The organism is Staphylococcus sp. GDX8P80P, from assembly GCF_017893095.1.
In the GTDB taxonomy this organism is placed as follows: domain Bacteria; phylum Bacillota; class Bacilli; order Staphylococcales; family Staphylococcaceae; genus Staphylococcus; species Staphylococcus borealis.
Map to the genome: position 1 here is coordinate 1 of NZ_JAESMI010000028.1, position 44,222 is coordinate 44,222.

36 protein-coding genes and 2 pseudogenes are annotated in these 44,222 nt (G+C 33.6%); 37 read left to right on the forward strand and 1 reads right to left on the reverse strand.

The window, feature by feature from the left end:
• Positions 1-125: 125 nt before the first annotated feature.
• From tsf to rny, 32 genes and pseudogenes are all read left to right on the forward strand, one after another.
• Positions 126-1,004 (forward strand): translation elongation factor Ts, encoded by an 879-nt coding sequence (gene tsf / locus KA858_RS03730; RefSeq protein WP_107630029.1) that lies wholly within the window; start codon positions 126-128, stop codon positions 1,002-1,004.
• 136 nt (positions 1,005-1,140) lie between these two features.
• Positions 1,141-1,863 (forward strand): UMP kinase, encoded by a 723-nt coding sequence (pyrH, locus tag KA858_RS03735; protein WP_053029298.1) that lies wholly within the window; start codon positions 1,141-1,143, stop codon positions 1,861-1,863.
• A 17-nt stretch (positions 1,864-1,880) separates the two neighbouring features.
• Complete coding sequence (gene frr, locus KA858_RS03740) at positions 1,881-2,435, forward strand: ribosome recycling factor (protein ID WP_107630028.1); 555 nt, start codon at positions 1,881-1,883, stop codon at positions 2,433-2,435.
• Positions 2,436-2,660: 225 nt separating this feature from the next.
• Positions 2,661-3,431 (forward strand): isoprenyl transferase, encoded by a 771-nt coding sequence (locus KA858_RS03745; RefSeq protein WP_070855529.1) that lies wholly within the window; start codon positions 2,661-2,663, stop codon positions 3,429-3,431.
• A 3-nt stretch (positions 3,432-3,434) separates the two neighbouring features.
• Positions 3,435-4,217, forward strand: a complete 783-nt coding sequence (locus KA858_RS03750; protein ID WP_053029303.1) for a phosphatidate cytidylyltransferase — start codon at positions 3,435-3,437, stop codon at positions 4,215-4,217.
• Positions 4,218-4,427: 210 nt separating this feature from the next.
• Positions 4,428-5,714, forward strand: a complete 1,287-nt coding sequence (gene rseP, locus KA858_RS03755) for an RIP metalloprotease RseP (RefSeq protein ID WP_210135037.1) — start codon at positions 4,428-4,430, stop codon at positions 5,712-5,714.
• Positions 5,715-5,732: 18 nt separating this feature from the next.
• A complete protein-coding gene (locus tag KA858_RS03760) occupies positions 5,733-7,433 on the forward strand; it encodes a proline--tRNA ligase (protein WP_210135038.1) in 1,701 nt (566 codons plus the stop codon).
• Between the two features lie 256 nt (positions 7,434-7,689).
• Entirely contained in the window at positions 7,690-12,006 is a 4,317-nt protein-coding gene (locus KA858_RS03765) for a PolC-type DNA polymerase III (RefSeq protein ID WP_210135039.1), read from the forward strand.
• Positions 12,007-12,181: 175 nt separating this feature from the next.
• Positions 12,182-12,649, forward strand: a complete 468-nt coding sequence (rimP, locus tag KA858_RS03770) for a ribosome maturation factor RimP (protein WP_107630025.1) — start codon at positions 12,182-12,184, stop codon at positions 12,647-12,649.
• Positions 12,650-12,669: 20 nt separating this feature from the next.
• Positions 12,670-13,902, forward strand: coding sequence for a transcription termination factor NusA (gene nusA, locus KA858_RS03775; protein WP_210135040.1), 1,233 nt, complete (start codon positions 12,670-12,672; stop codon positions 13,900-13,902).
• 25 nt (positions 13,903-13,927) lie between these two features.
• Positions 13,928-14,212, forward strand: a complete 285-nt coding sequence (rnpM, locus tag KA858_RS03780) for an RNase P modulator RnpM (protein WP_053029323.1) — start codon at positions 13,928-13,930, stop codon at positions 14,210-14,212.
• Complete coding sequence (locus KA858_RS03785) at positions 14,209-14,526, forward strand: YlxQ family RNA-binding protein (RefSeq protein ID WP_107630023.1); 318 nt, start codon at positions 14,209-14,211, stop codon at positions 14,524-14,526. The genes rnpM and KA858_RS03785 overlap by 4 nt, the downstream gene beginning before the upstream one ends.
• A gap of 4 nt (positions 14,527-14,530) precedes the next feature.
• Positions 14,531-16,678, forward strand: coding sequence for a translation initiation factor IF-2 (gene infB / locus KA858_RS03790; protein ID WP_210135041.1), 2,148 nt, complete (start codon positions 14,531-14,533; stop codon positions 16,676-16,678).
• Between the two features lie 479 nt (positions 16,679-17,157).
• Complete coding sequence (locus KA858_RS03795) at positions 17,158-17,754, forward strand: DUF5780 domain-containing protein (RefSeq protein WP_210135042.1); 597 nt, start codon at positions 17,158-17,160, stop codon at positions 17,752-17,754.
• Positions 17,755-17,891: 137 nt separating this feature from the next.
• Positions 17,892-18,242 carry a 30S ribosome-binding factor RbfA gene (gene rbfA / locus KA858_RS03800; protein WP_053029328.1) on the forward strand — a complete coding sequence of 117 codons (351 nt, stop codon included), beginning with the start codon at positions 17,892-17,894 and terminating at the stop codon, positions 18,240-18,242.
• A gap of 315 nt (positions 18,243-18,557) precedes the next feature.
• Complete coding sequence (gene truB / locus KA858_RS03805) at positions 18,558-19,475, forward strand: tRNA pseudouridine(55) synthase TruB (RefSeq protein ID WP_210135043.1); 918 nt, start codon at positions 18,558-18,560, stop codon at positions 19,473-19,475.
• Positions 19,476-19,489: 14 nt separating this feature from the next.
• Positions 19,490-20,461, forward strand: a complete 972-nt coding sequence (gene ribF / locus KA858_RS03810; RefSeq protein WP_107630019.1) for a riboflavin biosynthesis protein RibF — start codon at positions 19,490-19,492, stop codon at positions 20,459-20,461.
• Between the two features lie 113 nt (positions 20,462-20,574).
• Positions 20,575-20,844 (forward strand): 30S ribosomal protein S15, encoded by a 270-nt coding sequence (gene rpsO, locus KA858_RS03815; protein WP_053018906.1) that lies wholly within the window; start codon positions 20,575-20,577, stop codon positions 20,842-20,844.
• A gap of 135 nt (positions 20,845-20,979) precedes the next feature.
• Complete coding sequence (pnp, locus tag KA858_RS03820; protein WP_053029331.1) at positions 20,980-23,082, forward strand: polyribonucleotide nucleotidyltransferase; 2,103 nt, start codon at positions 20,980-20,982, stop codon at positions 23,080-23,082.
• Positions 23,083-23,469: 387 nt separating this feature from the next.
• The gene (rnjB, locus tag KA858_RS03825; protein ID WP_210135044.1) at positions 23,470-25,143 is read left to right on the forward strand and encodes a ribonuclease J2; all 1,674 of its coding nucleotides are present in this window, start codon (positions 23,470-23,472) and stop codon (positions 25,141-25,143) included.
• A 239-nt stretch (positions 25,144-25,382) separates the two neighbouring features.
• A pseudogene (locus KA858_RS13060) lies at positions 25,383-26,193 on the forward strand (cell division protein FtsK); the annotation flags it as partial.
• A 149-nt stretch (positions 26,194-26,342) separates the two neighbouring features.
• Positions 26,343-27,800 (forward strand): annotated as a pseudogene (locus tag KA858_RS13065) (DNA translocase FtsK); the annotation flags it as partial.
• A 3-nt stretch (positions 27,801-27,803) separates the two neighbouring features.
• A complete protein-coding gene (locus KA858_RS03835) occupies positions 27,804-28,520 on the forward strand; it encodes a GntR family transcriptional regulator (RefSeq protein WP_210135053.1) in 717 nt (238 codons plus the stop codon).
• A 25-nt stretch (positions 28,521-28,545) separates the two neighbouring features.
• A complete protein-coding gene (gene yfmF, locus KA858_RS03840; RefSeq protein ID WP_210135046.1) occupies positions 28,546-29,820 on the forward strand; it encodes an EF-P 5-aminopentanol modification-associated protein YfmF in 1,275 nt (424 codons plus the stop codon).
• On the forward strand, positions 29,820-31,109 hold the full coding sequence (gene yfmH / locus KA858_RS03845; RefSeq protein WP_210135047.1) for an EF-P 5-aminopentanol modification-associated protein YfmH: 1,290 nt from the start codon (positions 29,820-29,822) through the stop codon (positions 31,107-31,109). The genes yfmF and yfmH overlap by 1 nt, the downstream gene beginning before the upstream one ends.
• Positions 31,109-31,813 (forward strand): elongation factor P 5-aminopentanone reductase, encoded by a 705-nt coding sequence (gene ymfI, locus KA858_RS03850; protein ID WP_210135048.1) that lies wholly within the window; start codon positions 31,109-31,111, stop codon positions 31,811-31,813. The genes yfmH and ymfI overlap by 1 nt, the downstream gene beginning before the upstream one ends.
• A 128-nt stretch (positions 31,814-31,941) precedes the next feature.
• Positions 31,942-32,772, forward strand: coding sequence for a YmfK family protein (locus KA858_RS03855; protein ID WP_016930681.1), 831 nt, complete (start codon positions 31,942-31,944; stop codon positions 32,770-32,772).
• A 21-nt stretch (positions 32,773-32,793) separates the two neighbouring features.
• A complete protein-coding gene (locus KA858_RS03860) occupies positions 32,794-33,186 on the forward strand; it encodes a helix-turn-helix domain-containing protein (RefSeq protein ID WP_075109161.1) in 393 nt (130 codons plus the stop codon).
• 33 nt (positions 33,187-33,219) lie between these two features.
• A complete protein-coding gene (pgsA, locus tag KA858_RS03865; RefSeq protein ID WP_053029338.1) occupies positions 33,220-33,795 on the forward strand; it encodes a CDP-diacylglycerol--glycerol-3-phosphate 3-phosphatidyltransferase in 576 nt (191 codons plus the stop codon).
• Positions 33,796-33,952: 157 nt separating this feature from the next.
• Positions 33,953-35,095: a CinA family nicotinamide mononucleotide deamidase-related protein gene (locus tag KA858_RS03870; RefSeq protein ID WP_210135049.1), complete on the forward strand. Its 1,143-nt coding sequence runs from the start codon at positions 33,953-33,955 to the stop codon at positions 35,093-35,095.
• A gap of 175 nt (positions 35,096-35,270) precedes the next feature.
• Positions 35,271-36,317 carry a recombinase RecA gene (recA, locus tag KA858_RS03875; RefSeq protein ID WP_053029340.1) on the forward strand — a complete coding sequence of 349 codons (1,047 nt, stop codon included), beginning with the start codon at positions 35,271-35,273 and terminating at the stop codon, positions 36,315-36,317.
• 551 nt (positions 36,318-36,868) lie between these two features.
• A complete protein-coding gene (gene rny, locus KA858_RS03880; RefSeq protein WP_107630011.1) occupies positions 36,869-38,428 on the forward strand; it encodes a ribonuclease Y in 1,560 nt (519 codons plus the stop codon).
• A gap of 341 nt (positions 38,429-38,769) precedes the next feature.
• Here rny and KA858_RS03885 read toward each other — a convergent pair whose 3' ends face one another.
• A complete protein-coding gene (locus tag KA858_RS03885) occupies positions 38,770-38,985 on the reverse strand; it encodes a hypothetical protein (RefSeq protein ID WP_053029342.1) in 216 nt (71 codons plus the stop codon).
• Positions 38,986-39,144: 159 nt separating this feature from the next.
• Here KA858_RS03885 and KA858_RS03890 point away from each other — a divergent pair, with 159 nt between their 5' ends.
• The 5 genes from KA858_RS03890 to KA858_RS03910 all read left to right on the forward strand — a co-directional run bounded on the left by KA858_RS03890 (position 39,145) and on the right by KA858_RS03910 (position 43,887).
• Positions 39,145-39,939, forward strand: a complete 795-nt coding sequence (locus KA858_RS03890) for a TIGR00282 family metallophosphoesterase (RefSeq protein WP_053029343.1) — start codon at positions 39,145-39,147, stop codon at positions 39,937-39,939.
• Positions 39,940-40,072: 133 nt separating this feature from the next.
• Positions 40,073-41,833, forward strand: a complete 1,761-nt coding sequence (locus KA858_RS03895; RefSeq protein ID WP_210135050.1) for a 2-oxoacid:acceptor oxidoreductase subunit alpha — start codon at positions 40,073-40,075, stop codon at positions 41,831-41,833.
• Positions 41,834-42,700, forward strand: coding sequence for a 2-oxoacid:ferredoxin oxidoreductase subunit beta (locus KA858_RS03900; RefSeq protein ID WP_210135051.1), 867 nt, complete (start codon positions 41,834-41,836; stop codon positions 42,698-42,700). It abuts the gene before it with no gap.
• 218 nt (positions 42,701-42,918) lie between these two features.
• Positions 42,919-43,545, forward strand: coding sequence for a poly-gamma-glutamate hydrolase family protein (locus KA858_RS03905; RefSeq protein WP_210135052.1), 627 nt, complete (start codon positions 42,919-42,921; stop codon positions 43,543-43,545).
• A 45-nt stretch (positions 43,546-43,590) separates the two neighbouring features.
• On the forward strand, positions 43,591-43,887 hold the full coding sequence (locus tag KA858_RS03910; RefSeq protein ID WP_053029347.1) for a thiamine-binding protein: 297 nt from the start codon (positions 43,591-43,593) through the stop codon (positions 43,885-43,887).
• Positions 43,888-44,222: the final 335 nt, after the last annotated feature.

Below are 44,222 nucleotides of genomic sequence, written 5' to 3' on the forward strand. Positions count from 1 at the left end.
ACAATTCGTCAAATAATAAAAAATAATGATTAAAGTTAACTAGAGTATTGGAAATTATAGTGACTTTAATGGTAATATTTAGGTATCATCTATTATTACAATTAGAAATATTGGAGGAATAATTAATGGCAATTTCAGCAAAACTTGTTAAAGAATTACGTGAAAGAACTGGCGCTGGTATGATGGATTGTAAAAAAGCGCTAACAGAAACTGATGGTGACATCGATAAAGCGATTGATTACTTACGTGAAAAAGGTATCGCTAAAGCAGCTAAAAAAGCAGACCGTATTGCAGCTGAAGGTTTAGTACATGTTGAAGTTAAAGGAAACGAAGCTGCTATCGTTGAAATCAACTCTGAAACTGACTTCGTAGCTCGTAATGAAGGCTTCCAAGAATTAGTTAAAGAAATTGCTAATCAAATTCTTGATAGCAAAGCTGAAACAGTAGAGGCTTTATTAGAAACTAAATTATCAAGTGGTAAAACAGTTGATGAAAGAATGAAAGAAGCAATCTCAACAATCGGCGAAAAATTAAGCATCCGTCGTTTCGAAATTAGAACTAAATCTGATAACGATGCATTTGGTGCTTACTTACACATGGGTGGACGCATTGGTGTGTTAACTGTAGTTGAAGGTTCTACTGATGAAGAAGCTGCTAAAGATGTAGCAATGCACATCGCAGCTATCAATCCAAAATATGTTTCTTCTGAACAAGTTAAAGAAGAAGAAATCAACCACGAAAAAGAAGTATTAAAACAACAAGCATTAAATGAAGGTAAACCAGAAAAAATCGTTGAAAAAATGGTTGAAGGTCGTTTACGTAAATATCTTCAAGAAATTTGTGCAGTTGATCAAAACTTTGTTAAAGATCCAGATCAAACAGTTGAAGCTTTCTTAAAATCTAAAGGTGGTAAACTTGTTGACTTCGTTCGCTATGAAGTAGGCGAAGGTATGGAAAAACGTGAAGAAAACTTCGCAGATGAAGTTAAAGGTCAAATGAAATAATCTGTCGACAGGATTTACAAGAAAGAAGACACCTTTGAGGTTTTCTATTATAAAGTCATACTTTATGTTAGAAGGCGCGTCAGTGTCTTCTTTACTTGTATATATTACATATTTTTACAATAGAGAGGAAAAAACAATGGCGCAAACTTCTAAATATAAACGTGTAGTATTAAAACTTAGTGGTGAAGCACTCGCAGGAGACAAAGGTTTTGGTATTAATCCAATCATTATTAAAAGTGTAGCACAGCAAGTAGCTGAAGTTGCTAAGATGGATTGTGAAATCGCAGTTATCGTTGGTGGCGGTAATATTTGGAGAGGGAAAACTGGTAGTGACTTAGGTATGGACCGTGGTACAGCAGATTACATGGGTATGCTTGCTACAGTTATGAACGCTCTTGCACTTCAAGACAGTTTAGAACAATTAGAATGTGACACTCGCGTGTTAACTTCTATTGAAATGAAACAAGTAGCTGAACCTTATATTCGTCGACGAGCTATTAGACATTTAGAGAAGAAACGTGTTGTAATTTTCGCAGCAGGTATTGGCAATCCTTACTTCTCTACAGATACAACTGCAGCGTTACGTGCAGCAGAAGTCGAAGCCGATGTTATTTTAATGGGTAAAAATAATGTTGATGGTGTATATTCAGCAGACCCTAAAGTAGATAAGAATGCGGTTAAGTATGATCACTTAACACATATCCAAATGTTACAAGAAGGATTACAAGTGATGGATTCAACAGCTTCATCATTCTGCATGGATAATAATATTCCATTAAATGTATTCTCAATTATGGAAGAAGGAAATATTAAACGTGCAGTTATGGGCGAGAAAATAGGTACATTAATAACTAAATAATTAGAGGTGTAATTAGTATGAGTGACATTATTCAAGACACTAAAGCTAGAATGAGTAAATCTATCGATAATTTATCACGTGAATTAGCAAATATCAGTGCTGGAAGAGCAAATTCAAATTTATTGAGTGGCGTAACAGTTGATTATTATGGAGCTCCAACTCCAGTTCAACAATTAGCTAGTATCAATGTGCCAGAAGCACGTTTATTAGTTATTTCTCCATATGATAAATCTTCAGTGGCTGATATCGAAAAAGCAATTAATGCTGCGAACTTAGGTGTAAATCCTACAAGTGATGGCGAAGTTATTCGTATCACAGTTCCTGCTTTAACTGAAGAACGTCGTAAAGAGTTAGTGAAAAATGTTAAGAAAATTGGTGAAGATGCGAAAGTTTCAATTCGAAACATTCGTCGCGATATTAATGACCAATTGAAAAAAGATGAAAAAAATGGAGACATTACTGAAGACGACTTAAGAAGTCAAACAGAAGATGTACAAAAAGCGACTGATAATTCTATTAAGGAAATTGATCAATTAGTAGAAGACAAAGAAAAAGACATTATGTCTGTTTAATGAGTTCGACAATAAATTAATTCATTTAATAATGTGTAAGTTGTATTTAAAGTATACTTTATACATTACTATAAATTATTTTAGTCTAAACTGTGCCAATTCAGACTTTGGTACAGTTTTTTCATTTGCTTATTCAATGCCATTATCGAGTATGATAAAATGATAGATGATTTCTTAAATAACTAATATAATATAATAGAGATGATCAGGCTCGGAGGAAAGACCATGTTTAAAAAGCTAATAAAAAGAAATAAGACTAAAATCAGTCAGAACGATGATTTAGATTTACATAATTTACCTGAACATGTAGCGATTATCATGGATGGCAATGGACGTTGGGCCAAAAAGCGTAAAATGCCTAGAATAAAAGGTCACTATGAAGGTATGCAAACGATTAAAACGGTAACGCGAGAAGCAAGTGATTTGGGCATTAAATACTTAACCTTATACGCTTTTTCAACTGAAAACTGGTCTAGACCTGAAAATGAAGTGAATTATATCATGAATTTGCCTGTAAATTTTTTGAAAACATTCTTACCAGAACTCATTGAAAAAAATGTTCAAATTGAAACAATTGGATTTCTGGAAGCCGTTCCTAAATCGACGATAGAAGCGATTGAACACGCAAAAGAAAAAACTAAAAATAATACAGGTTTAAAATTGATATTTGCTATTAATTACGGTGGACGTGCTGAAATTGTACAAAGTATGAAATCAATTTATGATGAACTTCAACATAACGGTCAAGGCAGTAAAGATATTGACGAATCAATGATAACCAAGCATTTAATGACACATTCATACCCAGATCCTGAATTATTAATTCGTACTTCTGGCGAACAACGTATTAGTAATTTCCTTATTTGGCAGTCTTCTTATAGTGAATTTATATTCAATGAGAAATTATGGCCAGACTTTGATGGTGAAGAATTTAAAAATTGTTTAAAAATATACCAATCTCGCCAAAGACGCTTTGGAGGGTTAAGTAAGGAGTAGCGTATGAAAGTTAGAACTTTAACCGCAATTATTGCTTTGATAATATTTCTCCCAATTTTATTAATGGGTGGAACAACACTCATGTTGTTTGCGTACTTACTCGCTTTAATTGCTTTAAAAGAACTCTTAAATATGAATATGATTAAATTACTTTCAGTCCCTGGCATTTTTAGTGCATTAGCATTAATCATTATTATGTTACCTCAATCAGCAGGTGACTGGGTTAGTGATATTCAGTTAAAAAGTTTAATCGCAATGAGTTTTATTTTATTAAGTTATACTGTATTGTCTAAGAATAGATTTAGTTTTATGGACGCAGCATTTTGTCTGATGTCAGTTGCATACGTAGGCATTGGATTTATGTATTTCTATGCAACACGTTCAGATGGTTTACATTACATACTTTATGCATTTTTAGTGGTATGGTTAACTGATACAGGGGCTTATATTTTCGGTCGTTTAATGGGGAAACATAAATTGTGGCCAGTTATCAGTCCAAATAAAACAATCGAAGGCTTTATTGGTGGCTTAATTTGTAGTTTAATAGTACCAATTGTTATGTTATGGTTTGTTGATTTTAATTTAAACATTTGGTTACTATTATTAGTAACAATCATCTTAAGTATTTTTGGTCAACTAGGTGATTTAGTTGAATCAGGATTTAAACGTCATTTTGGTGTTAAAGATTCTGGACGAATTTTACCAGGTCATGGCGGCATATTAGACCGTTTTGATAGCTTTATGTTTGTTTTACCATTACTCAATATTTTATTAATACAAATGTAGTATGATTTTAATGTTTTATTTATATATGAAAAATGTATAGTGCTATAGTTGAGGAGTTATTGAGTGCACATTTGACTAGATATAGTAGATGATGTAATTCTTAACTCCTTTTATTAAAATTAAAATTCTTGAATAATTTAACTAAATCATAGATAATCTACATCATTCTTATGAATAAAGTAGAAAATTAATTTAATTGAGGTGTAACACGTGAGTTATTTAATCACTATTGTCTCATTTATAATCGTGTTTGGTGTACTGGTTACAGTACATGAATATGGTCACATGTTCTTTGCTAAGCGTGCTGGAATAATGTGTCCTGAATTTGCGATAGGTATGGGACCCAAAATCTTTAGTTTCCGAAAGAATGAAACGTTATACACAATCCGTCTATTACCAGTTGGTGGATATGTAAGAATGGCTGGGGATGGTTTAGAAGAACCGCCAGTTGAACCAGGAATGAATGTTAAAGTTAAGCTTAATGATAAAGATGAAATTACGCATATTATTTTAGATGATCAACATAAATTCCAAAAAATAGAAGCAATCGAAGTCAAAAAATGTGACTTTAAAGATGATTTGTATATAGAAGGTATTACATCATATGACAATGAGCGCCATCACTTTAACATTGCTGAGAAGGCCTATTTCGTTGAAAATGGAAGCTTAATCCAAATTGCACCACGCCATCGCCAATTTGCACACAAGAAACCATTACCAAAATTTTTAACATTATTTGCAGGACCTTTGTTTAACTTTATATTGGCTTTGGTTTTATTTATTGCATTAGCTTATTTCCAAGGTACACCTACTACTTCAGTAGCGCAATTAGCTGATAACTACCCTGCACAACAAGCAGGATTAAAAGCTGGGGATAAGATTGTTCAAGTAGGTCCATATAAAACAAAGGATTTTGATGATATACAATCTGCTGCGAATAAAATTAAAGATAACAAAACAACGATAAAATTTGAAAGAGATAATCAAATCAAGTCAGTTGATATAACACCTAAGAAACAAGTAATTAAACAAACGAAATTAAATTCTGAAACGACATACATTTTAGGTTTCCAACCGGAAAAAGAACATACATTAATTAAACCAATAGCTTTAGGGTTTGATCAGTTTGTAAGTGCGAGTACGTTAATATTTAAAGCAGTAGGTACAATGATTGCAAGTATATTTACTGGTCAATTTTCATTTGACATGTTAAATGGTCCAGTGGGTATTTATCATAATGTCGATTCTGTTGTGAAACAGGGTGTTATTGCATTAACGTATTACACTGCACTGTTAAGTGTTAACTTAGGTATAATGAACTTGTTACCAATCCCAGCACTTGATGGTGGTCGAATCTTATTCGTACTTTATGAAGCCATCTTTAGAAGACCAGTGAATAAGAAAGCTGAAACAATGATAATAGCAGCTGGTGCTATTTTTGTCTTAATTATCATGGTTCTAGTAACTTGGAACGACATACAACGTTATTTCTTATAAATTAAGGAGGAGTAAGTGATGAAACAATCAAAAGTTTTCATTCCAACAATGAGAGATGTACCTGCTGAAGCAGAAGCATTAAGTCATCAATTATTATTAAAAGCAGGGTTAATTAAACAAAGCACAAGTGGTATTTATAGCTATTTGCCACTCGCTTCCCGTGTCTTAAATAATATTTCTAAAATTATTCGTGAAGAAATGGAACGTATAGATGCTGTTGAAATTTTAATGCCTGCGCTTCAACAAGCAGAACTTTGGGAAGAGTCAGGTCGTTGGGGTGCATATGGCCCAGAACTTATGCGATTAAAAGACCGTAATGGTCGTGAATTTGCACTAGGACCAACGCATGAGGAAGTAGTCACTTCTATCGTGAGAGATGAACTTAAGTCATATAAACAATTACCATTAACTTTATTCCAAATTCAGTCTAAATACCGTGATGAAAAGCGTCCACGTTTTGGGTTATTACGTGGTAGAGAGTTTATTATGAAAGATGCTTATTCATTCCATGCTGATGAAGCATCACTTGATGATACGTATCAAGATATGTACAACGCTTACGATCGTATATTCAAACGCGTTGGTATTAATGCGCGTCCAGTAGTTGCAGATTCAGGTGCAATTGGCGGTAATCATACGCATGAATTTATGGCGCTAAGTGAAATTGGTGAGGATACGATTGTCTATAGTGAACATAGTGATTATGCAGCTAACATTGAAAAAGCTGAAGTTGTATATTATCCAAATGAAAAACATACTGAAGTTGCAACACTTGAAAAGGTTGAAACACCTAATGTTAAAACTGCTCAAGAATTAGCAGACTTTTTAAATCGTCCATTGGATGAAATTGTGAAAACGATGATATTCAAAATTGATGGTGAATTTATCATGTTCTTAATCAGAGGTCACCATGAGTTAAATGATGTCAAAGTTAAAGCGTACTTCGGAACAGATCATGTTGAGATGGCAACTGAAGATGAAATTATTAATTTATTAAGTGCAAGTCCAGGATCATTAGGACCAATTCATGATAAAGAAATTAAAATTTACGCTGATAATTTTGTTAAAGATTTAAATAATTTAGTTGTAGGTGCAAATGAAAATGGCTACCATTATGTAAATGCCAATATTGGACGCGACTTTAATGTTGATGAATATGGTGATTTCCGCTTTATCTTAGAAGGTGAACCATTAAGTGATGGCTCTGGTGAAGCAAAATTTGCTGAAGGTATTGAAGTTGGTCAAGTATTCAAATTGGGAACAAAATACTCAGAAGCAATGAACGCAACATTCTTAGATAATCAAGGTAAAGCTAAACCATTAATCATGGGATGTTACGGTATTGGTGTATCAAGAACATTAAGTGCTATTGTCGAACAAAATAATGACGAAAATGGTATTATTTGGCCAAAATCAGTAACACCGTTTGATTTACACTTAATAACAATAAATCCTAAAAAAGATGAACAACTTGAATTAGGTAATCAATTGTATGAAACATTGCAACAACAATATGATGTACTTTATGATGACCGTAAAGATCGTGCAGGCGTTAAATTCAACGATGCAGATTTAATTGGTCTACCTATACGAATTGTAGTAGGTAAAAATGCGAGTGATGGTATCGTCGAAGTCAAAGTGCGTCAAACTGGTGAGAGTGAAGATGTTCATATAAATGATTTAAATGACTATATCGCCACATTATACAGTCAATTATAATATGGTGAGCGCTTAGACTTATGATTTAAGCGTATTAGTCATTACTGAGTTAATATAGCAATCAATGCACTAATAGAAATGAGGTTAGGACAATTTCATAGTTGTCTAAGCCTCTTTTTTATTAAAAGAATTAAACGCAGCAAATGAAATGCGTCACTCAAAGTAGTATAATAGATACCAAGTTTGTAGTTAGAACATAACATTTACGTTAAAACATAATTGAGAAAAGAGTTAAATATAAGGGTGGTTATCTGTCATGGCAATGACGAATCAAGAAAAATTTAAAGTACTTGCGGACCAAATTAAAGTTTCCAATCAACTTGATCAAACAATTATTGAACAAGGTGAATTAACGCGAGTAGATGTGTCAAATAAAAATAGAACGTGGGAATTTCAAATTACATTGCCATATTTTCTATCACACGAAGATTATTTAATTTTTACAAATGCAATTACTGAAGAATTTAAAGACATTGCCAAAGTTGATTGGCATTTTACAATTCAAGATACAAGTAACCAAGATGAACATGCCATTAAATATTTTGGTCATTGTATTGAACACACTGCACTATCGCCTAAAGTGAAAGGTCAACTTAAACAGAAACGTTTAATTATGTCAGGTAACGTGCTCAAAGTAATGACCTCAAATGACATCGAAAGAAATCACTTTGATAAAGTATGTAATGGTAGCTTAGTAAAAGCATTTCGTAAATGTGGTTTTGATATAGATAAAGTCGTATTTGAAACAGATGACTCAAGTTCTTATGATGATTTAGCCTCACTTGAAGCGCATATTCAAGAGGAAGATGAGAAGAGTGCGCGTGAAGCTACCGAAAAAATCGAAAAAATGAAAGCTGAGAAAGCGAAACAACAAGATAATAATGAAAGCAATGTTGAAAAATGCCAAATTGGTAAACCAATACAAGTTGAAAATATTAAACCTATTGAGTCAATTGTTGAAGAAGAATTCAAAGTTGCAATTGAGGGTGTTATATTTGATATTAACCTTAAAGAATTGAAGAGTGGCCGTCACATTGTTGAATTAAAAGTGACAGACTATACGGACTCTTTAGTGCTTAAAATGTTTACACGAAAAAATAAAGACGATTTAGATCACTTTAAGGCACTTAGTGTTGGAAAATGGGTTCGTGCTCAAGGACGTATTGAAGAAGACACATTTGTTAGAGATTTGGTTATGATGATGTCTGATATTGAAGAAATCAAAAAGGCGCCAAAGCAAGATAAAGCAGAAGAAAAGCGAGTAGAATTTCATTTGCATACATCAATGAGCCAAATGGATGGCATTCCTAACATAAGTGCGTATGTTGATCAAGCTGCTAAATGGGGACATAAAGCGATAGCAGTTACTGACCATAACGTCGTGCAAGCATTTCCCGATGCGCATGGCGCAGCTGAAAAAAACGGCATCAAAATGATCTATGGTATGGAAGGTATGCTCGTAGACGATGGAGTACCTATTGCTTATAAACCTACAGACCGAGATCTTAAAGAAGCTACATATGTCGTGTTTGACGTTGAAACGACAGGACTGTCAAACCAATATGACCAAATTATAGAATTGGCTGCTGTTAAAGTAAAAGATGGAGAAATTATTGATAAATTTGAACGTTTCAGTAATCCACATGAGAAATTATCAGAAACGATTATAAATTTAACGCATATTACTGATGATATGTTAACAGATGCGCCTGAAATTGATGAAGTACTAACAGAATTTAAAACGTGGGTTGGCGACGCTATATTTGTAGCGCATAATGCATCATTCGATATGGGCTTCATCGACACAGGATATGAAAGACTTGGGTTTGGCCCATCAACGAATGGTGTCATTGATACATTAGAACTATCACGTACGATTAATACTGAATATGGTAAACACGGTTTAAACTTTTTAGCTAAAAAATATGGTGTAGAACTAACACAGCACCATAGAGCCATTTATGATACTGAAGCTACGGCATATATTTTCATTAAAATGGTCCAACAAATGAAAGAATTAGGCGTAACAAACCACAAAGACATCAACCAAAAACTATCGAATGAGGATGCATATAAACGTGCACGACCAACACATGTAACATTAATTGTTCAAACACAAGAAGGTCTAAAAAACTTATTTAAGATTGTAAGTGCTTCTTTAGTTAAATATTATTATCGTACACCAAGAATTCCACGATCATTATTAAATGAATATCGTGAAGGTATCTTGGTAGGAACTGCATGTGATGAAGGTGAATTATTCACGGCTGTTATGCAAAGAGATCAGTCAGAAGTTGAAAAAATTGCTAAGTATTATGACTTTATTGAAGTCCAACCACCAAAACTTTATCAAGATTTGATTGATAGAGAGCTGATTAGAGATACAGAAACACTATACGAAATCTATGACCGTATCTTGAAAGCTGGAGAAAGTACTGGTATTCCTGTTTTAGCAACAGGTAACGCACATTATTTATATGAGCATGATGCCATTGCACGTAAAATATTGATTGCCTCACAACCCGGTAATCCTTTAAATCGCTCAACATTACCTGAAGCACATTTTAGAACAACAGATGAGATGCTAGATGAGTTCCACTTCTTAGGTGAAGAAAAAGCACACGAAATTGTAGTTAAAAACACCAATGACTTAGCAGACCGAATAGATAAAGTTATTCCGATTAAAGATCAGCTATTCACACCACGCATGGATGGTGCGAATGAAGAGATACGTGAATTAAGCTATACAAATGCTAAAAAATTATATGGTGAGGATTTACCACAAATTGTAATTGATCGACTTGAAAAAGAACTTGCAAGTATTATCGGGAATGGATTCTCAGTTATTTATTTAATCTCTCAACGTCTTGTGAAAAAATCATTGGATGATGGTTATTTAGTAGGTTCACGTGGTTCGGTAGGCTCAAGTTTTGTGGCGACGATGACAGAAATTACTGAAGTTAATCCGCTTCCACCTCACTACATCTGCCCTAATTGTAAAACAAGTGAGTTCTTTGATGATGGTTCTGTAGGTTCAGGATTTGATTTACCTGATAAAAAATGTAGTACTTGTGGTGCCAATCTTATCAAAGAAGGACAAGATATTCCGTTCGAAACTTTCTTAGGATTTAAAGGAGATAAAGTACCTGATATTGACTTGAACTTTAGTGGTGAATATCAGCCTAACGCACATAACTACACTAAAGTGCTGTTCGGAGAAGACAAGGTATTCCGTGCTGGAACAATAGGTACTGTTGCTGAAAAAACAGCGTTCGGTTATGTTAAAGGTTATTTAAATGATCAAGGTATCCACAAACGTGGTGCTGAAATCGATCGCCTTGTTAAAGGATGTACAGGTGTCAAACGTACAACTGGCCAACACCCTGGTGGTATTATTGTTGTTCCAGATTATATGGATATTTATGATTTCACGCCAATCCAATTTCCAGCAGATGATCAAAGTGCTTCTTGGATGACGACACATTTCGACTTCCATTCTATCCACGATAATGTGTTGAAACTAGATATACTTGGACACGATGATCCTACAATGATTCGTATGCTACAAGATTTATCTGGTATAGATCCAAAGACCATTCCGGTCGATGATAAAGAAACGATGCAAATCTTTAGTAGTCCGGAATCATTGGGTGTAACTGAAGAAGATATTCTTTGTAAGACAGGGACATTTGGTGTGCCTGAATTTGGAACAGGGTTTGTTCGACAAATGCTGGAAGATACTAAGCCAACGACGTTTTCAGAATTAGTTCAAATCTCAGGATTATCTCATGGTACCGATGTATGGTTAGGTAATGCACAAGAATTAATCCGAACAGGTATTTGTGATTTATCAAGCGTTATAGGCTGTCGTGACGATATAATGGTTTATTTAATGTATGCAGGATTAGAACCCTCTATGGCCTTCAAAACGATGGAGTCAGTGCGTAAAGGTAAAGGGTTAACTGATGAAATGATAGACGCTATGAAAGAGAATGATGTACCAGACTGGTATTTAGATTCTTGCTTGAAAATTAAATACATGTTCCCTAAAGCCCATGCGGCTGCATATGTATTAATGGCAGTGAGAATTGCATACTTTAAAGTGCATCATCCACTTTATTATTACGCAGCATACTTTACAATTCGTGCTTCAGACTTTGATTTGATTACGATGATTAAAGATAAAGAAAGTATTAAGAATACAGTGAAAGATATGTATTCAAGATACATGGACCTCGGTAAAAAAGAGAAAGATGTGCTTACTGTGTTAGAAATCATGAATGAAATGGCGCACCGTGGTTTCCGTATGCAACCTATTAGTCTCGAGAAAAGTCAGGCATTTGACTTTATTATTGAAGGAGATACGTTAATCCCGCCATTTATTTCTGTGCCTGGACTTGGAGAGAACGTTGCTAAACGTATTGTAGAAGCACGAGAAGATGGTCCTTTCTTATCTAAAGAAGATTTAAATAAGAAAGCTGGATTATCTCAAAAAATCATTGAGTACCTTGATGATTTAGGTTCGTTACCTGATCTACCAGACAAAGCACAGTTATCTATCTTTGATATGTAAACGAACTTATGTTGCGAACATTTGATTTCATTTCGTCAATCCTATTGACACAGTGAGTATACATTTGTTTAAGGAATTAAAGTGTGATATACTTATTGTGCGTAAAAAATTAGACTCAGGCAGAAAGAGTGGGCATATACCCGCTCTTTTCTATTTGCCGAAAAAGGAGGCCTGTATGAGTAAAATCACTGAGGAAGTAGAAACAATCATAACTCCTGTTTTAGACGAATTGAATTTTGAATTAGTAGAAGTTGAATACACTAAAGAGGGGAAAGATCATTTCTTAAGAATCTCAATTGATAAAGAAGGCGGTGTCGATTTAAATGATTGCACACTTGCCTCTGAAAAAATCAGCGAAGTAATGGATGAAAATGATCCAATTCCAGAAATGTACTACTTAGACGTTGCATCACCGGGTGCAGAACGTCCAATAAAAAAAGAAAAAGATTATCAAAATGCAATTGAAAAACCAGTGTTTGTATCATTATATGCGCCAATTGAAGGCGATAAAGAATGGCTAGGTATTTTAAAAGCTGTTAATGATGATGTAATTACGATGGAAGTTAAAGAGAAAGCTAAAACAAAACAAATTGAAATACCAAGAAATAAAATTGCAAAAGCACGTCACGCTGTTATGATTTAACGTGATGAGGAGGAATAATTGTGGCAAGTAATGAACTTTTATTAGCAACTGAATATTTAGAAAAAGAAAAGAAAATTCCAAGAGAAGTATTAATTGATGCGATTGAAGCAGCTTTAATTACTGCGTATAAAAAGAACTATGATAGTGCTAGAAACGTACGTGTAGAGTTAAATATGGATGAAGGTACATTTAAAGTTATTGCACGTAAAGATGTTGTCGAAGAAGTATTTGATGATAGAGATGAAGTAGATTTAAGTACTGCACTCATTAAAAATCCAGCTTATGAAGTTGGCGATATTTACGAAGAAGATGTTACACCAAAAGATTTTGGCCGTGTTGGTGCACAAGCAGCTAAACAAGCTGTAATGCAACGATTACGTGATGCGGAAAGAGAAATTTTATACACTGAATTTATTGACAAAGAAGACGATATTTTAACAGGTGTTATCGACCGAGTTGATCATCGTTATGTATATGTAAATTTAGGTAGAATTGAAGCGGTTTTATCTGAAGCTGAAAGAAGTCCAAATGAAAAATATATTCCTAACGAACGCATCAAAGTTTATGTTAACAAAGTAGAACAAACAACTAAAGGACCACAAATTTATGTTTCTAGAAGTCATCCTGGTTTATTAAAACGTTTATTTGAACAAGAAGTACCTGAAATTTATGATGGTACAGTGATTGTAAAATCAGTAGCTCGTGAAGCCGGTGATCGTTCTAAAATTAGTGTTTATTCTGATAATCCAGACATTGATGCAGTAGGCGCATGTGTAGGTGCTAAAGGTGCGCGTGTTGAAGCTGTAGTTGAAGAACTTGGTGGAGAAAAAATTGATATTGTTCAATGGAATGAAGATCCAAAAGTATTTGTACGTAATGCTTTAAGCCCTTCACAAGTATTAGAAGTTATCGTTGACGAAGAAAATCAATCTACTGTTGTTGTTGTTCCTGACTATCAATTATCATTAGCTATTGGTAAAAGAGGTCAAAATGCACGATTAGCTGCGAAATTGACTGGATGGAAAATTGACATTAAATCTGAAACTGATGCGCGCGAAGCGGGAATTTATCCTGTGATTGAATCAGAAGCATTAGCAGATGATATTGTTTTATCTGATTCTAATGATGAAGATATTGAAATTGATGATGTAGATTTAGAAGAATCGAATTTAACTACTGCAGAATTGGCTGCAGAAATCGATGAACCTTCTGAAAATACTGATGAAGTAGACAGTGAAGACAAAGACGTATAAGCAAATAATTGGGGTGAGTAATTAAGTGAAGAAGAAAAAGATTCCAATGCGCAAATGTATTATTACAAATGAAATGCGTCCCAAGAAAGATATGATTCGCGTTGTTATTAACAAAGAAGGCGACATTTTTGCTGATGGTACTGGCAAACAACAAGGTAGAGGCGCTTATGTTTCAAAAGATGTGCAAAGTGTAGAAGCAGCTCAAGAAAAGGGCGTACTTGAAAGATATTTCAATGCAGATTCTGCAAAGCTAGACCCTGTTTATAAAGAAATTATACGTTTGATTTATAGAGAAGAGATTCCTAAATGAATAAAGAACAAATTTTAAATTTTTTAGGTTTAGCAATGAGAGCGCGTAAAGTGAAATCTGGCGAATCTGTATTGCTTACTGAGATTAAGAAAAATAATATTAAACTTGTTATCATGGCATCGGATGCCTCAGAAAACACTTTGAAAAATATAAAAAATAAATGTGAAACGTATCGTGTCCCGTTTAGGATTTTTAGTACAAGAGCAGAATTAGGACAATCTTTAGGTAAGTCGGAACGTGTAAACATAGGAGTTATAGACTCTGGGTTTGCGTCTAAGCTTACGTCGATGATAGATGAATATTGTAAGGAGTGATTATATGAGTAAAAAAAGAATTTACGAATATGCGAAAGAATTAAATGTTAAGAGTAAAGAGATTATAGATGAGTTAAAAAGTATGAATGTTGAAGTTTCTAACCATATGCAAGCGTTAGAGGACGATCAAATTAAATCGCTTGATAAAAAGTTTAAACCACAAGAAAGTGGCAATGATACGAAACAAAACACTCAAAATAATCACCAAAAACAACAAAACAATAATAAAAATAATAAACAAAACAACAAAGGTAACGCGAATCAAAAAGGCAATCATAACAACAAAAATAACAATAACAAAGGCAATAACAAAAATAATAAAAACAACAAGAATAACAAGAACAATAAAAATAATAAAGGTAACAAAAACAACAAGCCGGCAGCAGAACCAAAAGAAATGCCTTCTAAAATCACATATGAAGAAGGTATTACAGTTGGCGAATTAGCTGATAAACTTAATATTGAATCATCAGGAATTATTAAAAAGTTATTCTTATTAGGTATTGTTGCCAATATTAACCAAGCGTTAGATGAAGAAACATTAGAATTAATTGCCGACGATTATGGTGTTGAACTAGAGAAAGAAGTCGTAGTGAACGAAGAAGATTTATCAATTTATTTTGATGAAGAAGAAGATGATCCTGATGCAATTGAACGTCCAGCGGTAGTTACTATTATGGGACACGTTGACCATGGTAAAACAACATTACTTGATTCAATTCGCCACACTAAAGTAACAGCAGGAGAAGCGGGTGGTATCACACAACATATCGGTGCTTATCAAATTGAAAATGCAGGCAAAAAAATCACATTCCTTGATACGCCAGGACACGCAGCATTTACTACAATGCGTGCGCGTGGTGCGCAAGTAACAGATATTACAATTTTAGTTGTTGCAGCCGATGATGGTGTAATGCCACAAACAATTGAGGCAATTAACCATGCTAAAGAAGCTAATGTTCCTACAATTGTAGCAGTGAATAAAATTGATAAACCAACTGCAAACCCTGATCGTGTAATGCAAGAATTAACCGAATATGGTTTAATTCCTGAAGATTGGGGCGGTGAAACAATCTTTGTTCCACTTTCAGCATTAAGTGGTGACGGTATTGATGATTTATTAGAAATGATTGGTTTAGTTGCTGAAGTGCAAGAATTAAAAGCGAATCCTAATAAACAAGCGATTGGTACAGTAATTGAAGCAGAATTAGATAAATCTCGTGGTCCTGCCGCTTCATTATTAGTTCAAAATGGTACTTTAAACGTTGGGGATTCTATCGTAGTAGGTAATACATTTGGACGAATTCGTGCAATGGTTAATGATTTGGGCCAAAGAATTAAATCAGCTGGTCCTTCTACGCCTGTTGAAATTACAGGGATTAATGATGTACCGTTAGCAGGGGACCGCTTCGTTGTCTTCAAAGATGAGAAACAAGCGCGTCGTATTGGTGAAGCGCGCCATGAAGCTAGCGTTATTCAACAACGTCAAGAAAGCAAAAATGTATCATTAGATAATTTATTCGAACAAATGAAACAAGGTGAAATGAAAGACCTTAATGTTATTATCAAAGGTGACGTTCAAGGTTCAGTTGAAGCACTTGCCGCTTCTCTTATGAAGATTGATGTTGAAGGCGTTAACGTGCGTATTATTCACACGGCAGTTGGTGCAATTAATGAATCAGACGTTACATTAGCTAATGCGTCAAATGGTATTATCATTGGTTTCAATGTGCGTCCTGACGCAGGTGCTAAACGTGCTGCTGAAGCAGAAAATGTTGATATGAGACTTCATCGTGTTATTTATAACGTTATTGAAGAAATTGAATCAGCTATGAAAGGTTTACTTGATCCTGAATTTGAAGAACAAGTTATCGGACAAGCTGAAGTACGTCAAACATTCAAAGTGTCTAAAGTTGGTACAATTGCAGGTAGTTATGTTACTGAAGGTAAGATTACTCGTAACGCAGGTGTACGTATTATTAGAGACGGTATTGTTTTATTCGAAGGTGAATTAGACACATTGAAACGTTTCAAAGATGATGCTAAAGAAGTAGCCCAAGGTTATGAATGTGGTATCACAATTGAAAAATTCAATGATATTAAAGAAGGCGACATTATCGAAGCATTCGAGATGGTTGAAATCGAAAGATAAAACGATGAGTTATGAAGTGGACTGAGTCTGGGACATAATTTCATCAATATAGCCAGTAAATGAGTTTTTATAAATTCATTTACTGGCTTTTTCATTTTACAATACCTCGTATGATAGGCGCGCTTGCCCAAATTGTTTAGTTTGTGAAATCTCTTTTCAAGATTTATTAAATTGGAGCTCGCGTTCAACTACATTTCATTATCCTTTTAGGTTTACTTACTTAAGTACTAGTGTGCTTATTTTCATGAAATTAATGCTCCTAAAAAACAGTCTCGACAAAATGCTTCTTTATGCATAGACAAAATCTAAGTTCTCAAATTTCAAAATACAAAAAGCGCTTTAAAACTTTTTTATCTATTTATATTTTAAGACAAAAAAGTAAATAAAAAAGAAAAAGTTATATAATAATCATAATGAAAATTTTGATATTATATATTCATTATAAAAATTAAAATTTTGAGATTTCAAAGGGGAAAACTATGAAAAAATTTGCAAATTTAGCAATAGGCTGTTGCTTGAGTGGGGTTATACTATTATCAGGATGTAGTTCTGTACAAGCTGGAAAAGAAGGTGGAATGTTAACTTCATATAATGCAACATCACTTGATAAAAAATTAAATAATCAAGATGTGCACGTCGGGACAGTAAAGTTTATTGATAAAGACACTAATGATGGGTATGTACGTGCGTTTGATCAATTAAATCCAATTATAGTAAATGAGAGTAATAAAGATATTAAAGAAGTGACTGTAGCAGTAGCAGCATGGGACAAAAACGGTTTACCGGTTAAACCTGAGTTTGCTATGGCTCTTAGTGGTGATTCTTATATTAACAATTACGTAGATGAAGAAATTAATTTGACCGGCCATGGAGATAGTAAGAAAGAAATATTTAATTTAAAAGATGATAAAGATATTGAAACATATAAGTTTATTGTTTCTGAATATAAAGATTTTGAAGGCCACACTTGGAAGAATCCACTTTATGATAAATTTGAGAAAATTTATGGTCAAAAACGATTAAAAGATATTAAAGGAAGCAACAATACAACGATTTCAATTGATAATGAACATTAGAAATTTTGTTTTTAGTGCTAATAAGATATAATAAAATAATGAATAAATTTTTATGATAAATTTAGTTTATATGTCTTTACGAGCATAGTTATAAGGGTATAATGAAAAGATAAATTTTTTAAAGAGGTGAAATATCCATGAGTAACATGAGAGCAGAACGCGTTGGCGAACAAATGAAGAAAGAAATTATGGATATCGTAAATAATAAAGTTAAAGATCCTAGAGTGGGCTTTATCACAATTACAGATGTTGAATTAACAAACGACTTATCACAAGCCAAAGTGTACCTTACTGTGTTAGGTAGTGAAAAAGAGGTTAATGATACATTTAAAGCATTAGATAAAGCGAAAGGATTCATTAAATCTGAATTAGGTTCAAGAATGAGACTACGAATTATTCCAGAATTATTCTTTGAATATGATGAATCAATTGAGTATGGTAATAAAATTGAGAAAATGATTCAAGATTTGCATAAGCAAGATAGATAATTGTCTATTAACTAAGTTATAGAATATACTTTGCTATTTTATTAACATTACAAATACAAATTGAACGAGAAATAGAATAAACACTAATTTTTAAGCTATTCAAAATAATCGTCGCTTATACGGGGGTGGGACAATAAATTCAAATCGAATGATGTTCCACTCCCGTCTCATTTTGAGTTTCAAGGGAATATTGATTGTATGCGAAAAGTGTGGTTTGCTAAGTCAATTTAAGTTATAACAATTAATTTTCATAACACATATTCACTCAGATAAGTTATGATACATAGAGGTAGTTAAAATGAAGGACGTGAAAAAATGTATAACGGTATTTTACCCGTTTATAAAGAACGTGGATTGACGAGTCATGATGTCGTCTTCAAACTAAGAAAGATTTTAAAAACTAAGAAGATTGGTCATACTGGAACCTTAGATCCTGAAGTGTCAGGTGTATTGCCTATATGTATTGGTCCTGCAACGCGTGTAAGTGATTACGTCATGAACATGGGTAAATCCTATCATGCGACCATTACATTAGGAGAAAGTACTATTACTGAAGACCAGACGGGTGAAGTTATAGATAAAGTTGAAGTTCTTGAAAATGAGGTTAATACAACCGACATAGATGACGTTTTGAGAACTTTTGAAGGCCTTATAGAACAAATTCCACCCATGTATTCATCTGTTAAAGTCAATGGGAAAAAGTTATATGAATACGCAAGAAATGGTGAAACAGTTGAAAGGCCAGTGCGTCAAGTGAAAATTGATTTGATTGAGCGTACATCTGATCTCCAATTTGAAGATAAAAAATGTCATTTTAATATTAAGGTGAAATGTGGTAAAGGAACTTATATTCGTACACTTGCTACGGACATCGGTAAACAATTAGGTTATCCGGCACACATGTCTTTATTAACGCGAACGAATTCAGGTGGTTTTGATGTTAAGGATAGTCTCACATTAGAGCAAATTTCTCAATTACATGAGCAAGACGCATTACAATCGCAACTTTTTCCTATAGAATATGGTTTGAAAAGTTTGCCGAAAATCAATGTTTCTGATGAGAATATGAAAAAAAGAATATTAAATGGACAAAAGTTTAATAAAAGACTTTTTAATCAAATCATTGACGAACAATTAGTCTTTGTTGATTCTGAAACTCAGAAAGTAATGGCAATTTATGTTCAACATCCAGATAAAAAATATGAAATAAAACCTAAAAAAGTATTTAATTAAAGGAGTCAAAAGTTATGAAAGTGATAGAAGTAACCCATCCAATTCAAGAAGATCAATTGATAAAAGAAGACGTTGCGATGGCATTTGGCTTTTTTGATGGCATGCATCGTGGTCATCATAAAGTGTTCGAAGCATTGGATGAGCGTGCTGCAGCGCGAAATCTAAAAAAGGCAGTTACAACATTTGATCCTCACCCTTCTGTCGTGTTAAATCCAGAACGTAAACGTACGGACTATTTAACACCACTTTCAGATAAACTTGAGATGATTGAACAACATGATGTAGATTATTGTATTGTAATCAATTTTTCATCACGCTTTGCGAGTGTAACCGCAGAAGAATTTGTCCAAGACTATATTATTAATAATCATGTGCAAGAAGTAGTTGCTGGATTTGATTTTACATATGGTAAATTCGGAAAAGGTAACATGTCTGTATTAAATGAAATGGATGAATTTAGCACAACCATTGTTGGTAAACAAGAGATGGAAACCGAAAAAATTTCTACTACAGCGATTAGGGAAGCTTTGAAAGAAGGTAATTTAAAGAAAGCCAATGAGCAATTAGGCTATCTTTACAGAATTAAAGGGACTGTAGTACAAGGGGAAAAACGAGGTCGTACTATTGGATTCCCAACCGCAAATGTTCAACCAAGTGATGACTATGTATTACCTAAAAAAGGTGTTTACGCTGTAAGTATGGCAATTGGTGCTGAAAATAAAATCTATCGTGGTGTCGCTAATGTTGGTGTAAAACCTACATTCCATGACCCATCAAAAGCTGAAGTAGTTATTGAAGTTAACATTTTTGATTTTAATGACAATATATATGGTGAACGTGTCATAGTATATTGGCATCATTACTTGAGACCAGAAGTGAAATTCGATGGTATCGATCCTTTAGTTGAACAAATGAACAATGATAAAGAAAAAGCTAAATACCTACTATCGGTTGATTTTGGTGATGATGTATCGTATAATATCTAAAGTTGAGTTCTAATAAATGGAATTCACTACTATTATTCCTTTATCTTGGCGGGTTGAGACTCCGACGCCTAGCTCAGATTAAGGTGTATACAAATTTTAGGAGGAATTTAATTATGGCAATTACTCAAGAACGTAAAAACGAAATTATCAAAGAATATCGCGTGCACGAAACTGACACTGGTTCACCAGAAGTACAAATCGCTGTTTTAACTGCAGAAATCGCTGCATTAAACGAACATTTACGTGAACACAAAAAAGATCACCATTCACGTCGTGGATTATTAAAAATGGTAGGTCGTCGTCGTCACTTATTAAACTACTTACGTAGTAAAGATATTCAACGTTACCGTGAATTAATTAAATCATTAGGTATTCGTCGTTAATTCTAATATATTAAGAGGAAAGCACCATTTAGTTTGGTACTTTCCTTTTTTTATCGTTTAATATTAAACACTAATATAAAATTTTAAAAATAAATGATATGATGTAGTTAATAGATTTCAGAGAGGAGATTCATAATGTCTCAAGAAAAAAAGGTATTTAAAACTGAGTGGGCTGGAAGATCGTTAACGATTGAGACAGGGCAACTAGCTAAACAAGCTAATGGTGCAGTGCTAGTACGCTACGGAGATACTGTCGTATTATCAACTGCTGTTGCATCTAAAGAACCACGTGATGGTGACTTTTTCCCATTAACAGTTAACTATGAAGAAAAAATGTATGCTGCTGGTAAAATTCCAGGAGGATTTAAAAAACGTGAAGGTCGTCCAGGAGATGAAGCAACATTAACAGCACGTCTAATCGATAGACCGATTCGACCACTATTCCCAAAAGGATACCGTCATGATGTTCAAATTATGAACACGGTGCTTAGTGCAGACCCAGATTGTTCACCAGAAATGGCAGCAATGATAGGTTCTTCAATGGCATTAAGTGTTTCAGATATCCCATTCCAAGGACCAATTGCTGGTGTGAACGTAGGTTATGTTGATGGTAAATATGTCATTAATCCTACCGTTGCAGAGAAAGAAGTTTCGCGTCTAGATTTAGAAGTTGCTGGACATAAAGATGCAGTAAACATGGTAGAAGCTGGTGCAAGCGAAATTACTGAGAAAGAAATGTTAGAAGCCATCTTCTTTGGTCATGACGAAATCAAACGTTTAGTAGCATTCCAAGAAGAAGTGATAGCACACATTCAACCAGTTAAGAAAGAATTCGTTCCTGTAGAACGTGATGAAGCATTAGTATCAAGAGTTAAAGCATTAACCGAAGAAAAAGGTCTAAAAGAAACTGTTTTAACTTTTGATAAGCAACAACGTGATGAAAATTTAGACACGTTAAAAGCTGAAATTGCAACTGAATTTATTGACGAAGCAGATCCTGAGAATGAATTGTTAATTGATGAAGTTTATGCAATTTTAAATGATTTAGTTAAAGAAGAAGTACGTCGTCTTATCGCTGATGAAAAGATTAGACCAGATGGACGAAAACCAGATGAAATTAGACCGCTTGAATCAGAAGTTGGATTATTACCACGTGCACATGGTTCAGGGCTGTTCACACGTGGACAAACACAAGCTTTATCTGTGCTCACATTGGGTGCCTTAGGTGATTATCAATTAATTGATGGTTTAGGACCAGAACAAGAAAAACGTTTCATGCATCATTATAATTTCCCTAATTTCTCAGTAGGTGAAACTGGTCCAGTGAGAGCACCAGGTCGTCGAGAAATTGGACATGGTGCTTTAGGTGAAAGAGCATTAAAATACATTATTCCAGATACATCTGAATTCCCATATACTGTTCGTATTGTAAGTGAAGTATTAGAATCTAATGGTTCATCATCACAAGCATCTATTTGTGGTTCAACATTAGCTTTAATGGATGCAGGTGTGCCAATTAAAGCACCTGTTGCTGGTATAGCTATGGGGTTAGTTACACGAGAAGATAGTTATACAATACTTACAGATATTCAAGGCATGGAAGATGCTTTAGGCGATATGGACTTTAAAGTTGCCGGTACAAAAGATGGTATCACTGCGATTCAAATGGATATTAAAATTGACGGTTTAACACGTGAAGTCATAGAAGAGGCTTTAGAGCAAGCTAGACAAGGTCGTTTGGCAATTATGGATCACATGCTACAAACGATTGATCAACCACGTAAAGAACTAAGTGCCTATGCACCTAAAGTGGAAATCATGCATATTAAACCTGAAAAGATTAGAGACGTTATTGGACCAGGTGGTAAGAAAATTAACGAAATCATCGATGAAACTGGTGTTAAATTAGACATTGAGCAAGATGGTACAATCTTTATTGGTGCAGTTGATCAAGACATGATCAATCGTGCGCGTGAAATTATTGAAGAAATTACACGTGAGGCTGAAGTAGGTCAAGTTTATAACGCAAAAGTTAAACGTATTGAAAAATATGGAGCATTTGTTGAATTATTTGCTGGTAAAGATGCGTTACTACACATTTCTCAAATTTCAAAAGAACGCATTAATAAAGTAGAAGATGTATTGAGTATTGGAGATACGATTGAAGTTAAAATTACTGAAATTGATAAACAAGGTCGTGTTAACGCATCTCACAAAGTATTAGATGAAAATAAATAAACAGTAAAGTGCTTGTTAGAAACGTATTTTTAACTTAGTCAATAACAGTTATTTTACTAGTATGAGAGTCTAGGATATAAAAAAATATAATAATGCTATTTTGCAAATTAAAGTAGCTGACAGAACTGAGAAGGCATTTAGAACAAGCTTTTCTCTGCTCTAGTCATCCTTGCGGGGGGTGGGACACGAATTTAAGAAAAATTCTGTCCCACTTTCTTTCATTTTGCGCGATTTAATAAATCAATCCTTATTTTTTATTAAATACTAAATTCAATCATGACTATAATTCCCTGAGAAACACTTTAATAGTGTACATCCAACATAAATTAAATTATAATAAATTATGAGTTTATATGGACGGGGATTTTTATAATAGGAGGTAACATTTTGAGTTTAGTGAAAAAAAAGAATGACGATATTCGTATCATTCCACTTGGTGGTGTGGGCGAAATCGCAAAAAATATGTATATCGTTGAAGTAGACGATGAAATGTTTATGTTAGATGCGGGGTTAATGTTCCCAGAAGATGAAATGTTAGGTGTAGATATCGTTATTCCTGACATCCAATATGTCATTGATAATAAAGATAAATTAAAAGGAATCTTTTTAAGCCATGGTCATGAACATGCTATCGGTGCAGTTAGCTATATTTTAGAACAAATTGATGCGCCTGTATATGGTTCTAAATTAACGTTAGCGCTTGTTAAAGAAAATATGAAGTCTCGTAACGTTAAGAAGAAAGTTCGTTATTATACAGTTAATCACGATTCAGTTATGCGATTTAAAAATGTTAATATTACGTTCTTTAATACTACACACAGTATTCCTGATAGTTTAGGTATTTGCATTCATACGTCATACGGTTCTATCGTATATACTGGTGAATTTAAATTTGACCAAAGTTTACAAGGACACTATGCACCTGACATCAAACGTATGGCTGAAATTGGTGAAGAGGGTGTCTTCGCATTAATTAGTGATTCTACAGAAGCTGAGAAACCAGGCTATAATACACCTGAGAATGTAATTGAATCGCATATTTTTGATGCGTTTGCGAAAGTGAAAGGTCGTTTAATTGTATCTTGTTATGCTTCTAATTTTATTAGAATTCAACAAGTATTAAATACAGCAAGTAAATTGAACCGTAAAGTTTCATTTTTAGGTCGTTCATTAGAAAGTTCTTTTAATATTGCACGTAAAATGGGATATTTTGATATTCCTAAAGACTTATTAATTCCAATTAATGAAGTAGGAAATTACCCTAAAAATGAAGTAGTAATTATAGCTACTGGTATGGAAGGCGAACCTATCGAGGCATTGAGTCAAATGGCGCAACATAAGCATAAAATTATGAATATCGAAGAAGGAGATTCTGTATATTTAGCGATTACTGCATCAGCGAATATGGAAGTAATTATTGCTGATACATTAAATGAATTAGTGCGTGCAGGTGCATATATTATTCCTAATAATAAAAAAATTCATGCATCTAGTCATGGTTGCATGGAAGAATTAAAAATGATGATTAATATCATGAAACCTGAATACTTTATCCCTGTTCAAGGTGAATTTAAAATGCAGATTGCACATGCTAAATTAGCTAATGAAACTGGCGTAGCACCGGAGAAAATTTTCTTAGTCGAAAAAGGTGACGTTATACACTACGACGGTAAGGACATGGTATTAAACGAAAAAGTTAATTCTGGCAATATTCTCATCGATGGTATCGGTGTAGGAGATGTTGGTAATATCGTTTTAAGAGATCGTCATTTACTTGCAGAAGACGGTATTTTTATCGCAGTTGTTACATTGGATCCGAAAAACAGACGAATTGCTGCTGGTCCAGAAATTCAATCACGTGGATTCGTATATGTCCGTGAGAGTGAAGAATTAATGAAGGAAGCAGAAGAAAAGGTTCGTGAAATTGTTGAAGCAGGTCTTCAAGAAAAACGTATTGAATGGTCTGACATTAAACAAAATATGCGAGATCAAATCAGTAAATTGCTATTTGAAAGTACGAAACGTCGTCCAATGATTATACCAGTCATTTCTGAAATATAAGATATATACAATCAAAAAGAGGTCGGGACAACATCACAGTTGTGTAATAATTTTAAAGGCAACGTTTGAGAATAGCCTTAATTATTCACTTTATTTTATGACGCTTTGAGTCTAAATGTGGTATGTATTGTTCCAACCTCTTTCGTACTTTTAATAATATTAATAATACATATCGGAAAAATGAGAATTAGATGTTTTACAAAGAGTTACTAAGTGAGAAATAAAGAAGGTGTACGATTTTGCCACAAACTAAGAAAAAAACTACAACCCGTAAAAAGGGCGCAACAACCCGTAAATCGACTAAAAAAAAGCAACAGAAGAAGGACAGTTCTTTACGCTATGTTATTGCAATCATAATAGTCATTTTGTCGATTTTAGGAATGTTCCAATTAGGCATTGTGGGTCGAATGATAGATAGCTTTTTCAATTATTTGTTTGGAATGAGTCGCTATTTAACATACATATTACTCAGTTTAATTACGGTTTATATAGCAATGCAAAAGCAATTTCCTAAGACAAGACGTACTTTCGGATTGATATCGCTACAATTTGTGTTATTGATTACAACACAAATTATTTACCATTTTCAAAAAGGGGCGGTATCTCAAAGAGAACCAGTTCTATCTTATGTCTATAAGGCTTATGAACATAGTCATTTTCCAAATTTCGGTGGGGGTTTAATAGGATTCTATTTACTTAAAATATTTATTCCACTTATTTCCATTGCAGGTGTCATCATCCTCACATTAATCTTATTAAGTTCAAGTATTATACTATTGCTTAAACTTAGACATAGAGATGTTGTCAAATCTTTAATTGATAAAATGAAAAATTCGAGTCAAAGTGCGTCATCTAATTTGAAAGAAAAAAGAGCACAAAATAAACTCAAAAAAGAAGCGCGCCAACGTGAAAAAGAAGTAGAGCGTGAGCGTCAAAGACAAAATGAATTTGAGCAAGAACAACTTGAGTCAGAGCAAATTAAAGATGTAAGTGATTTTCCAGAAGTTAATCCAGAACCGGAAGACATTCCTATTTATGGTCATAGTGAGTCGCAAGAAAATAAGCAACCTCCTGTTAACAAGCGCAAGAAAAGACAATTTGGTATTAATAACGAAGATCATGCTAAAGAAGTAAATCAAAATAACGAAAAGCATCAACGCCATAATACAAAGTCAGATTCAGCTTCTAATGATGATCATCAAATGAACGGTTCAATTTCTGAAGCGGGAGAAGAGGCTAATGCTGCATATCACATTCCGCCATTATCATTACTTAATCAGCCAGCTAAACAACAAACAACTTCTAAGGCTGAAGTTCAACGTAAAGGCCAAATACTTGAATCTACAATGAAAAACTTTGGTGTTAATGCTAAAGTGAAACAGATTAAAATTGGGCCAGCCGTAACACAATATGAAATTCAACCTGCTCAAGGCGTTAAAGTAAGCAAAATTGTGAACTTACATAATGATATTGCACTTGCATTAGCAGCAAAAGATGTACGTATTGAAGCGCCAATACCTGGACGTTCAGCAGTAGGCATTGAAGTGCCAAATGATAAGATTTCATTAGTTACCCTTAAGGAAGTGCTTGAATCTAAATTTCCAGCAAGTAACAAATTAGAAGTAGGTCTTGGTAGAGATATTTCTGGTGAACCAATGACAATTCAATTAAATGAAATGCCACACCTTCTTGTTGCCGGTTCAACAGGTAGCGGTAAGTCTGTATGTATTAACGGTATTATAACTAGTATTCTATTAAACGCTAAACCACATGAGGTCAAGCTCATGTTGATTGACCCTAAGATGGTAGAATTAAATGTGTATAATGGGGTGCCACATTTATTAATACCAGTAGTGACCAATCCACATAAAGCCTCTCAAGCCTTAGAAAAAGTAGTGGCAGAAATGGAACGACGCTATGATTTATTCCAACATTCGTCTACACGTAACATTGAAGGGTATAATAAATTTATACGTCGTCAAAATGAAGAACTCGATGAGAAACAAGCAGAATTACCATATATCGTAGTTATTGTAGATGAATTAGCTGATCTGATGATGGTTGCAGGTAAAGAAGTTGAGAATGCCATTCAACGTATTACTCAAATGGCCAGAGCAGCAGGCATTCATTTAATCGTTGCAACTCAAAGACCATCAGTAGATGTAATCACTGGTATCATTAAAAATAATATTCCTTCACGTATTGCATTTGCCGTAAGTTCTCAAACTGACTCTAGAACAATTATTGGCTCTGGTGGAGCCGAAAAGTTACTCGGCAAAGGTGATATGCTCTATGTAGGTAATGGAGAGTCATCTCAAACGCGTGTACAAGGTGCTTTCTTAAGTGACCAAGAAGTTCAAGATGTTGTTAATTATGTTGTTGAACAACAAAAAGCGAATTACGTGAAAGAAATGGAACCAGATGCACCTGTAGACAAATCAGAAATGAAGAGTGAAGATGCTCTTTATGATGATGCCTATATATTTGTTATTGAGCAACAAAAAGCAAGTACGTCGCTATTACAACGACAATTTAGAATTGGCTATAATCGTGCTTCTAGATTAATGGATGATTTAGAACGAAACCAAGTTATCGGACCACAAAAAGGTAGTAAACCAAGACAAGTATTAGTAAATTTAGATGATGAAGAGGTGTAAATGATGACAGAGATAAATGCAGCTTATAAAGTTAAGGAGTATATTCTTAAGCAAATTAAAGAACAATCTTTAAAACCTGGTGATAAACTACCTAGCAATTTATCTATTGCCAGAGAATTGAATGTGAAAACAGACGATGTCTATGATGCAATTGGTGAACTTATTACTGAACAAGTTTTGACTGATAACTTTGAAGAAGGACCAAGTGTAAAGTCATTACACCCCTTCTTCTATCCATTAAATAAATTATTCAGCATAAACGATATGATTCAAGAAGCAGGTTACCACTCAGGAACTGAATATTTGAGTTTAGAGGAACAACCTGCCTCCATATTAGATGCACAAATGTTAGGCATTGAAGATAAACAACCAATTACAATTATTGAGCGTCTACGCACTGCAAATCATCAGCCAGTTATTTATTGTTTGGATAAAATTTCAAAAGATTATCTTACCTGTACTGATTATCAAATCAGTGATGGTTCCATGCTAAATGCAATTGAGACGAATACCGGTCATAAAGTTGCTTCTGCTGAAACAGAAGTTGAAGCAATTAGTTATGAGCCACATATTTCTGATATTCTGAACGCTTCTCCACATGAAGGTTTAATGCTATTAAAGGTTGTACACTATGATGAATTGGGTAAACCTATTTTATATTCTTTAAATTATGTGAAGAGCAGTTTAGTTAAATTTAAACTGACACGTACAAAAATATAGATTTGATATTAAGGAGTGTGGATGAATGTTAGAACAACAAATCAATCAAGACCAACACATACATATCGATGTGTTACCTACAGAGAAATTTAAGACAACTATGATTACTTTCAAATTTATGGCACCTTTAGATTACGAAACCATCACAGCACGTTCTTTACTTAGTAAATTATTAGTTCGTGCTACACAAAAATGGTCAACTGATAAAGCGTTTAGTAAACAACTGTCAGAATTATATGGTGCTTACATACATAGTTTTGTTTCTAAATTTAAAGATAAACATGTGATCACTATCTCATTAGAAATTGTTAATGAACGTTACCTCAAAGATTCAACACCACTTTTTGAAAAAGGATTGAATGTCTTATATGAAGTAATCAATAAACCACTCATTGAAAATAGTGCGTTTAACGAAACATTTGTCAATCAAGAAAAATCTCTACTAACTAAAAAAATTGAAGCTATTATCGATAATAAGGCGCAATATTCATTTTTAAATTTATTAAAATACATGTTTAAAGATGAACCGTATCGCTACTTAGCGACAGGGCAAATTGAGAAAATAAATACAATTACACCTGAAAGCTTATATCATACATATCAAAATATGATTAACAATGATCAATGTTCGGTTTATGTTGTTGGCAATGTAGATGAACAAGAGGTTAAGCAATTAATCAAATCGAAATTTATAATTAAACCATTTGAAATGACGCAATCTAATGAACCGTATTTAATGGATTCAAACTCAGAACCACAATATATTGTTGAAGAGGATGAAGTGGACCAAGCAAAATTAAATATGGGCTATCGCTTTCCAACGCGTTTTGGGGCACATGATTATTATGCATTAGTAGTATTAAATACGATGTTTGGTGGGGACCCATCATCCGTTTTATTTAATGAAGTACGTGAAAAACAAAGTCTAGCCTATTCAATCCATTCGCAATTAGATGGTAAAAATGGTTATCTCTTTGTATTAAGTGGTGTATCAGCAGATAAATTTGAACTTGCTAAAGATACAATCTTGGAAGAGTTTGATAAATTTAAACGTGGTGAATTTGACGAGGATAAATTAGAACTCGCCAAAAAAATTATCATCTCCCATAGACATGAGATTGCCGATCGACCTAAAAGTATTATCGAAGTTATGCAAAATCAGTTACTTTTAGAACGTGTGCAAACAGATGAAAACTATATTAATCACATCCAAAAAGTTACTAAAGAAGATGTGGTAACTATGGCCAATAAAGCAAAACTTGATACGATTTATGCACTTACGAAGGGTGGTCATTCTTAATGAAAGAAACATATTATGAACTCATTGATGAGCGTGTATTTGAACATGAATTAGCTAATGGGTTACGTTTATTCGTTATTCCAAAAAAAGGATTTCAAAAAACATTCGTAACGTATACGACTCAATTTGGCTCTCTAGATAATACTTTTAAACCACATAATCAAGATGCGTTTGTAACTGTACCAGATGGCGTTGCTCACTTTTTAGAGCATAAATTATTTGAAAAGGATGACACTGAAGATTTATTTACTGCATTTGCAAGTGATAATGCGCAAGTCAATGCATTTACTAGTTTTGATCGTACTAGTTATTTATTCAGTGCAACAGATAATGTTGAAAGTAATATTCTAAGATTATTAGAAATGGTAGAGACACCATTCTTTTCGAAGAAAACGGTTGATAAAGAAAAAGGTATTATCGCTGAAGAAATAAAAATGTATCAAGAACAACCTGGCTATAAAATTATGTTTAATACGCTACGTGCGATGTATCAAAATCATCCAATTAAAGTGGATATAGCTGGTAGCGTAGAGAGTATCTATAATATTACAAAAGATGACTTGTATCTATGTTATGAAACATTTTATCATCCATCGAATATGGTGTTATTTGTAGTTGGCGATGTGAATCCAGAAAATATACGCGATATTGTTGAAATGCATGAAAATAAAAGAGATAAAACGAATCAACCTAGTATTGAAAGAGTGACTATTGATGAGCCAACTAAAGTGATAACACCTTTTGTAACTGAAGAAATGAAGCTACAGTCACCTAGGTTAATGTTAGGATTTAAAAATGAACCAACTAAGGCATCGCCACAACAATATGTACAACATGATTTAGAAATGACGCTATTTTTCGAATTAGTATTTGGTGAAGAAACGGATTTCTATCAAACATTATTAAATGAAGATTTGATTGATGAATCATTTGGTTATCAATTTGTGCTCGAACCTACCTATTGTTTTTCAATCATTACGAGTGCGACACAACATCCAAATAAGTTGAAAGAAGTGTTATTAAATGAACTCAACATGCATCGCGGTAAATTGAAAGACCAAGAAGCATTTGATTTATTGAAAAAACAATTTATTGGTGAATATATTTCAAGTTTAAATTCTCCTGAATATATAGCGAATCAATATGCTAAATTATATTTTGAGGGTGTTAGTGTGTTCGATATGTTAGAAATTATTGAGAATATAACATTAGATAGTATTAATGAAACAGCATCTAAGTTTTTAAATATTGATAATATGGTTGATAGTCGTTTGGAGCTTAAATCTTAATGAGAGCATTAGTACTTGGTGGCTCAGGAAGTATTGGTACAGCAATTGTAGAACGGTTATTAGAGGAAGGTAACGAAGTCATTGTTCAATATTTTCAATCTGATATAAATACGTTACAAGCTAAGTATGAAGGAGAAGCTGTTGAATTTATAAAAGCTGATTTATCACAAGATATTGATTTGGAAGAAACTTTTGGCCATGTGAAACATATTGATTGCTTGATTTATAGTAGTGGTACAGCTTTGTACGGCTTACTACAAGATATGTCAGATGAAGATATTGATCATAGCTACAATATACATGTTAAGCAATTAATACGATGTTGTCGTTACTTTATAGACACAATACGTCATAGTGAATATGGTCGAATTATTGTTATTTCGTCCATTTGGGGGGAAACAGGTGCAAGCATGGAGACCATTTATTCTACAATGAAGAGTGCTCAAATTGGCTTTGTTAAAGCGCTAAGCCAGGAATTAGCAATGACGAATGTCACTGTCAATGCAGTTACGCCTGGTTTTGTAAGTGGTAATATGGCACAATCATTTAATTCAGACGATATGGCGTCTATTTTAGCAGAGTTACCACAACAGCGAATGATAACTCCTGATGAAATCGCTCATACATGTGCTTATTTGTGGAGTCCACTTGCAAAAAGTGTTACTGGAACAATTCAAAAAGTCAATGGTGCTTGGTATATCTAATTTTAGACAGATTGAAAACGAAGAATAAAAAAATTTGTGTTTGTATTAAGTTCTAAATGCTATAATATGATTACTAATTTTTAATATTCCAATGGTAGGTTACCATTTAAAACAAGGGGCGGATATTGATGACAGTAGCCGAAAAAAAAGAATGGTATCTTGAGTATGAAATCACGGTTAACCGAGCAGGTTTACTAGGAGATATTTCAAGTTTACTTGGCATGTTAGGCATAAGCATTGTTACGATTAATGGGGTAGATCAAGGCCGACGAGGTTTATTAATTAAAACAGATAGTCTTGAAAAAGTTAATCGCTTTGAACATATAATCAATGAACTTAGTGAAATAGAAATAACCAAATTAAGAGTGCCTGAATTGCGTGATAGATTAGCTGTAAGGCATGGACGTTATATTGAACAAGATGCTGATGATAAAAAGACATTTCGTTTTGAACGTGAAGATTTAGGATTATTAGTTGATTTTTTGGCTGAACTTTTCAAAGAGGAAGGTCATAAGTTGATTGGTATCAGAGGTATGCCACGTGTAGGAAAAACGGAATCTATAGTAGCTGGAAGCGTATGTGCTCACAAACGTTGGTTATTTATAAGCTCTACTTTAATTAAGCAAACTGTACGCAGTTCACTTATTAAAGGGGAATATGATTCAAATCATGTCTATATTATTGATGGCGCTGTCACTGCTAGAGAATCAAATCCTAAGCATCAAGAATTAGTTCGTGAAGTCATGACATTACCATCAATTAAAGTGGTTGAACATCCTGATTTATTTGTAGAATCAGGGAACTATAGCATGGATGATTTTGATTATATTATTGAATTGCGAGAGAATGAAAATCAAGAAATTGAATATGATCAAATGAAGCAACAAACGGTTAAAAGTAAAAATTCGCTAGACTTTGGAGAAGACATGTTTGGCGGAGGTTTTGGATTTTTTGAATAGTGGTTGTGGAGGCTTTTGAAAGTGAAGACAATTGGTGAAACATTGAAAGGTAGACGCGAAAGATTAGGTATGACTTTAGCAGAGTTAGAAGAGCGTACTCAAATTAAACGTGATACGCTTAAATTAATCGAAGAAAACCGCTTTGATGAATTAGCGAAAGTGGACTATGCAGAGGGATTTATTCGCCGATATGCGAGTGTAGTAAATATAGATTCATATCAATTGATACAAGCGCATCGTGAGGAAATACCGGATAGTCAACATCAATTAAATGAACTTCTGAACAGATACCATAATGATGAAGCGCCTACATATCGCACTAAAGATAAAGAACCTCTACAATTAATGATATTAATTGGCGGTATTATTGTAATTACGTTTATCTTATGGGTCTTAGCTGTGTTACTATTATAAAATAAGAGATAAAATTAGAAATGAGGCTTTAACATGAATATACCAAATCAAATCACGATTTTTAGGGTAATATTAATTCCTGTTTTCATTTTATTTGCTCTAGTGAACTTTGGATTTGGCAATGTATCTATTTTAGGTGGATTTGACATCCGCATTGAACAACTTATTGCTGCAATTATCTTTATTGTAGCTTCTTTAAGTGACTTTCTTGATGGATACTTAGCTAGAAAATGGCAACTTGTAACGAATATGGGTAAATTTTTAGATCCTTTAGCCGACAAATTACTCGTTTCAAGTGCATTAATTGTTATGGTCCAATTAGGACTTACGAATTCTGTCGTAGCCATTATTATTATCGCACGTGAATTTGCAGTTACAGGATTACGATTATTACAAATTGAGCAAGGTTTTGTAAGTGCGGCAGGACAATTAGGTAAAATTAAAACTGCTGTGACTATGGTTGCAATTATCTGGATTTTACTGGGTGATTTATTAGCAACTTGGATAGGCATTCAAATAGGCCAAGTATTACTTTATATTGGTGTTTTATTTACGATTTTATCTGGTATTGAATACTTTTATAAAGGTAGAGATGTTTTTAAACACTAAATTAGTGAAAATATAACCAAGAATACTAGTGAATAGAAAGACAACGCTATTCCTAGTTATTCTTGGTTTTTTAAGTTCAAATTTTAGAATAAGCGTCATTTGATGCATTATAATAATAGATGTCGTGTAAGAATTATCACTATAGGGAGAAATGAACATGAATATTTCAATTATTGCTGTAGGTTCAGAACTTTTATTGGGCCAAATTGCCAATACAAATGGACAATATTTATCTAGATTATTTAATAGTATTGGAAAAAGTGTCGTTGAACATACGGTTATTGGAGACAATCCGCAAAGATTAGAACGTGTGGTTAAAGACGGGTTAAAACGATATGACACAATTGTGTTCACTGGAGGATTAGGACCTACGAAAGACGATTTAACAAAGCATACTGTTGCAAAAGTGCTTGGTAAAAATCTAGTAACTGATGCTACAGCATTAGAATATATAGAAAATTATTTTAAAGAACAAGGTCAAGAAATGACGCCGAATAATAAACAACAAGCGTTAGTTATTGAAGGTGCTAAAGTATTACAAAATCACTATGGAATGGCACCAGGTATGTTAGTGGAAATAGAAGATAAGAAAGTTATTTTGTTACCTGGTCCGCCAAGTGAAATGAAACCAATGGCCAAAAATGAATTATTACCTTGTTTAATGGATGACGATAGCGTTATTTTTTCAGAACAATTGAGATTTGCTGGAATTGGAGAATCTAAAGTTGAAACTGAATTGATGGATTTAATCGATCATCAAGATAACCCAACCATCGCACCGTTAGCTGGTACGCATGAAGTATATATAAGATTAACTGCCAATGCCGATACGAAAAATGAATGTAAAAACTTAATTGAACCTACTAAGAATGCAATTCTTGATAGAATTGGGAAATATTATTATGGTTCAGATGATATTGTAATTGAACAAGCACTTATGAATGCTATGGATACACGTTTTAGTTTATATGATGGTGTGACTAATGGCGCACTGTACACACGATTAAAAAATTATGATACCAATCATCTTTTAGAGGGACAATTACCAGATTCACGTGTCTTTATCTTTGAGATAGATAATATTGAAGATAAACTTAAATACGCAACACAATATGTAAAAGATTTATATAAAACTAAATTGGGTATAGCGTTATTACATGATCAAGAGCAAGTTTATCTTGGGTATAGCGATGAACGTGTATTTAAATTTGAAACATTTAAAATGCCGTTAAAACGAAATATATTACAAAACAGAAGTCAAAATTATGCCATAATAAAATTATTAAATTGGTTTAAATAATGTTTCTTTTTGAAAATATGAGTACCTATTGAGTACGTTTGTTCGATTTTGTGATAAGGCACTTCAATAAAAGCGAACAAATATTCGCAAAAAACTTGTAATTAGATTCAAATGAATGTATAGTATTAGTTAAGATATTAATACGAGGATTAACTCATTAATAGGAGGTTTCGCTTTGGATAATGATCGTCAAAAAGCTTTAGATACAGTTATAAAAAATATGGAAAAATCTTTCGGTAAAGGTGCCGTTATGAAACTAGGCGACAACAAAGGACGTCGTGTTTCAAGTGTATCAAGTGGCTCAGTTACTTTAGATAATGCACTTGGTGTAGGAGGTTATCCTAAAGGTAGAATCATTGAGATTTATGGTCCAGAAAGTTCTGGTAAAACTACAGTAGCTTTACATGCTATTGCTGAAGTACAGAAGAATGGTGGCGTTGCTGCTTTCATCGATGCCGAACACGCTTTGGATCCAGTATATGCTGAAGCACTAGGTGTAGATATTGATAATTTATATCTATCACAACCAGACCATGGTGAACAAGGTTTAGAAATTGCCGAAGCTTTTGTTCGAAGTGGTGCAGTAGATATAGTAGTAGTTGACTCTGTTGCAGCATTAACACCTAAAGCAGAAATTGAAGGTGAGATGGGTGACACACATGTGGGACTTCAAGCCCGTTTAATGTCACAAGCACTACGTAAATTATCTGGTGCCATTTCGAAATCGAATACTACGGCTATATTCATTAACCAAATACGTGAAAAAGTTGGTGTTATGTTTGGTAACCCTGAAACTACACCAGGTGGACGTGCGTTAAAATTCTATAGCTCTGTACGTTTAGAAGTTCGTCGTGCTGAACAGTTAAAACAAGGACAAGAAATTGTTGGTAATAGAACTAAGATTAAAGTTGTAAAAAATAAAGTTGCACCTCCATTTAGAGTTGCCGAAGTAGACATCATGTATGGTCAAGGTATCTCTAAAGAAGGTGAATTGATTGATCTTGGTGTTGAAAATGATATCGTAGATAAATCAGGTGCATGGTATTCTTATAACGGTGATCGCATGGGTCAAGGTAAAGAAAATGTAAAAACGTATCTTAAAGAAAATCCACAAGTTAAAGAAGAAATTGATCGTAAATTACGAGAAAAACTTGGTATTTTTGATGGTGATGTTGAGGATAAAGAAGAAGATGCGCCTCAAACATTATTTGATGAAGAATAACGTTTAAAACTTTAATTTTGAATTAAACACATGTATATTAATTTACTTGAAACGTATGAGTAAACAAAACGATTCATTTAAATAGTTGCTTGAAACATGATAAGAGTCTTCTACATTTGATAAGCTACTTTCGTTATGGACACTGAAAAAGTGTCAACAGAAGTAGTGTATCAGTAAAATGTAGTAGACTTTTTGTTATATAAAAATAGAACTTTCAATGAATACATAGTTTAAGAAAACGTTATAAATAGTGATAGCAATTTGCTGTATGGCATAGAATTTAGCAAACACTTAAATAAAATGAATTTAATTAAATAGATGTCCCGGTTGTACATGACCCTACACAAGAAATCACACCAAGAAATTCAACAAGCAAAGCAAGGTGGGGATCGGGGCTTGGAATGAATGGCCATCACACCAGTGCAATTTCATATCTTGACACTAACAAGTTAATAAACGTACAATTGATATGTATAATTATTATACATTCATAAAAATCATGAAGAGATTTTGATATACAAAGCAAATACCTAGAAAAAGGAGGTGTTTATGTGAATTTATTAAACCTCCTACTCATTTTGCTGGGGATTATTCTAGGGGTTGTTGTGGGGTATATTGTAGCCCGAAATTTATTGCATCAAAAGCAATTACAAGCTAGACAAACTGCTGATGATATTATTAAGCAAGGTCAAAAAGAAGCTGATAATATCAAAAAGGAAAAATTATTAGAGGCAAAAGAAGAAAACCAAATCATAAGAGAACAAACTGAATCAGAACTACGTGAAAGACGTGGTGAGCTTCAAAAACAAGAAGCCCGACTTCTTCAAAAAGAGGAAAATTTAGATCGAAAATCTGATCTTCTTGATAAAAAAGATGAGATTTTAGAACAAAAAGAATCTAAACTTGAAGAAAGACAACAACAAGTAGATGCAAAAGAGAGTAGTGTTCAGACATTAATAATGAAGCATGAACAAGAATTAGAACGCATCTCCGGTCTCACTCAAGAAGAAGCTGTAAATGAACAACTTCAAAGGGTTGAACAAGAACTGTCACAAGATATTGCTGTACTTGTTAAAGAAAAAGAAAAAGAAGCTAAAGAAAAAGTTGATAAAAAAGCAAAAGAATTATTGGCTACTACCGTACAACGTTTAGCTGCTGATCATACGACAGAATCAACAGTTTCAGTAGTTAATTTACCAAATGATGAGATGAAAGGTCGCATAATTGGTAGAGAAGGTAGAAATATTAGAACTTTAGAAACATTAACAGGTATTGATTTAATCATTGATGATACACCAGAAGCAGTCATTTTATCTGGTTTTGATCCAATTAGACGTGAAATCGCGCGTACTGCATTAGTTAATTTAGTCTCAGATGGACGTATCCATCCAGGCAGAATAGAAGAAATGGTTGATAAAGCTAGAAAAGAAGTAGATGACATTATAAGAGATGCTGGTGAACAAGCCACATTTGAAATTAATGTTCATAACATGCACCCAGACTTAGTTAAAGTTTTAGGTCGTCTTAATTATAGAACAAGCTATGGTCAAAACGTCTTAAAACATTCAATTGAAGTAGCGCATTTATCTGGAATGTTAGCTGCTGAACTAGGGGAAGATGTCAGCTTAGCCAAACGTGCTGGATTGCTTCATGATGTAGGTAAAGCCATCGATCATGAAGTTGAAGGAAGTCACGTAGAAATTGGTGTTGAACTAGCTAAGAAATATGCAGAAAATGACACTGTCATTAATGCAATTCATTCACATCACGGTGATGTAGAACCTACGTCAATCATATCTATTTTGGTAGCAGCTGCTGATGCATTATCTGCAGCAAGACCAGGTGCTCGTAAAGAGACATTAGAGAATTATATACGTAGATTGGAACGTTTAGAAACACTTTCTGAAGGTTATGATGGTGTTGAAAAAGCATTCGCAATCCAAGCAGGTCGAGAAATAAGAGTCATTGTATCACCTGAGGAAATAGACGACTTGAAGTCACACAGGTTGGCTAGAGACATTAAATCACAAATTGAAGATGAACTACAATATCCTGGTCACATCAAAGTGACAGTTGTAAGAGAGACAAGAGCAGTAGAGTATGCGAAATAATTTTTAACAGATCCAATTTTTGGATCTGTTTTTTTATGCCTTTAAAGCGTCATTTAAAAGTTAAAAATGACGCCATACAGTAAAAGAAGTACCAGGTGAACTTTAACATATATGAAAGGGAGATCTTGAAAATTAATTGATCATTTGTCATACTTCAATTTTAAGATATAAAAAGGAGCAAGATGAATTTCTTTATCTCACTCCGAACCAATGATTGAACATTAATGCAAATGTACAACTTAACACTTAAAATTCAATCGCTTATAATAATTCGCTTATAATAATTGTTAAATGTAAACTTAAAATATTTTTGTGTTTTACTTAATTGATGATTTAATAAATTATTTAAGTTGTAAATCAGTTTTTTTCAATTCAGAAATAATTTCTGCTGTATCATAACAATTAGTAGCAATATTTGAGTATCTTTCCGCTAAACGATAAGCATTGATGTATAATTCAAGACTTTCTTTAGCAATGTCTTCTGCATCTTCTGATTTAGACGGATTAGATTTTACCACTAATTCTGCAAACTTCTCTGGATCAATATTAATTGACATGTAAATTTTACAACTCCTATTATTTTTGTTAAATCTATCTTAACATATGTTGTATACATGCTAAAGTAAATAGATATCTAATTTAAAAAGAGTGAGAATATCCTCTTTTATTATAGCCCTATATGAATTAAACTATTTTTATGAGAGGATGAACATTCAATGAGAATATTATTTATTGGCGATATCGTAGGAAAAGTTGGAAGAAATGCGATTGCTGAATATTTACCTAAAATTAAACAATCTTATAGACCAACTGTAAGTATCGTTAATGCTGAAAATGCAGCACATGGTAAAGGTTTAACTGAAAAATTGTATAAACAATTATTAAGAGATGGTGTAGATTTCATGACAATGGGCAATCATACATATGGACAACGTGAAATTTATGATTTTATTGATAATGCAAATAGAATGGTTAGACCAGCAAATTTTCCTAGTGAAGCACCTGGTGTAGGTATGAGATTTATTCAAATTAATGATATTAAGTTAGCGATTATAAATTTACAAGGACGTTCATTTATGCAAGATATAGATGATCCTTTTAAAAAAGCTGATCAACTAATTGAAGAAGCTAAAAAAGAAACGAATTACATTTTTGTAGATTTCCATGCGGAAACGACATCAGAAAAAAACGCAATGGGATGGTATTTAGATGGTAGAGTCAGTGCCGTAGTTGGAACGCATACACATATCCAAACGTCGGATGAACGTGTGCTTCCTAATGGTACAGGTTATATCACAGATGTAGGTATGACAGGGTATTATGATGGAATACTCGGAATTAATCGTGATGAAGTCATTGAACGATTTATCACAAGCTTGCCACAACGTCATGTTGTGCCGAATGATGGCAGAAGTGTTCTTTCAGGTGTTATTATAGATTTAGATAAAGAAGGAAAAACTAAGCATATTGAAAGAATACTCATCAACGACGATCATCCTTTTAATAAATAATTTGAAACCATTCATAGACGATTGGATATAGTCCATTAGTATGAATTTAAATAATTGCCACTGTTGTCATAGTAAGACGGTGGTTATTTTTGTTATGATTTATTATGAATTAATTCCACAGGAGGCATATGATATGAAATCACAAATATCATGGAAAGTGGGCGGACAACAAGGTGAAGGTATCGAATCGACAGGTGAAATTTTTGCCACAGCGATGAACCGTAAAGGTTATTATTTATACGGATATAGACATTTCTCAAGCCGTATTAAAGGCGGACACACTAATAATAAAATTAGAGTATCCACTACACCTGTACATGCAATTAGTGATGATTTGGACATTTTGGTGGCTTTTGACCAAGAAACAATTGAATTGAACCATCATGAAATGCGCGAGGATAGTATTATTATTGCTGATGCAAAGGCAAAACCGACGAAACCTGAAGCGTGTCATGCTCAACTTATTGAATTACCATTTACTAGCACAGCTAAAGAATTAGGTACTGCACTTATGAAGAATATGGTTGCTGTTGGTGCAACGTGTGCCATCATGGATTTAGATACAACTACATTCGAAACGCTTATAACAAATATGTTTACCAAAAAAGGTGAAAACGTTGTAGCAATGAATATTGAAGCTTTAAATCAAGGTTATGCATTGATGAAAGCGCAAATGAATGATTTACAGTTAGATTTTAAATTGCAACCAACGGATAAAGATCCTCATTTATATATGATTGGTAATGATGCAATAGGGTTAGGTGCTATTTCAGCGGGCTCTCGTTTCATGGCTGCCTATCCAATTACACCTGCATCTGAAATAATGGAATATATGATTGCGAACGTACCTAAAGTAGGCGGTACAGTAGTACAAACTGAAGATGAAATTGCTGCAGCTAATATGGCAATCGGTGCTAATTATGCAGGTGTTAGAGCATTTACTGCCAGTGCAGGACCAGGTCTTTCACTTATGATGGAAGCTATAGGCCTTTCAGGTATGACGGAAACACCATTAGTAATTATTAATACACAACGAGGTGGACCATCAACGGGTTTACCAACTAAACAAGAACAATCTGATCTAATGCAAATGATTTATGGTACGCATGGGGATATACCAAAAATTGTCGTAGCCCCTACTGATGCTGAAGATGCTTTCTATTTAACGATTGAAGCGTTCAACTTAGCTGAAGCATATCAATGTCCAGTAATAGTATTGAGTGATTTACAATTATCATTAGGTAAACAAACGGTTGAACATCTTGATTATAATAAAATTCACATTCAACGAGGCGAATTATTGCAATCTGATATTGAACGTGAAGAGGATGACAAACAATACTTTAGAAGATATGCGTTAACAGGAAATGGTGTATCACCTAGACCTATACCTGGAGTTAAAGGTGGTATACATCATGTAACTGGCGTAGAACACAATGAAGAAGGTAAACCAAGTGAAGCGGCTGAAAATAGACGTCAACAAATGGACAAGAGAATGCGTAAAACAGCAAATCTATTAATTGAAAAACCAGTTGAATTAAATGAACAACACGAAGAAGCCGATATTTTATTTATTGGATTTATATCTAGTAAAGGTGCGATTCAAGAAGGTGCTGAAAGACTTAATGCGCAAGGTTTAAAAGTGAATACTATGCAGATTCGTCAACTTCATCCTATGCCGAAAGATGTTATTCAATCAGCTATTAATAAAGCATCTAAAGTCATTGTTGTTGAACATAATTATCAAGGGCAACTTTCAAATATCCTTAAAATGAATACAACAATTCAAGATAAATTGATTAATCAAACTAAATATGATGGTACACCTTTCTTACCTCATGAAATTGAATCTAAAGGGCAAGAAGTAGTAAGTGAAATTAAGGAGTTGGTATAATTGGCTACATTTAAAGATTTTCGTAATAATGTGAAGCCAAATTGGTGTCCAGGTTGTGGCGATTTCTCAGTTCAAGCAGCTATTCAAAAAGCAGCTGCCAACGTCGGATTAGAGCCTGAGGAAGTAGCAATCATTACTGGTATTGGCTGTTCAGGCCGATTATCTGGTTATATTAATTCATACGGCGTTCATGGTATACATGGACGTGCATTACCACTAGCACAAGGGGTTAAAATGGCGAACAAGGATTTAACTGTCATTGCCTCTGGTGGTGATGGTGATGGATACGCTATTGGTATGGGACATACTATTCATGCATTAAGACGTAATATGAACATGACGTATATTGTTATGGACAATCAAATTTATGGCTTAACTAAAGGGCAAACCTCTCCATCATCTGCAGTAGGTTTCATAACAAAATCTACGCCTAAAGGTAATATCGAGAAGAATGTTGCACCACTTGAATTAGCATTATCATCAGGTGCAACATTTGTAGCCCAAGGGTTCTCTAGTGATATTAAAGCGCTAACTAAGATCATTGAAGATGCGATTAATCATGATGGCTTTTCATTTGTAAATGTCTTTTCACCATGTGTTACTTATAACAAAGTAAATACGTATGATTGGTTTAAAGAACATTTAACAAGTTTAGATGACATAGAAGGCTATGATACGTCTGATAAACAATTAGCTATGAAGACTGTTTTAGATCATGAGTCTTTAGTCAAAGGTATCGTGTATCAAGACACTGAAACCCCGTCATATGAATCTCAAATAGAAGAACTAAATGAAAGTGCATTATCTAAGCGAGATATTCATATAACTGAAGAAGATTTCAACAACTTAACTTCTCAATTTGTATAAAAATTTAATTCCTCACTTCTAAACAACGTATGTTTGGAGGTGAGTTTTTTGTATTACGACCTATTCATTATATATACTTTGAATCATACATTAGTATTTAGATACTATTAAAAGTATTTAGTTTAAGTAATCATTATTAAATTTTAGATAAATACTTTTTAGGAATAAAATGAAGGGAAAAGAAAAGTAATAATAATTTACTTAAGTGAGGTTTCAAAATGGATAAATATCAGTCTATGAGAGAATTGCAAAATGAAACGATTGAGAATGAAGATTGGGAAATTGTCACTGATAATAGAGATAGCAAAATAACAATTCTAGCGATACATGGCGGTGGAATAGAACCTGCTACTACTGAACTTGCGCGTGTGATTGCTAATGATGGACAATTTAATTATTTTGCATTTAATGGTATGCGAACAAAAGGAAGCAATGAGTTGCACGTAACATCTATTAATTATGATAATGACATTGCTATGGATTTAGTAAAAACAAGTGAACGTGCAATCACAATTCATGGATGTCTTGGTGAAGATGAAATTGCTTATATCGGTGGTAAAGATAATCTTTTAAAAGAGCGTATTGTTGAAGAATTAAGTCAAATTGGTATAGAAGTAAAAGAAGCACCTAGTCATATGTCTGGTACTCAAGATAATAATATCGTGAATTGTACAAAAAATGGTGTAGGTGTGCAAATAGAGTTAACGTCTAGTTTGAGAAAATCTTTATTCAAAAATAATAAGAGTAACCGTAAAAGTAGGTTGGACGAATCGAATTGGGACGATAAGATGTTTGATTTTAGTAAAGCAATTAATATAGCAATTACTAAAGGCAATTTTAATTAATGCGTGGTAGAATTAAGGTAATAGAATAGACTGAGGTGATTGTTAATGCAAGATACATTAATGAGTATTCAAATCGTTCCAAAAACGCCTAACAACGAAGACGTTATACCGTACGTAGATGAGGCTATCAAAATTATAAATGATTCTGGTCTGCATTTTAGAGTGGGTCCTCTCGAAACGACAGTTCAAGGCGATATGAGTGAATGTTTAATCCTAATTCAGAAATTACATGAACGAATGGTTGAATTAGAATGTCCAAGTATTATTAGTCAAGTTAAGTTTTATCATGTACCAGCTGGTATCACAATTGAAACGTTAACAGGAAAATATGATAGTGAATAAATGACTTTTGAAGGGGCTAGGACATAAATAATATAATGATGTTTTTTGCAAATTCGCAGTAGCTAAGTGAACTGATAAGGCGCTTAAACCAAGCTTTTTTCAGTTCTAGTCAAGGGCCCCAACAAGTAGCGCTTCATTAAGAAATACTACAAGCAAAGCAAACTAGGAGTGGACGATGAATTTTAAAAGAATTCTGACTCACTCCTTTTCCTACGATTAGTCAAGCACTTATCATTAAAATAAGCATTACTTAACTAAACCGTTCAATTTGAATTTTTTGAATAAGGTGTTAAACTATATTTGATTATATATTTGGCTAATGAGGGTCCTGTTGA

Coding starts and splice junctions, on each gene's coding strand:
- truB (WP_210135043.1), top strand. CDS start 18,558: ATGTATAACGGTATTTTACCCGTTTATAAAGAACGTGGATTGACGAGT.
- ribF (WP_107630019.1), top strand. CDS start 19,490: ATGAAAGTGATAGAAGTAACCCATCCAATTCAAGAAGATCAATTGATA.
- KA858_RS03895 (WP_210135050.1), top strand. CDS start 40,073: ATGAAATCACAAATATCATGGAAAGTGGGCGGACAACAAGGTGAAGGT.
- infB (WP_210135041.1), top strand. CDS start 14,531: ATGAGTAAAAAAAGAATTTACGAATATGCGAAAGAATTAAATGTTAAG.
- KA858_RS03885 (WP_053029342.1), bottom strand. CDS start 38,985: ATGTCAATTAATATTGATCCAGAGAAGTTTGCAGAATTAGTGGTAAAA.
- KA858_RS03890 (WP_053029343.1), top strand. CDS start 39,145: ATGAGAATATTATTTATTGGCGATATCGTAGGAAAAGTTGGAAGAAAT.
- rbfA (WP_053029328.1), top strand. CDS start 17,892: ATGAGTAACATGAGAGCAGAACGCGTTGGCGAACAAATGAAGAAAGAA.
- tsf (WP_107630029.1), top strand. CDS start 126: ATGGCAATTTCAGCAAAACTTGTTAAAGAATTACGTGAAAGAACTGGC.
- pgsA (WP_053029338.1), top strand. CDS start 33,220: ATGAATATACCAAATCAAATCACGATTTTTAGGGTAATATTAATTCCT.
- KA858_RS03905 (WP_210135052.1), top strand. CDS start 42,919: ATGGATAAATATCAGTCTATGAGAGAATTGCAAAATGAAACGATTGAG.
- KA858_RS03870 (WP_210135049.1), top strand. CDS start 33,953: ATGAATATTTCAATTATTGCTGTAGGTTCAGAACTTTTATTGGGCCAA.
- pyrH (WP_053029298.1), top strand. CDS start 1,141: ATGGCGCAAACTTCTAAATATAAACGTGTAGTATTAAAACTTAGTGGT.
- rimP (WP_107630025.1), top strand. CDS start 12,182: ATGAGTAAAATCACTGAGGAAGTAGAAACAATCATAACTCCTGTTTTA.
- KA858_RS03745 (WP_070855529.1), top strand. CDS start 2,661: ATGTTTAAAAAGCTAATAAAAAGAAATAAGACTAAAATCAGTCAGAAC.
- ymfI (WP_210135048.1), top strand. CDS start 31,109: ATGAGAGCATTAGTACTTGGTGGCTCAGGAAGTATTGGTACAGCAATT.
- frr (WP_107630028.1), top strand. CDS start 1,881: ATGAGTGACATTATTCAAGACACTAAAGCTAGAATGAGTAAATCTATC.
- KA858_RS03765 (WP_210135039.1), top strand. CDS start 7,690: ATGGCAATGACGAATCAAGAAAAATTTAAAGTACTTGCGGACCAAATT.
- rpsO (WP_053018906.1), top strand. CDS start 20,575: ATGGCAATTACTCAAGAACGTAAAAACGAAATTATCAAAGAATATCGC.
- pnp (WP_053029331.1), top strand. CDS start 20,980: ATGTCTCAAGAAAAAAAGGTATTTAAAACTGAGTGGGCTGGAAGATCG.
- KA858_RS03760 (WP_210135038.1), top strand. CDS start 5,733: ATGAAACAATCAAAAGTTTTCATTCCAACAATGAGAGATGTACCTGCT.
- KA858_RS03795 (WP_210135042.1), top strand. CDS start 17,158: ATGAAAAAATTTGCAAATTTAGCAATAGGCTGTTGCTTGAGTGGGGTT.
- KA858_RS03835 (WP_210135053.1), top strand. CDS start 27,804: ATGACAGAGATAAATGCAGCTTATAAAGTTAAGGAGTATATTCTTAAG.
- yfmF (WP_210135046.1), top strand. CDS start 28,546: ATGTTAGAACAACAAATCAATCAAGACCAACACATACATATCGATGTG.
- KA858_RS03750 (WP_053029303.1), top strand. CDS start 3,435: ATGAAAGTTAGAACTTTAACCGCAATTATTGCTTTGATAATATTTCTC.
- yfmH (WP_210135047.1), top strand. CDS start 29,820: ATGAAAGAAACATATTATGAACTCATTGATGAGCGTGTATTTGAACAT.
- KA858_RS03910 (WP_053029347.1), top strand. CDS start 43,591: ATGCAAGATACATTAATGAGTATTCAAATCGTTCCAAAAACGCCTAAC.
- KA858_RS03785 (WP_107630023.1), top strand. CDS start 14,209: ATGAATAAAGAACAAATTTTAAATTTTTTAGGTTTAGCAATGAGAGCG.
- KA858_RS03855 (WP_016930681.1), top strand. CDS start 31,942: ATGACAGTAGCCGAAAAAAAAGAATGGTATCTTGAGTATGAAATCACG.